The sequence below is a fragment of the Caballeronia sp. LZ043 genome, from assembly GCF_031451075.1.
Classification (GTDB): domain Bacteria; phylum Pseudomonadota; class Gammaproteobacteria; order Burkholderiales; family Burkholderiaceae; genus Caballeronia.
Window position 1 is genome coordinate 1,407,491 of the sequence record NZ_JARUXT010000004.1, and the last position, 55,654, is coordinate 1,463,144.

Annotated in this window: 53 protein-coding genes (1 of these 53 only partly in view); 18 read left to right on the forward strand and 35 right to left on the reverse strand. The window is 65.1% G+C overall.

All coding sequences use genetic code 11. The annotated features are described in order from the left end of the window. The 4 genes from QCE64_RS33920 to acnA form a co-directional block, all read left to right on the forward strand. The coding region (locus QCE64_RS33920; RefSeq protein ID WP_310008494.1) for a citrate/2-methylcitrate synthase at positions 1 to 372 on the forward strand (372 nt) is incomplete at its 5' end. 89 nt (positions 373 to 461) lie between these two features. Then, on the forward strand, positions 462 to 992 hold the full coding sequence (locus QCE64_RS33925) for a hypothetical protein (RefSeq protein ID WP_309927281.1): 531 nt from the start codon (positions 462 to 464) through the stop codon (positions 990 to 992). A 34-nt stretch (positions 993 to 1,026) separates the two neighbouring features. Further along, the gene (locus tag QCE64_RS33930; RefSeq protein ID WP_310008496.1) at positions 1,027 to 2,478 is read left to right on the forward strand and encodes a bifunctional 2-methylcitrate dehydratase/aconitate hydratase; all 1,452 of its coding nucleotides are present in this window, start codon (positions 1,027 to 1,029) and stop codon (positions 2,476 to 2,478) included. Between the two features lie 37 nt (positions 2,479 to 2,515). After that, positions 2,516 to 5,233 carry an aconitate hydratase AcnA gene (gene acnA / locus QCE64_RS33935; protein WP_310008499.1) on the forward strand — a complete coding sequence of 906 codons (2,718 nt, stop codon included), beginning with the start codon at positions 2,516 to 2,518 and terminating at the stop codon, positions 5,231 to 5,233. Positions 5,234 to 5,350: 117 nt separating this feature from the next. On the opposite strand, the gene QCE64_RS33940 is transcribed toward acnA, so the two are convergent. Next, positions 5,351 to 5,674 (reverse strand): DUF2917 domain-containing protein, encoded by a 324-nt coding sequence (locus QCE64_RS33940; RefSeq protein ID WP_310008501.1) that lies wholly within the window; start codon positions 5,672 to 5,674, stop codon positions 5,351 to 5,353. A 310-nt stretch (positions 5,675 to 5,984) separates the two neighbouring features. On the opposite strand from QCE64_RS33940, the gene QCE64_RS33945 reads away from it, so the two are divergent. Then, complete coding sequence (locus tag QCE64_RS33945) at positions 5,985 to 7,409, forward strand: PLP-dependent aminotransferase family protein (RefSeq protein ID WP_310008502.1); 1,425 nt, start codon at positions 5,985 to 5,987, stop codon at positions 7,407 to 7,409. Positions 7,410 to 7,413: 4 nt separating this feature from the next. On the opposite strand, the gene QCE64_RS33950 is transcribed toward QCE64_RS33945, so the two are convergent. The 3 genes from QCE64_RS33950 to QCE64_RS33960 all read right to left on the reverse strand — a co-directional run bounded on the left by QCE64_RS33950 (position 7,414) and on the right by QCE64_RS33960 (position 10,221). Further along, positions 7,414 to 8,253, reverse strand: coding sequence for a DUF1932 domain-containing protein (locus QCE64_RS33950; RefSeq protein WP_310008504.1), 840 nt, complete (start codon positions 8,251 to 8,253; stop codon positions 7,414 to 7,416). Between the two features lie 57 nt (positions 8,254 to 8,310). Next, positions 8,311 to 8,541, reverse strand: coding sequence for a hypothetical protein (locus tag QCE64_RS33955; RefSeq protein ID WP_309927295.1), 231 nt, complete (start codon positions 8,539 to 8,541; stop codon positions 8,311 to 8,313). Between the two features lie 228 nt (positions 8,542 to 8,769). Next, positions 8,770 to 10,221: an NAD-dependent succinate-semialdehyde dehydrogenase gene (locus QCE64_RS33960; protein WP_309927298.1), complete on the reverse strand. Its 1,452-nt coding sequence runs from the start codon at positions 10,219 to 10,221 to the stop codon at positions 8,770 to 8,772. Between the two features lie 152 nt (positions 10,222 to 10,373). Here QCE64_RS33960 and QCE64_RS33965 point away from each other — a divergent pair, with 152 nt between their 5' ends. Continuing rightward, a complete protein-coding gene (locus QCE64_RS33965; protein WP_309927300.1) occupies positions 10,374 to 10,790 on the forward strand; it encodes a MarR family transcriptional regulator in 417 nt (138 codons plus the stop codon). Positions 10,791 to 10,858: 68 nt separating this feature from the next. Here QCE64_RS33965 and QCE64_RS33970 read toward each other — a convergent pair whose 3' ends face one another. From QCE64_RS33970 to QCE64_RS33980, 3 genes are read right to left on the reverse strand one after another with little or no spacing between them, the layout of a single operon-like run. Then, the gene (locus QCE64_RS33970) at positions 10,859 to 11,470 is read right to left on the reverse strand and encodes a hypothetical protein (protein WP_309927302.1); all 612 of its coding nucleotides are present in this window, start codon (positions 11,468 to 11,470) and stop codon (positions 10,859 to 10,861) included. Between the two features lie 50 nt (positions 11,471 to 11,520). After that, complete coding sequence (locus QCE64_RS33975; protein WP_309818804.1) at positions 11,521 to 12,294, reverse strand: molybdopterin-dependent oxidoreductase; 774 nt, start codon at positions 12,292 to 12,294, stop codon at positions 11,521 to 11,523. A gap of 3 nt (positions 12,295 to 12,297) precedes the next feature. Beyond that, on the reverse strand, positions 12,298 to 12,882 hold the full coding sequence (locus QCE64_RS33980) for a cytochrome b/b6 domain-containing protein (RefSeq protein WP_309927304.1): 585 nt from the start codon (positions 12,880 to 12,882) through the stop codon (positions 12,298 to 12,300). Positions 12,883 to 13,047: 165 nt separating this feature from the next. Between QCE64_RS33980 and QCE64_RS33985 the strand changes: the two genes are divergently transcribed. Together QCE64_RS33985 and QCE64_RS33990 are read left to right on the forward strand one after the other, a co-directional pair. Continuing rightward, positions 13,048 to 13,719, forward strand: coding sequence for a heavy metal response regulator transcription factor (locus QCE64_RS33985; protein ID WP_309818807.1), 672 nt, complete (start codon positions 13,048 to 13,050; stop codon positions 13,717 to 13,719). Then, complete coding sequence (locus QCE64_RS33990) at positions 13,716 to 15,119, forward strand: heavy metal sensor histidine kinase (protein WP_310008506.1); 1,404 nt, start codon at positions 13,716 to 13,718, stop codon at positions 15,117 to 15,119. The genes QCE64_RS33985 and QCE64_RS33990 overlap by 4 nt, the downstream gene beginning before the upstream one ends. Before the next feature lie 9 nt (positions 15,120 to 15,128). Here QCE64_RS33990 and QCE64_RS33995 read toward each other — a convergent pair whose 3' ends face one another. From QCE64_RS33995 to QCE64_RS34050, 12 genes are all read right to left on the reverse strand, one after another. Continuing rightward, positions 15,129 to 16,922, reverse strand: coding sequence for an FAD-dependent oxidoreductase (locus tag QCE64_RS33995; protein ID WP_310008508.1), 1,794 nt, complete (start codon positions 16,920 to 16,922; stop codon positions 15,129 to 15,131). Further along, a complete protein-coding gene (locus tag QCE64_RS34000; protein WP_310008510.1) occupies positions 16,919 to 18,022 on the reverse strand; it encodes a DedA family protein/thiosulfate sulfurtransferase GlpE in 1,104 nt (367 codons plus the stop codon). The genes QCE64_RS33995 and QCE64_RS34000 overlap by 4 nt, the downstream gene beginning before the upstream one ends. 281 nt (positions 18,023 to 18,303) lie before the next feature. After that, on the reverse strand, positions 18,304 to 19,263 hold the full coding sequence (gene denD / locus QCE64_RS34005) for a D-erythronate dehydrogenase (protein ID WP_309927313.1): 960 nt from the start codon (positions 19,261 to 19,263) through the stop codon (positions 18,304 to 18,306). Between the two features lie 13 nt (positions 19,264 to 19,276). Beyond that, complete coding sequence (otnI, locus tag QCE64_RS34010; protein WP_310008512.1) at positions 19,277 to 20,065, reverse strand: 2-oxo-tetronate isomerase; 789 nt, start codon at positions 20,063 to 20,065, stop codon at positions 19,277 to 19,279. A 182-nt stretch (positions 20,066 to 20,247) separates the two neighbouring features. Then, positions 20,248 to 21,552 (reverse strand): 3-oxo-tetronate kinase, encoded by a 1,305-nt coding sequence (gene otnK, locus QCE64_RS34015; RefSeq protein WP_310008514.1) that lies wholly within the window; start codon positions 21,550 to 21,552, stop codon positions 20,248 to 20,250. Continuing rightward, the gene (gene ltnD / locus QCE64_RS34020) at positions 21,549 to 22,445 is read right to left on the reverse strand and encodes an L-threonate dehydrogenase (RefSeq protein WP_310008516.1); all 897 of its coding nucleotides are present in this window, start codon (positions 22,443 to 22,445) and stop codon (positions 21,549 to 21,551) included. The genes otnK and ltnD overlap by 4 nt, the downstream gene beginning before the upstream one ends. 26 nt (positions 22,446 to 22,471) lie before the next feature. Then, positions 22,472 to 23,176: a FadR/GntR family transcriptional regulator gene (locus QCE64_RS34025; protein ID WP_310008518.1), complete on the reverse strand. Its 705-nt coding sequence runs from the start codon at positions 23,174 to 23,176 to the stop codon at positions 22,472 to 22,474. A 341-nt stretch (positions 23,177 to 23,517) separates the two neighbouring features. Next, on the reverse strand, positions 23,518 to 23,856 hold the full coding sequence (locus QCE64_RS34030) for a thioredoxin family protein (RefSeq protein WP_310008520.1): 339 nt from the start codon (positions 23,854 to 23,856) through the stop codon (positions 23,518 to 23,520). A gap of 65 nt (positions 23,857 to 23,921) precedes the next feature. Then, on the reverse strand, positions 23,922 to 24,449 hold the full coding sequence (locus QCE64_RS34035) for a chromate transporter (RefSeq protein ID WP_310008522.1): 528 nt from the start codon (positions 24,447 to 24,449) through the stop codon (positions 23,922 to 23,924). Next, the gene (locus QCE64_RS34040) at positions 24,446 to 24,994 is read right to left on the reverse strand and encodes a chromate transporter (protein WP_309927330.1); all 549 of its coding nucleotides are present in this window, start codon (positions 24,992 to 24,994) and stop codon (positions 24,446 to 24,448) included. Before QCE64_RS34040 ends, QCE64_RS34035 begins: the two co-directional genes overlap by 4 nt. Further along, positions 24,991 to 25,926: a 2-dehydropantoate 2-reductase gene (panE, locus tag QCE64_RS34045; RefSeq protein WP_309927331.1), complete on the reverse strand. Its 936-nt coding sequence runs from the start codon at positions 25,924 to 25,926 to the stop codon at positions 24,991 to 24,993. Before panE ends, QCE64_RS34040 begins: the two co-directional genes overlap by 4 nt. A gap of 27 nt (positions 25,927 to 25,953) precedes the next feature. Further along, positions 25,954 to 26,295: a hypothetical protein gene (locus QCE64_RS34050; protein ID WP_309927332.1), complete on the reverse strand. Its 342-nt coding sequence runs from the start codon at positions 26,293 to 26,295 to the stop codon at positions 25,954 to 25,956. Between the two features lie 274 nt (positions 26,296 to 26,569). On the opposite strand from QCE64_RS34050, the gene gndA reads away from it, so the two are divergent. From gndA to QCE64_RS34065, 3 genes are all read left to right on the forward strand, one after another. After that, on the forward strand, positions 26,570 to 27,976 hold the full coding sequence (gndA, locus tag QCE64_RS34055; protein WP_309818836.1) for an NADP-dependent phosphogluconate dehydrogenase: 1,407 nt from the start codon (positions 26,570 to 26,572) through the stop codon (positions 27,974 to 27,976). Between the two features lie 153 nt (positions 27,977 to 28,129). Continuing rightward, positions 28,130 to 28,501: an STM2901 family protein gene (locus tag QCE64_RS34060; protein ID WP_404987814.1), complete on the forward strand. Its 372-nt coding sequence runs from the start codon at positions 28,130 to 28,132 to the stop codon at positions 28,499 to 28,501. Then, entirely contained in the window at positions 28,501 to 28,860 is a 360-nt protein-coding gene (locus QCE64_RS34065; RefSeq protein WP_310008651.1) for a DUF1493 family protein, read from the forward strand. The genes QCE64_RS34060 and QCE64_RS34065 overlap by 1 nt, the downstream gene beginning before the upstream one ends. Here QCE64_RS34065 and QCE64_RS34070 read toward each other — a convergent pair. Genes QCE64_RS34070 through QCE64_RS34095 form a run of 6 tightly spaced genes read right to left on the reverse strand, consistent with a single transcriptional unit; the run spans position 28,855 to position 35,591 of the window. Next, positions 28,855 to 29,976, reverse strand: a complete 1,122-nt coding sequence (locus QCE64_RS34070) for a Gfo/Idh/MocA family oxidoreductase (RefSeq protein WP_310008527.1) — start codon at positions 29,974 to 29,976, stop codon at positions 28,855 to 28,857. The two genes, QCE64_RS34065 and QCE64_RS34070, sit on opposite strands and share 6 nt — an antisense overlap. Then, positions 29,973 to 31,034 carry a sugar phosphate isomerase/epimerase family protein gene (locus tag QCE64_RS34075; protein WP_310008529.1) on the reverse strand — a complete coding sequence of 354 codons (1,062 nt, stop codon included), beginning with the start codon at positions 31,032 to 31,034 and terminating at the stop codon, positions 29,973 to 29,975. The genes QCE64_RS34070 and QCE64_RS34075 overlap by 4 nt, the downstream gene beginning before the upstream one ends. A gap of 51 nt (positions 31,035 to 31,085) precedes the next feature. Then, positions 31,086 to 32,048, reverse strand: coding sequence for a substrate-binding domain-containing protein (locus QCE64_RS34080; RefSeq protein WP_309935348.1), 963 nt, complete (start codon positions 32,046 to 32,048; stop codon positions 31,086 to 31,088). 36 nt (positions 32,049 to 32,084) lie between these two features. Further along, complete coding sequence (locus QCE64_RS34085; protein WP_310008532.1) at positions 32,085 to 33,101, reverse strand: ABC transporter permease; 1,017 nt, start codon at positions 33,099 to 33,101, stop codon at positions 32,085 to 32,087. Beyond that, positions 33,082 to 34,569: a sugar ABC transporter ATP-binding protein gene (locus QCE64_RS34090; RefSeq protein ID WP_310008534.1), complete on the reverse strand. Its 1,488-nt coding sequence runs from the start codon at positions 34,567 to 34,569 to the stop codon at positions 33,082 to 33,084. Before QCE64_RS34090 ends, QCE64_RS34085 begins: the two co-directional genes overlap by 20 nt. A 2-nt stretch (positions 34,570 to 34,571) precedes the next feature. Beyond that, positions 34,572 to 35,591, reverse strand: a complete 1,020-nt coding sequence (locus QCE64_RS34095; RefSeq protein ID WP_310008536.1) for a LacI family DNA-binding transcriptional regulator — start codon at positions 35,589 to 35,591, stop codon at positions 34,572 to 34,574. 201 nt (positions 35,592 to 35,792) lie between these two features. On the opposite strand from QCE64_RS34095, the gene QCE64_RS34100 reads away from it, so the two are divergent. After that, positions 35,793 to 36,209: a YciI family protein gene (locus QCE64_RS34100; protein ID WP_309927347.1), complete on the forward strand. Its 417-nt coding sequence runs from the start codon at positions 35,793 to 35,795 to the stop codon at positions 36,207 to 36,209. A 26-nt stretch (positions 36,210 to 36,235) separates the two neighbouring features. On the opposite strand, the gene QCE64_RS34105 is transcribed toward QCE64_RS34100, so the two are convergent. Both QCE64_RS34105 and QCE64_RS34110 read right to left on the reverse strand, forming a co-directional pair. Continuing rightward, positions 36,236 to 36,943: an SDR family oxidoreductase gene (locus tag QCE64_RS34105; RefSeq protein WP_309927348.1), complete on the reverse strand. Its 708-nt coding sequence runs from the start codon at positions 36,941 to 36,943 to the stop codon at positions 36,236 to 36,238. An 80-nt stretch (positions 36,944 to 37,023) separates the two neighbouring features. Next, positions 37,024 to 37,452 (reverse strand): MarR family winged helix-turn-helix transcriptional regulator, encoded by a 429-nt coding sequence (locus QCE64_RS34110; protein ID WP_309909145.1) that lies wholly within the window; start codon positions 37,450 to 37,452, stop codon positions 37,024 to 37,026. 368 nt (positions 37,453 to 37,820) lie between these two features. Between QCE64_RS34110 and QCE64_RS34115 the strand changes: the two genes are divergently transcribed. Next, on the forward strand, positions 37,821 to 38,975 hold the full coding sequence (locus QCE64_RS34115) for a branched-chain amino acid ABC transporter substrate-binding protein (RefSeq protein WP_309927354.1): 1,155 nt from the start codon (positions 37,821 to 37,823) through the stop codon (positions 38,973 to 38,975). 15 nt (positions 38,976 to 38,990) lie between these two features. Here the strand turns inward: QCE64_RS34115 and QCE64_RS34120 are convergent, their stop codons facing one another. Then, a complete protein-coding gene (locus QCE64_RS34120) occupies positions 38,991 to 39,917 on the reverse strand; it encodes a LysR substrate-binding domain-containing protein (protein ID WP_310008538.1) in 927 nt (308 codons plus the stop codon). Positions 39,918 to 40,045: 128 nt separating this feature from the next. On the opposite strand from QCE64_RS34120, the gene QCE64_RS34125 reads away from it, so the two are divergent. The 3 genes from QCE64_RS34125 (at position 40,046) to QCE64_RS34135 (ending at position 43,816) form a co-directional block, all read left to right on the forward strand. After that, complete coding sequence (locus tag QCE64_RS34125) at positions 40,046 to 41,200, forward strand: methionine aminotransferase (protein WP_310008540.1); 1,155 nt, start codon at positions 40,046 to 40,048, stop codon at positions 41,198 to 41,200. 23 nt (positions 41,201 to 41,223) lie between these two features. Continuing rightward, positions 41,224 to 42,006: an ABC transporter substrate-binding protein gene (locus QCE64_RS34130; RefSeq protein ID WP_310008542.1), complete on the forward strand. Its 783-nt coding sequence runs from the start codon at positions 41,224 to 41,226 to the stop codon at positions 42,004 to 42,006. Between the two features lie 238 nt (positions 42,007 to 42,244). Next, the gene (locus tag QCE64_RS34135) at positions 42,245 to 43,816 is read left to right on the forward strand and encodes a DHA2 family efflux MFS transporter permease subunit (RefSeq protein ID WP_310008544.1); all 1,572 of its coding nucleotides are present in this window, start codon (positions 42,245 to 42,247) and stop codon (positions 43,814 to 43,816) included. Positions 43,817 to 43,858: 42 nt separating this feature from the next. On the opposite strand, the gene QCE64_RS34140 is transcribed toward QCE64_RS34135, so the two are convergent. The 3 genes from QCE64_RS34140 to QCE64_RS34150 form a co-directional block, all read right to left on the reverse strand. After that, the gene (locus tag QCE64_RS34140) at positions 43,859 to 44,296 is read right to left on the reverse strand and encodes a DUF29 domain-containing protein (protein ID WP_309821148.1); all 438 of its coding nucleotides are present in this window, start codon (positions 44,294 to 44,296) and stop codon (positions 43,859 to 43,861) included. Between the two features lie 100 nt (positions 44,297 to 44,396). Further along, positions 44,397 to 48,095, reverse strand: a complete 3,699-nt coding sequence (locus QCE64_RS34145) for a DUF748 domain-containing protein (RefSeq protein WP_309935362.1) — start codon at positions 48,093 to 48,095, stop codon at positions 44,397 to 44,399. 177 nt (positions 48,096 to 48,272) lie between these two features. Further along, complete coding sequence (locus QCE64_RS34150; protein WP_310008546.1) at positions 48,273 to 49,730, reverse strand: DUF1214 domain-containing protein; 1,458 nt, start codon at positions 49,728 to 49,730, stop codon at positions 48,273 to 48,275. Between the two features lie 155 nt (positions 49,731 to 49,885). On the opposite strand from QCE64_RS34150, the gene QCE64_RS34155 reads away from it, so the two are divergent. Both QCE64_RS34155 and QCE64_RS34160 read left to right on the forward strand, forming a co-directional pair. Next, entirely contained in the window at positions 49,886 to 50,008 is a 123-nt protein-coding gene (locus tag QCE64_RS34155) for a hypothetical protein (protein ID WP_310008547.1), read from the forward strand. Positions 50,009 to 50,211: 203 nt separating this feature from the next. After that, positions 50,212 to 52,473, forward strand: a complete 2,262-nt coding sequence (locus tag QCE64_RS34160) for a heavy metal translocating P-type ATPase (protein WP_310008549.1) — start codon at positions 50,212 to 50,214, stop codon at positions 52,471 to 52,473. Here the strand turns inward: QCE64_RS34160 and QCE64_RS34165 are convergent. From QCE64_RS34165 to QCE64_RS34180, 4 genes are all read right to left on the reverse strand, one after another. Further along, positions 52,416 to 52,895, reverse strand: coding sequence for a thioesterase family protein (locus QCE64_RS34165; protein ID WP_310008551.1), 480 nt, complete (start codon positions 52,893 to 52,895; stop codon positions 52,416 to 52,418). The two genes, QCE64_RS34160 and QCE64_RS34165, sit on opposite strands and share 58 nt — an antisense overlap. 10 nt (positions 52,896 to 52,905) lie before the next feature. Then, positions 52,906 to 53,853 (reverse strand): L-carnitine dehydrogenase, encoded by a 948-nt coding sequence (locus QCE64_RS34170; protein WP_310008553.1) that lies wholly within the window; start codon positions 53,851 to 53,853, stop codon positions 52,906 to 52,908. A gap of 36 nt (positions 53,854 to 53,889) precedes the next feature. Beyond that, a complete protein-coding gene (locus QCE64_RS34175) occupies positions 53,890 to 54,819 on the reverse strand; it encodes a 3-keto-5-aminohexanoate cleavage protein (protein WP_310008556.1) in 930 nt (309 codons plus the stop codon). Between the two features lie 89 nt (positions 54,820 to 54,908). Further along, positions 54,909 to 55,654 carry the 3' portion of a choline ABC transporter substrate-binding protein gene (locus QCE64_RS34180; protein ID WP_309927376.1) on the reverse strand. Its footprint extends 214 nt past the window's final position, so 746 of the gene's 960 nt are visible here — the last part of the coding sequence; its start codon lies off the right edge, out of view — the gene reads right to left on this strand; the stop codon is at positions 54,909 to 54,911.

Below are 55,654 nucleotides of genomic sequence, written 5' to 3' on the forward strand. Positions count from 1 at the left end.
GAAGTGGTGATCGGCTTCGGGCATCCGGTGTACACGATCTCGGACCCGCGCAACAAGGTCATCAAGGAAGTCGCGAAGAAGCTCTCGAAGGAAGCGGGCGACACCAAGCTTTTCAGCATCGCCGAGCGCCTTGAAACGGTCATGTGGGACGCGAAGAAGATGTTCCCCAATCTCGACTGGTTCAGCGCCGTGTCGTATCACATGATGGGCGTGCCCACGGCCATGTTTACGCCGCTGTTCGTGATCTCGCGCACGTCGGGATGGAGCGCGCACATCATCGAGCAACGCATCGACAACAAGATCATCCGGCCGAGCGCGAATTACACGGGACCGGAGAATTTGAAGTTCGTGTCGCTAAATAAGCGAAAATAGCGGGCTGCGTGGGTCAGATCCTGCGAGGACAGGGTCACCCCGCGCGGCAGAACCGCCATTCAACCCAATGTTTTTGAAAGGTTTTATCGATGAATAAAATTTTGATCGCTGCAATCGCCGGCACGCTGGCTACGACGAGCCTCTTCGTCAGCGCCGGCGCTTTCGCCGCGACCGCGACCACCACCGAATCGGGCAAGGCCAAGGCCACGGCCAAGACGACCGCCAAGCGTCCCGCCCCCGCACGACGTCTCATCAAGCGCAGCCCGAAGGCCGAAGCCGCCGCGGCAGCGAAAGTCGATCCGATTCCGGACGGCGCAGTGAAATGGTCCTGCAAGGACGGCAATTCTTTCTATCTGAAAGGCGACATGAAGCGTGACACCATCGTCACGGTGAACTGGGCTAAGAAGGACTACCGCCTGCCGCGTCAGGACACGACGACCGGCGCCGACCGTTTCCACGATTCGGCATCGGGCATGGATCTTGTGGTGATCCCGACGAAGGCAATGCTCTTCTCCGACAAGGATTCGTCGCGTCTCGCCGATGAATGCATGACGGCCGAAATGGCCGCCGGCGGCGCCGCACCCACGCAGTCGAACGCGCTGATCAAGCCTGCGCAGTAAGGCGGCTGAGCGCGCATCAACAGGAAAATCTTCGATGTCCGCACCGATCTCCACGGTCCGGCCCGATCCGGACAAGGTACTGGTCGACATGGTCGACTATGTCCTCAACACTCGTATCGACAGCACGCTTGCGCTTGAGACCGCGCGCAACTGCCTGATCGACACGCTCGGTTGCGGACTCGAAGCCCTTTCCTACCCCGCCTGCACCAAGCTGCTGGGACCCATCGTGCCGGGCACGATCGTCCCGCACGGCGCAAAGGTGCCCGGCACGCAGTTCCAGCTCGACCCGGTTCAGGCCGCGTTCAACATCGGCGCGATGATCCGCTGGCTCGACTTCAACGACACCTGGCTGGCCGCCGAATGGGGCCATCCGTCGGACAATCTGGGCGGCATCCTCGCCACCGCCGACTGGCTCTCGCGCAGCGCGATCGCCGCCGGCAAGCCGCCGCTCAGAATGAAAGACGTCCTGATCGCGATGATCAAGGCGCATGAAACCCAGGGCTGCATCGCGCTGGAGAATTCGTTCAACAAGGTCGGTCTCGATCACGTGCTGCTCGTGAAGGTCGCTTCCACCGTCGTGGTCGGCCAGATGATCGGCCTCACGCGCGACGAGCTCATCAATGCCGTCTCGCTCGCTTTCGTCGATGGTCATTCGCTGCGCACCTATCGGCACGCGCCGAACACCGGTTCACGCAAGTCATGGGCGGCCGGCGACGCCACCTCGCGCGCCGTGCGTCTCGCGCTGATCGCGAAGACCGGCGAGATGGGCTATCCGTCGGTGCTGACGGCGAAGACCTGGGGCTTCTATGACGTGCTCTTCAAGGGCAACGCGTTCAGTTTCCAGCGTCCGTACGGCTCGTACGTGATGGAGAACGTCCTTTTCAAGATCTCGTTCCCGGCCGAATTCCACGCGCAGACCGCCGTGGAAGCGGCCATGACGCTGCACGGCATGCTGAAGGATGCCGGCAAGTCGGTGGACGACATCAGCCGCATCACCATTCGCACGCACGAAGCGGCGCTGCGCATCATCGACAAGCAGGGTCCGCTGAACAATCCGGCCGACCGCGATCACTGCATCCAGTACATGATCGCCGTGCCGCTGATCTTCGGCCGTCTCACCGCCGCCGATTACGAAGACACCATCGCGCAGGATCCGCGCATCGACGTCTTGCGCGGCAAGATGACCTGCGTGGAAGACCCGCAGTACACGAAGGACTATCACGACCCGGACAAGCGCTCGATTGCCAATGCGCTCACTGTCGAGTTCAATGACGGCTCGCGGCTGAACGAGATTGCAGTCGAGTATCCGATCGGTCACAAACGCCGCCGCGCGGAAGGCATTCCGCTGCTCGTCGAGAAGTTCAGGACGAACCTGGCGCGCCGCTTTCCGCAGAAGCAACAACAGGCGATCCTCGCGGCATCGCTCGACCAGGCACGGCTCGAAGCCATGCCGGTGCATGAATATGTCGATTTGTACGTGATTTAAGCAGCGCAATTTCCTCGTCCAGCCCAAGGAAAACAACATGGCCCACAATCTCCACAACACGCTCAAGGAATTCGACAGCGGTTCCGGCAAAGCCAAGTTTTACTCGCTGCCGCAACTCGGCGACGCGCTGAAGATCAAGATCCAGCGCCTGCCGGTTTCGATTCGTCTGGTGCTCGAATCGGTGCTGCGCAACTACGACGGCAAGAAGATCTCGGAAGAGCACATCGAGCAACTCGCGAACTGGAAGCCGAACGCTTCGCGCGTCGATGAAATTCCGTTCGTCGTCGCGCGCGTCGTGCTGCAGGATTTCACCGGCGTGCCGCTGCTCGCCGACATCGCCGCCATGCGTGGCGTCGCCCAGCGCGCGGGCAAGGATCCGAAGGCCATCGAGCCGCTCGTGCCGGTGGATCTCGTCGTCGATCACTCGGTGCAGATCGATCACTTCCGCGAACCCAACGCGCTCGACCTGAACATGAAGCTGGAATTCCAGCGCAACAACGAGCGCTACCAGTTCATGAAGTGGGGCATGCAGGCGTTCGATACCTTCAAGGTCGTGCCGCCGGGCATCGGCATCGTGCACCAGGTGAACCTCGAATACCTCGCGCGCGGCGTCCACAAGAAGGGCGAAGGCAAGGACACGGTCTACTACCCGGACACGCTCGTCGGCACCGACTCGCACACGACGATGATCAACGGCATCGGCGTGGTGGGCTGGGGCGTGGGCGGCATCGAGGCGGAAGCGGGCATGCTCGGCCAGCCGGTCTACTTCCTGACGCCGGACGTGGTCGGCGTCGAGCTGAAGGGCAAGCTGCGCGAAGGCTGCACGGCAACGGACCTCGTGCTGACCATCACCGAAATGCTGCGCAAGGAGAAGGTCGTCGGCAAGTTCGTCGAGTTCTTCGGCGAAGGCACGGCGTCGATCGGCGTGCCGGATCGCGCGACCATCGGCAACATGGCGCCCGAGTACGGCGCGACCATGGGCTTCTTCCCGGTCGATGAAAAAACCATCGACTACTTCAAGGGCACGGGCCGCACCGACGCCGAAATCGCCGCGTTCGAGAAGTACTTCAAGGCGCAGAAGCTGTGGGGTGTGCCGAAGGCCGGCGACATCGACTACACCAAGACGCTGACGCTCGATCTGAGCACGGTGGCGCCGTCACTCGCGGGTCCGAAGCGTCCGCAGGACCGCATCGAAATCGGCAACGTGAAGAGCAACTTCGTCGATCTGTTCTCGAAGCCGGTCGGTGAAAACGGCTTCAACAAGAAGGCCGCCGAACTCGACACGCAATACACGACCACCGACGGCGTCGACGTCAAGAACGGCGACGTGCTGATCGCCGCGATTACCTCGTGCACGAACACGTCGAACCCGAGCGTGCTGCTCGCCGCCGGCCTGCTCGCGAAGAAGGCCGTCGAAGCCGGCCTGACGGTGGCGCCGCACATCAAGACGTCGCTGGCGCCGGGATCGCGCATCGTCACCGAATACCTGACGAAGACCGGCCTGCTGACCTATCTCGACCAGCTCGGCTTCACGCTCGCCGCGTATGGCTGCACGACGTGTATCGGCAACGCGGGCGACCTGACGCCGGAACTGAATGACGCCATCGTGAAGAACGATATCGTCGCGGCGGCCGTGCTGTCGGGCAACCGCAACTTCGAGGCGCGCATTCACCCGAACATCCGCGCCAACTTCCTGGCGTCGCCTCCGCTGGTCGTGGCGTATGCCATCGCGGGCAACATCACGCGCGACCTGATGACGGAGCCGGTCGGCAAGGGCAAGGACGGCCGCGACATCTATCTCGGCGACATCTGGCCGACCAGCGACGAAGTCCACGCGCTGCTGAAGTTCGCGCTCGACGCGAAGGCGTTCCGCGAGAACTACTCGCAGCTCACGAAGGACGGCGACCTGTGGAGCAAGATCGCGGGCGAAAGCGGGCAGGTCTATGACTGGCCGAAGTCGACGTACATTGCCGAGCCGCCGTTCTTCGGCAGCGACTTCTCGATGAAGCCGGCCGACTCGATTCCCGCCGTGAAGGGCGCGCGTGCGCTCGGCATCTTCGGCGACTCGGTGACGACCGACCACATCAGCCCGGCGGGTTCGATCAAGGAAACGTCGCCGGCGGGCGTGTGGCTGAAGGCGAACGGCGTGCAGAAGGCCGACTTCAACAGCTACGGCTCGCGCCGCGGCAATCACGACGTGATGATGCGCGGCACCTTCGCGAACGTGCGCATCAAGAACCTGATGATCCCGGCCAAGCCGGACGGCACGCGCGTGGAAGGCGGCCTGACGCTGCATCAGCCGAGCGGCGAACAGTTGTCAATCTACGACGCGGCGATGAAGTACATCGAAGCCGATACGCCGACCATCGTCTTCGCGGGCGAGGAATACGGCACGGGCTCGTCGCGCGACTGGGCCGCGAAGGGCACGCAACTGCTCGGCGTGAAGGCCGTGGTGGCGCGCAGCTTCGAACGGATCCACCGCTCGAACCTGGTGGGCATGGGCGTGCTGCCGCTGCAGTTCAAGGGCTCGGACAGCATCCAGTCGCTGAACATCACGGGCGAGGAAACCTATGACGTCGAAGGGCTCGGCGACGACTTCAAGCCGCAGCAGGAAGTCACGCTGGTGATCCATCGCAAGGACGGCAAGGAAGATCGCGTGCAGGTTCTGCTGCGTATCGACACGCCGATCGAGGTGGACTACTACAAGCACGGCGGCATTCTGCCGTTTGTGCTGCGTTCGCTGCTCGCAGCGTAGACTACGCTTGTTTTGCAGGTGACCGCGCTCGAAAGAGCGCGGGAACATTGGACCCGGCCTCGGCCGGGTTTTTTTTCGCCTTCGTGGCTGCTGTCGCGTTCGCTGCCGTGCTCGCCGTCATGTCTTGATCGCGGCAAGCCTCGCCGGCTGCGCACGACGACCGAACCACGCCCGCATCATGTCGCCGGGACCGCGCGTGCGCACAGGCGCGGAAGTCGAAGCCAGCGAGAACCAGCTCGCCTCCCGGTTGCCGCTGACCCAGATCGTCGTATAAGGCGGCAACTCGACCAAGTCGCCCGCGCCCAGCCAGTGATCGTCCGTCTGGCCTTCGATGGTCAGCCAGATCTGGCCGCGCGTGACACGCAGCGTTTGAGGCCGGTCGATGACCCAGCGCGCAGCCGCTTCGCGCCCGTCCAGTTCGAATGTCCGAATTTCACGCATGATGCCGCTCCTTCTGTTCACGTTTCGGAAGGCCACCTCCGTTCATGCAGTTCGAGCAGGAAGCAACCGTTGATGCCATTATTCGACCGATTCCGAACAGCTTGAATGTACAGTTATGAACAGTTGCAGCGGAACTGTTAAGCTAATTTGGCCGAACAGTTTGAAAACGTTTTGACAATTGAAAAGTGCGTCATCATCCGTCTGGCCAGTCTTGACGGCGGTTTTAGGATGCGTTCGAATGGCGCAATGACACGGCTGAACAGCAAAATCACAACTGTTCACTCAGACTCACTGAACACTTTGGAACACCATGAACGCGCTTCCGCTTCATATCGACGGCGGCACCGGCGTGCCGCTCACCGAGCAGATCGTCAGCCAGATCGAGACGATGATCCGCTCGCGCCGCGTACTGGCCGGCGCCAAGCTGCCGTCCATCCGCCAGCTCGCGGCGGAGCAGCACATCAGCCGCTTTCCGGTGATCGAGGCATATGACCGGCTCGCCTCGCGAGGATTGATCCAGCCGAAGCACGGCTCGGGCTTCTACGTGGCGAATCACGTCGAGGAGCGCGACAGCAGCGCCGGCAACTGCAATCCGCGTCTGGCGGAAGAGGAATCCACCCAGATCCTTCAGCAGTTCAACTACCCCGGCGAGACGCTGAAGCTGTCGAGCGGCTTCATTCCGGAAGCATGGCGCGAGGTGGACGGTCTCACGCAGGCCATCCGGCAGGCCTCGCGCAGCGACGTATCGAGCGTGATCGACTATGCCCTGCCTCACGGCGACACGGGTCTGCGGCAACAGATCGTGATGCGCATCAACGCGCTCGGCATCGACGCGGACCTGCCCAACGTGATGCTCACGAGCGGCGCCAGCCAGGCGCTCGACCTGGTCGTGCGCTACATGCTGAAGCCCGGCGACACCGTGTTCGTCGAGGATCCGGGCTACTACAACCTCTTCGGTCTCTTGAAGCTGCAAGGCGTGCGGCTGGTCGGCGTGCCGCGGCTCGCGAACGGACCGGACATCGACGCCGCCGAGGCGCTCCTCAAGCAGCATCAGCCGAAGCTCTTCTTCGTCAACACGGTCTTCCAGAACCCGACCGCGACCAACATCGCACCGCAGGTGGCGTTCAAGCTGCTGCAACTGGCGACCCAGCATGGCTTCTCAATCGTCGAGGACGACATCTACGCCGACTTCCAGGCCGTGCCGACGCAACGGCTCGCCTCGCTCGACCAGCTCGATCGCGTGATCTATGTGGGCGGCCTGTCGAAGACGCTGTCGTCGTCGCTGCGTATCGGCTATCTCGCGGCGAATCGCGAACTGGTGAAGAATCTCGTCGACGTCAAGGTGCTGACGAGCCTCGGCGGCTCGCGCTTTGCGGAAAGCGTCGCGGCCAGCCTGCTCGAACGCGGCACCTATCGCAAGTATCTGGAGCGCCTGAGGAAGCGCGTGCGCGATTCGCTGTCGAGCGCGGTGCAGACGCTCGAAAGCCATGGCTGGGATGTGTTCGATGAACCAAGCGGCGGCAATTTCGTCTGGGCGAAAGTGCCGGGCATCGAGGATTCGACGGTTCTCGTGAAAGCCGCCCTCGAGTTCGGGGTGACGCTTGCGCCCGGCAGCTACTATCGGCCGAACGGCGAAGTGAGTCCGTGGGTACGCATCAATTCGGCCTATGCCGGCGATCGCCGCGCGGGACACTTCTTCGCGGCGATGACGGAGCAGGCCATCGCCGGGAACTAGGCTGTCATTTGTCCCGCTCGGCGAAGAAGCGTTCGAGCGCATCGGTGGCGTCGCGATCCTTCGCGAGCCGCGCGTAAAGTCCGGCGGCGCCTTCATACACGCGATGCTCGGCGAACTCCTCGCCGATGAACTGCGCAATCTCTTCCATCTCCGCCACCCAGCGATACGCCTTCGGCGGCATGCGCGGCACATTGCGCGAAAGCCATGCGGCGAGCGCGGGCTGGCTCTCGGTCAGTTCGGCGAAGAGCGCGTCGCCGGCGCCGTTGCGCATCGCGGCCAGCGACATCGCCGAACCGATTGCCGTCAGTCCCTTCGTGATGCCCGCGTACGACATCTTGAGCGCCGATGCCGCACCGATCGGACCATCGAGCACGTGTATGACGAGGCCCGCTTCGCCAAGCGGCTGCGCGTCCGGCGCATGCGGGCCGGACAGGTAGAACTTCGGCGCGGCAGGCAGACCGATGATCGCGCCATCGACGAACGGCGTGCCCGACGGATCGAGCACCTGAGCCACCGTCCGGACCGTGTCGGGATTGATCGCGTTGCAATCGACGTAGACGGATTTGCGCGAGGCGCGTTCGAGCGCCGGTGCGAGACGCCGCGCAGTCTCCACGGCCACCGCCGGCGGCACGACCGACAGGATGAAGTCGCACGTGGCGAGTTCGTCCAGGCTGGCGTCGCGCATGCCGGCTTCCTGTGCCCGCTTCGCACTCGCGGCGCTGCGGCCTTCGAGCGACGTGAAGACCTGCGCGCCGCCCTGCGTCAGCGCATGTCCCACCGCGGATCCCATATTGCCCGCGCCGAGCAGCGCGACAGTCGGTTTCTTCGCATCAGTCACTTGCATGCTCCATGTGTCGGGGTCGAACCACAGCATACCCTCGCCGCTTTGGGACCGCTCGCGCTACCTGGTCTCATCGTGATCGTGAGGCGCCTGACCGCGCAGTGCGCCGAGCCGCAGCAGCATGTCCCGGCCTTTCGGTGTCAGCGAGGGCAGCGCGTGACCGCTCGGCAGACGCGTCATCTCGATCAACGCCTCCTGACGCAGACGTACCGTATGAAAGCCGGCCGCCTCGACCAGATGAGGTGAGCGCTGGATCAGCAGCAGCGTGGATAGTTCGTGAGGGCTCAGCATGCGATTCTCCAGGAACAGGACGGGCAGATCACGCGTGTCCCGATGTCATCCTAGAGAGTGAAGCTGGCAATTCGGCTACGCATATTTTTCCGTGCGTTACGTGGTTACACTTCTGAAACCAACTCGTATTGCATGGACCTTGCGATGCCGCTTACAACGCACGAGCCATAAAAAAAGCGGCCTCGACGAGGCCGCTTTCATGCAGCACATTCGCTGCAATTTAACGATTCAACGATGTTCCGTGACGAACTTCGTGACGAGATACGCTTCCATCGCTTCGCTGCCGCCTTCCGAACCGTAGCCGGAATCCTTCACGCCGCCGAACGGCGTCTCGGGCATGCCGAGGCCATGATGGTTGATCGACACCATGCCGCTTTCGATATCGTCGGCGAACGCAGCGGACGTGGCCGCCGAGCTCGTATAGCCATAGGCAGCAAGACCGTAAGGCAGGCGGTTCGCCTCGGCGATCACTTCGTCATACGAGCTGAACGAAGCGATCGGCGCGATCGGGCCGAACGGCTCTTCGGTCATGATGCGGGCGCTCATCGGTACGTCGGTGAGCACGGTCGGCGCGAAGAAGTAACCTTCACGGCCGACGCGCTCGCCGCCCGTCAGCACCTTCGCGCCGTGTTCGCGCGCATCGGCGACCAGCCGCTCCATGGCCTCCAGACGACGGCCATTGGCAAGCGGGCCCATCTGCACGCCGTCTTCCAGACCGTTGCCGACCTTCACGGCGCTGGCCGTGGCGACGAAGTGATGCACGAACTCTTCATAGACGGCTTCTTCGACGAGAAATCGCGTCGGCGAGATGCACACCTGCCCCGCGTTGCGGAACTTTGCGCCGGCCAGCATCTTCGCGGCACGCGGAATGTCGGCGTCCTTGAACACGATGGCCGGCGCATGACCGCCGAGTTCCATCGTCACGCGCTTCATGTGCTCGCCCGCCATCGATGCGAGCAGCTTGCCCACCGGCGTGGAGCCGGTGAACGAGATCTTGCGGATGACCGGATGCGCGATCAGGTACTTCGAGACATCGGCGGGCACGCCGAACACGAGGTTGACGACGCCGGCGGGCACGCCTGCATCGGCATAGGCTTGAACGAGCGCTGCGCAGCTCGCGGGGGTTTCCTCCGGGCCTTTCAGCACGACCGAGCAGCCTGCCGCGAGCGCCGCCGATACCTTGCGCACTGCCTGATTGATCGGGAAGTTCCACGGCGTGAACGCGGCCACCGGACCGACCGGCTCGCGCGTGACGATCTGACGCACCGCATCCGCGCGCGACGGGATCACGCGGCCATAGGTGCGGCGCCCTTCCTCGGCGAACCATTCGATGATGTCGGCGGCCGAAAGCGTCTCGATGCGCGCTTCGCCCAGGGGTTTGCCCTGTTCCATCGTCATGATCGCGGCGATGTCGGCCGCGCGTTCACGAATGATCTGCGCGGCGCGGCGCATGATCTTGCTGCGCTCGTAAGGCGAAACCTTGCGCCATTCCTTGAAGCCGCGCGCGGCTGCGTCCGCCGCGAGCGCCAGTTCTGACTCTCCGGCCAGCGCCAGGCGGCCAATCTCGGCTTCGCTTGCCGGATTGATCACGGCCGTGTCGCGCGAGCCGTTGCGCCACGCGCCATCGATATACAGCTGGACGTTCGGATAAGCAGGAAGGTCGGAACGAGTGTTGCTCATGCATGTCTCCTTGAGAGTGGAGCGGCGCAACGCAAAGTTGCCCAGGATCAAAAACGCAGGCGGCCATCTTATCGCGAACGCGTAAAATCTGCCGATGAACCCCGCCCCACTGATAGTTGCAGAGCGAATCACATGACTTCACGGTGAACCGTATGTTCGACCAATGCCTTTATTTCAACACGACCGCGCTGGCCCGCTCGCTCGAACGCGAGTGGGCAAAAGCATTCAAGCCCTTCGGACTCACGCCGTCGCAGGCTTTCATGCTGCGCGCCGTCGTCGATCATCCCGGTCTGTTGCAAAGCAATCTCGCCGATGCCCTTGCTATCTCGCGCCCCACGGCCACACGCACGCTCGACGGACTACAGCAGCTCGGACTCGTCGAGCGCTGGTCCACTGAAAGCGACGGCCGCGAATCCGCGATCCATCCCACCGATGCCGCGCATGCCGTGATGAAGCGCATCGGCACGGCGAGCGCCGAAGTGACGCGCCGCATCAAGCGCAAGCTCGGCACATCGCAGTTCGACGACACGGTGACGAGCGTCCGTCATCTGCGTGCATCGCTGGAATGAGCCGTTGAAAAAAATGCCCGCCGGATGGCTCCAGCGGGCATTCATGGGGCATTCGAAGCACAAGCCGCTTACATCGGCGGCACGACACCATCCTTCTCGACCACGATACGCTGCGCCGCGAAGTCCGAGCCCGCCGGGCTCGCCACGACGAACACCTTCTTGCCCGGCTTGAGGTCGTCATGCGTTGCAGGCGAGAAGGTCACGACCGGCACGTTCTCCGGCACCGTCACCGAGTTCGAACCGCCCTTGTACGAGAGCTTCAGGTCGCGGCCGCTCGTGCCCTGCACCACCTGGTCGACGTTCGCGTTGGTCATCGAACTCTTCGGGCCGAGATCCCAGTCATAGTGACCTTCGCCGGTGCCGCGCGCCGCTTCCGGGAACACCAGCACTTCGGTGGCGGTGAGCTTGCCGTCCGTGCCGGTCATCGCCGCCGTGCCGACGAACGAACCCGGCTTGATGTCCTGCAGCTTGATGTTCTTCAGCGCGGTGACGGGCGTGTCCGACTTCACCGCGATCTTCACGGTGTCGCCGCTCTTGCGATGCACAGTCAGCGTATCGCCCGACAGCGACACGATATCGCCGCGAATGCGCGTGGGTTTGGCGGCGGGCGCCTGGGCAAAGGCGGCGGAAGCGAGTGCGAGCGTCACGATGCTGACGCCGAGTTTCATGCGGATCGACATGCAATCTCCTTGGGTTAATCGAAGCTGAAGCGTTGAGCGGAACACGGCGATCAGGACCCGCCGAACCAGTTGTAGCCCTGGTTCTCCCAATAGCCGCCGGGGTAATCGTTGGTCACGGTGATCGCGACAATATGCTTCGGATTCTTGTAGCCGAGCTTGGTCGGCATGCGCAGCTTCATCGGAAAACCATACTTGGGCGGCAGGATCTGCCCGTCATAGGTCAGCGTCAGCAGCGTCTGCGCATGCAGCGCAGTGGGCATGTCGATGCTCGTCGAATAGTTGTCGGCGCAATGGAAGGCCACGTACTTCGCGCTGGTATCCGCACCGGCGCGAGCGAGGACGTTCGCGAAGCGCACGCCGCCCCACTTGCCGATCGCGCTCCAGCCCTCGATGCAGATATGCCGCGTCACCTGGCTTTCCTGCGGCAGCGCGTGCAGTTCGTCGAGCGTCCAGACGCGCTTGCCCTTCACCCTGCCGCCGATCTCGAGCTTGTACGCGGCCGGATCGACTTCGGGCACTTCGTCGATGTCATAGAACGCGTTGAACGGAAACGGCCGCGTGATCATCGACTCGGGATACGTGGGCGCGAGCGCGTTCGGATCGAACAGCAGCGCCTGCACGTCGTCGTTGAAGGACGAGATGCGCCGCAGCATGGCGTTGACGGACTTGTCGTCGGTGATGTTGCAACCGGAGAGCATCGCCAGGCCGCCGAGCGAAAGAATGCGCTTGCCGAACAGACGGCGCGCGGGCGCCTTCAGTTCCTTCGCCGCGTCCTTGATGATGAGGTCGGCGTCGGGTCTCGATTTGAACAGTTTCAGCGACATGGATCAGCGGCCTCGAATCATCAGCACGAGCGAGCGCGGCACGAGCGCGACCATCGCGACGTGCACCACGAAGAACGCCACCAGGAAGCTCATGCCAAAGAAATGCACGATGCGGGCGTTGTCATAGCCGCCCATCAACGCACGCAACAACGGGAACTGCACGGACTTCCACACCGCCAGCCCCGACAGAATCACGATCACGATGTCCACGATGACCGCGAGATAAGCGAACTTCTGCACGGCGTTGTAATGCGTGAGGTCGTCATGGCCGAGCTTGCCGCGTACGGCGGCCAGCGCGTCCGTGAAGATGCTCCTGATCGACAGCGGGAACATGCGGCGGCGCAGGCGGCCCGTGAAGAGGTTCATCGCGAGATAGACGATGAAGTTCGCGACCAGCAGCCACATCGCCGCGAAATGCCATTGCAGCGCACCGCCGAGCCAGCCGCCCAGCGTGATGGCCGGAGCAAAGGTGAGCGACTTGAAGATCGGCGAGGCGTTGTAGATCTGCCAGCCGCTCGTCACCATGATCAAGACGGCGAAGGCGTTGAGCCAGTGCGTGATGCGCAGCCAGAGCGGTTGTACTTGCACGGGTTTCCTCGCGAATGGCGAAACAATGTGCAGGCATGTTAGCCACGCCGCGCTGAATGATCGATGACCCTTCAATGACTTTTTTGTCATTCTTGGCGGTCAGCGGACGGGCTCTGGCTAGAATGTCGTCAATTCATCCGAACCCGAACCCCGCGCAGCGCGAGCATGACCATCCTCGTTATCGAAGACGACCGCAAGACCGGCGACTACCTGAAAAAAGGGCTCATCGAGTCCGGTTATCAGGTCGAGCTCGTGCGCAACGGCACGGACGGGCTGCATCAGGCGCTCGCGAACCCGTACGAGCTGATCGTGCTCGACGTGATGCTGCCCGGCATCGACGGCTGGCAGGTCATGGCCGCGTTGCGTGCGAAACGTGACCTGCCTGTCATTTTTCTGACTGCGCGCGATCACGTGACGGACCGCATCCACGGACTCGAACTCGGCGCGGACGACTACCTCGTCAAGCCGTTCTCCTTCACGGAACTGGTGCTGCGCATCCGCACGCTGCTGCGGCGAGGCGTGATGCGCGAGTCGGATACCTTCCAGATCGCGGACCTGCACGTGGATGTCCTGCGCCGCAAGGTGACGCGCCAGGGCGCCGACATCGCGCTGACCAACAAGGAATTCGCGCTGCTGCATCTGTTCTGCAAGCATCAGGGCGAAGCGCTCTCGCGCACGCTGATCGCCTCCGAAGTGTGGGACATGAACTTCGACAGCGACACCAACGTGGTCGATGTCGCCATCAAGCGCCTGCGCGCGAAGCTCGATAACCCGTTCGAGCTCAAGCTGATCCACACGGTGCGCAGCATCGGTTATTCGTTCGGGGAGAATCCTTGAAGCGGCAGTCGCGCTCACTCGCGGTACGCATCGCGCTGTCGTTCGTCGTGATCGTGTGCATCGTGCTGGCCATGGTCTCGGCGGCGCTCTATCACGCGACGAACCAGGCGCTCTCCACGCGCGCGGATTATCAGTTGATCGGGCGGGTCGAGCATTTCCGCTCGCTGCTGCACGATCTCTATACGATCAAGGAAATCGAGGCTCGGCCACGGCTCTTCGAAACCATGCTGGGCGACCGGCAGGACGTGATCCTGTTCAGGCGCGCGGGATCGGCGCCGTTCATCAACGTCAATCCGGAACAGATGTCCTTGCCGCCTCTGCACGTCGTGCCGGTGACAAGGCCTATCGGCCTGGACGATCTTTACGAAGGAACCCGCGCCGACGGCGTGCGCATGCGCTGGGTCGGCGCGCAGGCGCGCATCGGCGATAACGGCGAAGTCGTGGAGATCATCGCGGCGCACGTGATGACGCAGGAAGCGCGCGTGCTGTCGGTCTATCTGGAGCGTGTTTGGCTCAACGTGATCGGCGCGGCGCTCGTCACGATGCTGCTCGCCTGGTGGGTCACGAGTCGCGGTCTCCAACCGCTCAAGCTGATGGCGGACAAGGCCGCGGAAATCGCGCCGGACCGGCTGTCCGCGCGGCTCGACGTGGCGCATGCGCCCGCCGAGTTGCAGAGTCTCGCCGCGTCGTTCAACGCCATGCTGGATAGACTCGAACATGGTTATGAGCGCCTGCTGCAGTTCTCCGCCGATCTCGCGCACGAACTGCGCACGCCTATCGGCGTGCTGATCGGCGAGACGCAGGTCACGCTCGCGCACGAGCGCAACGTTGCCGAATATCGCAACGTGCTCGAATCGAATCTCGAAGAACTCGAACGGCTCGCGCGTATCGCGCAGAACATCCTGTTCCTTGCGCAGGCGGATCATGGAGAACAACGCATCGAGCGCGAGCGGCTAGACATTCACGACGAGCTCGACACGATCTGCACCTACTTCGAAGGCATTGCGGACGAGCGGCGTATTCGCTTCGATATCGACGCGAGCGGCGAAATGGTTGCGAACGCAATCATGTGCCGCCGGGCGGTGGGCAATGTGGTCGTGAATGCGGTGCGCTACGCGACGGCGGGTTCCGTCGTGCGTCTGCATGGACACGCGGACGCGGCCGGCGCGGTGCTGAAAGTGCGCAATCAGGTGGATGGCGATATCGGCCCGGAAGAACTCGGCAAGCTGTTCGACCGGTTCTATCGCGGGGATGCGGCGCGCAGCGAGTTCACGGAATCGAGCGGGCTGGGGCTCTCGATCGTGCAGGCGATCATGCGGCTGCACGGCGGCAGCGCGTCCGTCGAATCCCCCGGCGACGGGTGGATCGAGTTCACGCTGCGCTTTCCGTCGGCCAACTAGAAGCGCCTGTCACACCGGCACGGCCAGCGCCTGGCGCTTCGCCAGCAAGCCGTGGATCTGCGAAACGACCGCCGCGCCTTCTCCCACCGCCGCCGCGACGCGCTTGGTGGAACTGGACCGCACGTCGCCGATGGCAAACACGCCCGGCACGCTCGTCTCCAGCGCCATCACGCCCTCGGTGCGGCCTTCATGCGCTTCCGGCCCGGTCAGCACGAAACCCTTGCCATCGACGTTCACATTGCAGTTGCGCAGCCAGTCCGTGTTGGGATCCGCGCCGGTGAACAGGAAGAGATGCCGCGAGTCGAGCGTGAGCGGGCCGTCCGGCGTCTTGCAATGGATCGCGTTCAACGCGCGGCCATCGCCCTCGAGCGACGTGATCTGCGTATGCGTACGCACCGTCACGTTCGGCAGCGAGCGGATGCGCTCCACCAGATAGTGCGACATGCTCGCCGCCAGCCCCGCGCCGCGAATCAGCACGTGCACGTGCTTCGCGTGCGTTGCCAGGTACACCACGGCCTGTCCCGCCGAATTGCCGCCGCCGACCAGCACCACCTCCGAGTTCTTGCACAGCTTCGCCTCGACCGGCGACGCCCAGTAATACGTGCCATGCCCTTCGTAGCGTTCGAGCCCGTCGATATCGGGCCGCCGATACGCCGCGCCCGACGCAATCACCACCGTCTGCGACGTGACGCGCGTGCCGTTCTCCAGTTCGATCTGGATCGGCGCGCAATCGCAGTGCAGCGACTTGATCTTCGTCGGGATCGCAATGTGGGCGCCGAACTTCTGCGCCTGCACGAAGGCACGCCCGGCCAGCGCCTGGCCGGAGATGCCGGTGGGAAAGCCGAGATAGTTCTCGATGCGCGAACTCGCGCCCGCCTGGCCGCCCGGCGCGCGGCAATCGAATACCGCCACCGACAAGCCCTCGGACGCCGCATACACCGCCGTCGCCAGGCCCGCCGGTCCCGCGCCGACGATCGCCACATCGTAGACATGCGCCGAATCGAATTCCGGCAGCCAGCCGAGTTGCGTCGCCACCTGGTTCTCGCTGGGCGCGCGCAGCACGGTGCCGTCCGGACAGATCACGAGCGGGAAATCCGCCGTGGAGGCCGAGATGCGTTCCAGCAAGGCGATCGCGTCCGGATCGGCGCAGGCGTCGATCACCGTATGCGGATAACCGTTGCGGCGCAGGAAGCCCTGCAGGGACACGAGGCGCCCGTCGTCGGACTGGCCCAGCAGCACCGGACCGCTGCCCTTCTCGATCAAGCCCACGCGGCGCAGGATCAGCGCCCGCATGATGCGCTCGCCGAGTTCCGCCTCCGCCACCAGCAGCGCCCGCAGCCGCTCCGGCGCAATCACGATGCCCTCGACATCCTCGGCCGCCATGCCGTCGACGAGACAGGGCTTGCCCGACAGTTGCGCCACTTCGGCCAGGAAGTGCCCCGGCCCGTGCTCGACCACCAGATGCTCCTTGCCGAGCGCATTGCGCCGCGTCACCCGCACGAGCCCCTTCAGCACGATCACCATGCCGCGCCCGGTCTCGCCCATGCGGAACATCCAGTCGCCCTGACGCCACCGCGACGTCTCGCCGAAGCGGCTCATGCGCTCGATCTCGCCGTCGGTCAGACGCGGGAACATCTGATGCGCGCGGCTTTCGAGCGGCGAGAACGGCGCGTTGTCGTCGCTGACGGACGGCGCGGCGGCGGGCGTCGGCACGACATTCGGGTTCTCGGGCGATTCGCGCGCGCTCCAGGCGACGACGTTCGGCATGCTCTGACGGGAATGGTCGAACGGGGTGGTGCTCATGCGCGATCTCCGTGTGGCAAACCAGCTTCATGAAGGGATGAGGCGCTAGATGGTGTCGCCGCCGATGCCGCCGACGTCACCGACCATGGGCACATCGCGGCCATCTCCGCGACTTCTTCCGGCGTCGTCGCGACGAGCTCGCCGAATTCGGTCAGCGTCGCGACTTCGAAACCGGCGAGGCGCCATGCATCGAGACCGCCGGTGAGCGGCACGACGTCGCGGAAACCGGCGTTGCGCATCGTCTTCGCCATCCATGCCGCCGAGACTTCGTTGGGACACGAGCAGTAGATGACGACCTTGCGCGACTTGTCGTAGTTCTCGATGATCGTCGCGAGATCGCGCTCGTCGGCGAACAGCGAACCGGGAATCGCGGCGGGATCGAGCATGCGTTTCTCGGGCGAGCGGATGTCGAAGATCACCGGCAGCGGCTGGTCGTTCATCAGCGCATAGAGTTCGTCGACGCTGATGCGCGCCTTCTCGAGCGTCGCCATGAGCGCGCGGCGCCGCCACCAGCGATAGGCGACGTAGACGGCCAGCAACACCGCGACCACCATCACCGCCTGGCGCCCGAGCTGCGAGATCAGCGCGAAGACCATTTCGAGCTGCGCGGCAAAGACGACGCCGACCGTCAGTCCGACCATGCCCCACAAGGCCACGCCCGCGCCGTCATGCACGATGAAACTGCGCAGCTTGACGCCCATGGCGCCGGCGAGCGGCACCGACACCAGCGAGAGGCCCGGAATGAATTTCGCGACCAGCAGGACGCGGACGCCCCAGCGGCCGAAGAAGCGTTCGGTCTTCTTCACGCAGGTATCGCGCGAGAGGGACAGCTTGCAGATGGTCTTGAGGGTCTTGTCGCCGTACTTGCGCCCGCCCTGGAACCAGACGAGATCGCCGATCACGCCGCCGGCCACGGCCACGCACAGTACGCCCGCGAGCGGCGGCCAGAACGCGCCGCCGTTTACCGCCATGAGCGCAATGGACGCGCCGACGATGATCATGGTCGGCATCGCGGGGACGGGCAGCCCAAGCGCCGAGCCCATTACGTTGAGAAACACGATCGCCGGGCCGAATCGATCGACGAGATGATGCAACGACATGGAAGACTCCCGCGCGGGAAGGATGCGTAATCACCGGGCGACGAGACGGCGCGGCTCGGGCGCAATCCAGCCGCAGAGGAGCCGCAAAACAAGCGCAGGAAGCATGAAAACGACGGAGAAACGAGCGTGCGGACGCTCGTGATTCAACGCGGTGCATGCAGCGCCGGGCCGACGTTCGTCACATATAAGCGAACAGTGTAGCCCGGAAATGCGAGCGAAAGCATGACGGCTGTCGCGCTGCCCCCGAACGCCGGGGCAGCGCAAGAAGACGCGGCGCGGGATCAGGAATCCGCGATATGGGCGCGGATCACGTCGGCGAAGGCGGCGTCCCCTTCGAGCCCCAGCGCTTCGGCGCGCGCGGTGTCCCATGCACCCGGCCAGCTGTACACGATCTTCTCGATGCGCTCGTCGCGCTGGAAGTCGATGCGCGCCGCCGCGTCCTCGCCGGCCACTTCGCGCAGCGCCGCAATCATCTCGTCCACGCTGACCGAAAGCCCCGGCAGATTGATCACCGGCCGGTCGCCGAGCCTGTCGCGCCCGATCTCGCAGCCCGCAATCAGCGCTTCCACCGCGCGCTGCGGCGACAGCAGCCAGACACGCGTATCGCCGCTGACGGGACACGCCGAGCGTTCGCCGTTAAGCGGCTCGCGAATGATGCCGCTCGCGAAGGACGAAGCCGCCGCATTCGGCTTGCCCGGGCGCACGCTGATGGTCGGCAGCCGCAGCACCCGGCCATCCACGAAGCCACGCCGGGTGTAGTCGCACAGCAGCAATTCGGCAATCGCCTTTTGCGTTCCATATGACGATTGAGGATTGAGCGCGGTGTCGTCCTGAACGATGTCGGGCAATGTGCCGCCGTAGACCGCCACCGAACTCGTGAACACGACGCGCGGCCGGTGCCCCGCCGCGCGGCACACTTCGAGCAGGGCGCGCGAGGCGTCGAGGTTGATCTTCATGCCGAGGTCGAAGTCCGCCTCGGCCTGGCCGCTGACGATGGCCGCGAGATGGAATACGGCTTCCGTCTGCGGGTCGAGATGGCGCCGCAGCACCGCCGGATCCGAGATGTCGCCGGTTTCGGCGCGCACGCGCGGGTCGTTCAGCAGGCGCTCGTCGTGCGGCCGCGCGATATCGAGCAACACCAGTTCGGTGACCGGCTGGCCGTCGAGCGTGCCGCGTTCGAGCAGACGCCTGGCGAGCCGCTGGCCCAGAAAGCCCGCGCCGCCTGTGATCAGGATCTTCATGAGCGTCGTCTCCTCACAGATAGGGCTTGAGCCAGCCGAGGCCGGCGGACGTGCCGCCCTTCGGCTTGTACTCGCAGCCGATGAAGCCCGCGTAGCCGAGCGTGTCGATCAGCTCGAACAGATACGGATAGTTGAGTTCGCCCAGGTCCGGCTCGTGACGCTCCGGGACGCCCGCGATCTGGATATGCCCGATGCCCGCGTTTGCGCGCTGCATGTCGCGCTTGAGCTTGATCGCGATGTCGCCTTCGACAATCTGGCAGTGATAGATGTCGAACTGCACCTGCACATTCGGCGCGCCGATTTCCTCGCAGATGGCCTGCGCGTCGTCCTGACGATTCAGGAAGAAGCCGGGAATGTCGCGCGTGTTGATGGGTTCGATCACGATACCGATGCCCGCCTTGCGCGCTTCCTCGGCCGCATGGGCCAGATTGGCCAGATAGACCGCGCGATGCCGTTCGCGCGATTCCTCAGGCTTGATGAGGCCGGCCATCACGTGCAGTTTCTCGTTGCCGAGCACCGCCGCGTATTCCAGTCCCTTCGCGACGCTTTGCCGGAACTCCGCCTCGCGTCCCGGCAGCGAGGCGATGCCGCGCTCGCCCGCGGCCCAGTCGCCGGGCGGCGCGTTGAACAGCGCCTGCGTGAGACCGTGGTCGGTCAGGCGTTGCCGGATGTCCTCGGCCGGATAGTCGTACGGAAACAGGAACTCGACCGCCTTGAAGCCATCCTTCGCGGCGGCGGCAAAGCGGTCGAGGAACGCGTGTTCCGTGTACATCATCGTGAGATTCGCGGCAAAACGTGGCATGGGTTCGTGTCTCCGTTGCGAAGGTGCGAAGGTGCGAAGTTGCGAAGTTGCGAAGTTGCGAAAGGGTCGTGAGGTCGTGAGGTCGCGCGGTTCGTCGATGGGCGCTTCAGCTAGCGGCCTGCGACGCGGCGACGTCGATAGCTACAGTTCCGAAGTGCTCTCCCCTTCTTCAGAAAATCTCATCACAGCGCCCGCAGCGCTTTCTCGAAGAAATCGGCGGTGCCGAAATTGCCGGATTTGAGCGCGAGGCCGAGCGCATCGTCGCCTTGCGTGCCGATGGACTGCGTCGCCGGCACGCCCGGATCGATCTGCGGGCCGATCCGCAGGCTGCGCACGTCCAGCGCCTGCACGACCGCGCCGGAAGTCTCGCCGCCCGCGACGACGAACTTGCGCACGCCTTCATCCCGCAAGCGCCGCGCGATCCCGGCGAGCGCCGCTTCCACCAGTTGCCCCGCCTGCTCGACGCCCAGCTGGCTCTGCACCGCCTTGACTTCGTCGGGCGACGAGGTTGCGTAGATCAGCACGGTTTCGTTCTTGCCGAAGTGCTCGCGCGCGAACGCGACCGCCTGATCGACCACCGGCTCGCCGCGCGCGAGCGCCAGCGGATCCACGCGAAAGCTCGGCCTCGACGCGCGCCACGCCGCCACCTGCGCGTTCGTCGCTTTTGATGCGCTGCCCGCCAGCACGACCGCCTTGCCTTCAATCGACGGCAGCGCCGCCGCCTGTTCCGCATGCGCGAGCCGGTTTGCCGCGCCGAAGTTGCGCGGCAAGCCCAGCGCGACGCCGGAGCCGCCGGTGATCAGCGCGAGATCGCGGCATGCTTCGCCGAGCGTGTAGAGATCGGCGTCGGAGACGGCATCGGCGATCGCCAGGCGCACGCCTTCCTGGCGCAGTCCGGCGATGCGCGCGCGCACCGCGTCCGCGCCTTGCGCGATCGTGTCGTAGCGCAGCAGCCCGACTTTCGATTGCGTCTGCCGCTGCAGGACGCGCACGAGATTCGGATCGGTCATCGGCGTGAGCGGATGATGCTCCATGCCCGATTCGCTCAGCAGCACGTCGCCGACGAACAGATGGCCGCGAAACAGCGTCCGGCCGTTCTCCGGGAACGCCGGGCAGGCAATCGTGAAATCGTCGCCGAGCGCATCGAGCAGCGCATCCGCGACGGGGCCGATGTTGCCGCGGTCGGTGGAATCGAAGGTCGAGCAATATTTGAAGAAGAACTGCGTGCAGCCTTGCGCGCGCAGCCAGGCGAGCGCGTCGAGCGACTGGCGCACGGCCTCCTTTGCGTCGATGGTGCGCGACTTGAGCGCAACCACCAGCGCATCCGCCTGGATGCGCGCGCCCGCCTCCGGAACGCCGATGGTCTGCACCGTACGCATGCCGCCGCGCACCAGCATGTTGGCGAGATCGGTGGCGCCGGTGAAATCGTCGGCGATGCAGCCGAGCAGCGCTTGCGGCGCTTGCGCTTCTTGCATGGTGCCCGTCATGCCTTTGCTCCCTTCGGCACCTCGATGCCCGGAAAGATCTTGATGACCGCGGAATCGTCCTCGCCGCCATGGCCGGCGGTGGACGCCATCATGAACATCTGGTGCGCCGCCGCCGACAGCGGCAGCGGAAACTTCGAGCTGCGCGCGGTATCCAGTACGAGGCCGAGATCCTTGACGAAGATATCGACGGCGGACAGCGGCGTGTAGTCGCCAGTGAGAATGTGCGGCACGCGGTTCTCGAACATCCACGAGTTGCCCGCGCTGTGCGTGATGACTTCATAGAGCGCATCGGGATCGACGCCTTCCCGCAAGCCCAGCGCCATCGCCTCGGCCGCCGCCGCGATATGCACGCCCGCCAGCAGCTGATTGATGATCTTGACCTTCGATCCCGCGCCGTGCGCTTCGCCCAGCCGATACACCTGCCCGGCGATCGCCCCGAGCACGTCCTCGCAGGCGGCATAGGCCGCAGCGGGGCCGGACGTCATCATCGTCATCGCGCCAGAGTTGGCCTTCGCCGCGCCGCCAGACAGCGGCGCATCCAGCATCTGCACGCCCCGCGCCTCGCAGCGCGCGCCGAGATCAGCGGCGAATTGCGGCGACACCGTCGCGCACGCGAGCACCACGCCGCCCGCCTTCATCGCGGGCACGGCGCCGGTTTCGCCGAACAGCACGGCGTCGGTCTGCGCCGCGTTGACGACGACCGTCAGCACCACGTCGCATTGCGCGCCGAGTTCGGCCGGCGATGCACAGGCCACGCCGCCTTCCGCCGCGAACGCGTCCAGCACGGGCTGGCGCACATCGCACGCGTGCACGGCGAAGCCCGCGCGCAACAGCGAACGGGCGACGCCCATGCCCATCGCGCCCAGCCCGATAACGCCCACGTTTCTCGTCATGTCTTCCTCTTCGGTCGGATAGGGATTCAGTAGATGCCCGCTTCCGCCAGACGGCGCGCGGCGTTGATGAGATGCGTCTGCGCGGCGCGGCGTGCGGCATCGGCATCGCGCGCGCGGATGGCCTCGACGATCGCCGCATGTTCCTCGCGCACCTGCCGCATGAAGTCCTCGCGCAGCGCTTCGTTGCCGCGCGTGACGAGCGTGCCCGCTTCCAGATACTGATTCAGGAAGGTGAGCGTTTTCAGGAAATACGGATTACCGCTGGCGGTCGCGATCTCGCGATGGAACGCGACGTCTTCCGCGACGCCGTCGCGCGCCTCGCGCACGGCCACGTCGATCTGCGCGAGCGCCCGGTCGATCGCTGCCATGTGTGCGGCGCTGCGGCGGAACGCGGCTTCGCTGGCCACTTCGGCCTCGATGGCGCGGCGCAGCGCGAGGATCTGCACGACGGCGCCCGGCTCGACCGCCTGCGCGTAATCGATGCGCAGCGGCCGGATGCCCGCCCGCTCGACGATGAACACGCCGCTACCCTGGCGCGGCTCCACCATGCCTTCGTTCTTGAGCCGGGAGATGGCCTCGCGGATGACCGTGCGGCTAACGCCGAATTGCTGCGCGAGCATGGCCTCGCTCGGCAGCTTGCCGGTGCCGGCGAAGCTGCCTTTCTCGATCTGCTTCTGCAGTTGCTGCGCGACAGTGTCGGACAGCGCACGCGGCGGGATCTTCTCGAACATGCGATGACGACGCCCTCGGTCCTGTCAGGTTGTCGGGTTATCATACAACTTTGTTCGACATAGCAGGACTGAGCGAAAACCCTTGGTTTGCTGGATGAGGTCTTCGTTTATCGGGGAAAAAACTCTGGTACGCCTGACCCGCCACGCGCGATAACTCGCGCTGCGGGGTGGCCCTAAGCCACAAAACAAAAAGACATGCCGGCGTCTCAAGTCAAGCCTGACGGAGGTTTCGACCTGCGGTCCGCGATTGAGATAGTGCAAAGCGATTAGCGCGATCGGCTCGCCGGCTTCGGAATCCAATGACAAAGCGCAATGCCGTCGCGGCATTGCGCATCGCGGCGTTATTGCGCGGACGGTGCCTCGATCTGCGCGATCGCGTCGCTGATCTGGGCGACATCGCCCGGCCTCACGAGCCGCGCGACTTCCTTGCCATCGCGCAAAAAGACGAGCGTCGGCCAGAGCTTCACGCGAAACGAGCGTCCGAGCGGCCGGCCGCTGCCGTCCTCGATCTTCATGTGCCGCACTGCGCCATGCCCCTGGAACGCCTGCGCGATCAGCGGCTGCGCCGCGCGGCAATGGCCGCACCAGTCCGTGCCGAACTCCACGACCAGCGGGCCGCGCGTGGTGTCGAGTTCCGCGCGTTCCGGCGCGGTCTTCACGTATTCGAGGGTCGTCGTCATGGCGCTCGTCCTTGTGTCCTGGTTGTGAGTTTTTCAGCAGGAAGCCTGCCCGCCGCAAATACGCGTCATTGCCCGAATCCCGTCAGGCCGATCAGCGCGCCGGCCGCCAGCAGCCACAGCGGATGCAGCTTCGTTCGATACGACAGCAGCGCGACGGCGCCGGTGATCGCCGTCAGCATCGCGGTTTCGTCGGAGGCTTCGGCGATCAGCAGCGCACTCGCCGCCACGAGTCCTGCCGTGATCGGCACGAGCCCGAGCTGCACGGTGCGCCGCCACGGACGCGTCTTGAAGCGTTCCCACGCGTGGAGCGCGGCCATCGTCACCAGCGACGACGGCCCGAATTTCGCAATCGACGTGACCAGCACGCCCGGCCAGCCGGCCACATGCCAGCCGATCAGCGTGACGACCATCATGTTCGGGCCCGGCGCCGCCTGCGCAAGCGCGAACAACGCCGAGAAATCGGCCTTCGACATCCATTCGTGCACCTGCACGACCTGACGCTGCATCTCCGGCAGGATGGAATTGCCGCCGCCGAACGCCAGCAGCGAGAGCTGGCTGAAGATGGCCGCGAGCGAAACCAGGTCGTGATTCATCGGCCCACCTTCCACGCGACCAGGACCGAGATCGGCGTGAAGACGAGCATGGTCGGCAGGAGCGGCGTGCGCAGGAACGCGATCGCCGCGAACATGAGCAGCGCGACGGCCGCCGCCTCGGGCTTGCGCCGCAGCGGCCAGAGGAGCTTCACCGCCATCGCGATCAGCAAGCCCGCCGCGGCTGCCGCGAGTCCGGCGAACAAATGCGCGATGCGCGGGTCCTGATGCGTGCGCTGATAGATCACGCCGAGTCCGATCACGATCAGCGAAGGCCCGACCAGCAGCCCGAGCAGGCCCGCGAGCGCGCCGGGCACGCCGCGAAAGCGCATGCCGATCGCCACCGACAGATTGATCACGTTGCCGCCCGGCAGGAACTGGCAGAGGCCGAGGAGATCGGTGAACTCATCGGCATCGAGCCATTTGCGGCGCTCGACGATTTCACGCCGCGCCAGCGGCAGCGCCCCGCCGAACGCGGTCAGTCCGAGCGTGAGAAAGCCCGTGAAGAGTTCCGCGATGCCGGGACGCGGCGCGTGTTGCTCAGTCATGCGCTTGCGGTGCGCGTCCGGCGCGCTTCGTAGGCTTTCAGATGCGCGTACGCCACTTCCAGCATCGATGCGCCCTCCACCTTCGAGCGCCGCCGCGCGATCAGATCGCCGACGATGTGATCCGCCTCGATCGGCGCGCCGTTCTCGAGGTCGCGCAGCATCGACGCGGTCAGCAGCGAGCCGCGTTGCCCGAAGCTCGCGCGCGCCCGCTCGATGACCGCTTCCGGCGGCGGATGATCGTTGTCCGCCGCGACGCCCTGGCACTCCATGAAGAGCCGCCTGAGCACGTCTTCGCCGCCGGGCGCATCGAGAATGTCGCCGATCGGCGCACGCATCAGGCACGTGCCGGTCGCGAGCGTGGCGAGGAACACCCATTTGTCCCACATCGATTGCAGGATGTCCTCGCTCACGTTCAGTTCGAATCCGGCGCCATCGAGCTGGGCGGCGACCGCCTCGATGCGCGCGGAACGCCCGCCCGCGCGCTCGCCGACCGTCATCGAATGCATGTTGTTCAAATGGACGATCTCGCCTTCGGCATCGAGCGTCGCGGCAATCACGCACTGGCCGCCGAGCACGTTGGCCGCGCCGAAGCGCGCGTCGAGCGCGTCGAGATGCGCCATGCCGTTGAGCAGCGGCAGGATCACCGTGTCCGGACCGACAGCCGGCGCGAACGAATCGATCGCGTTTTGCAGGTCGTAAGCCTTGCAGCTCAGCAGGACCAGGTCGAACGGATGGTCAAGGTCTTTTGCGAGGGTCATCGGCGGACAGGCGAACGTGAGATCGCCCTCCGGACTCTTCACCTTCAGGCCGCATTGCCGCAGGCGTTCGGCGCGGCGCTCGCGCACGAGAAACGTCACGTCGCGGCCCGCTTCCAGCAGCCGCGCCCCGAAATAACCGCCGATCGCCCCCGCACCCACCACCAGAATCCGCATGTCCCGCTCCTTGTCATTGAGTCCGTTTCAAGCCTGCCAGACGCCATAACCCGCTTCCCGCAAACCGATGCCCAGTTCCACTTCCATGTCGCGCGCGCCGTCGTAGGGCATTGGGTTGTACATCTCGTACAGTTGCGGCAGGAGCCGCAGACCATAGTCGCGCACGAAGCGGTTCGACTGGATGCCCGCCTTGTGCTTGTCGAAACGCACGTCCGGATCGATGCCCGTCATGCCCACATAGACGAACGGCTTGCCGACGACATACTCCGGATTGGCGCGGCGAAAGCGCGCTTCGTTCCAGACCTGGTCGGACAATTCGACGACGTAGACCGAGTAATGATGGCGTCGCGCGCGCCGTGCGGGCGGCATGTTCCGGGCGCCTTCGCGGCGTGTTCGTTGCGGGCTGACATTCTAAGACGGGGCGGCATCCGGCGCTCGTCCGGACAGCGCGCTCCCTGCCGGAAGCGCGTCAAAGTGGTAAATTCGGGTCGGTCTGCGTTCGCGCGTCTGACCGGTCCGGCCCATCGCCGGCCGCACCGTGAGGCGATCTCTCCACGCGCGGGCGCCGCTCCCATCGACACGTTTTCACCCCGAAGCCGCGCGCCACGAGCCGCGCGGAGCTTCGGTCTTTCGGAGATCAAGCATGAGCAAGCAAGCTATCGGCGTGGTAGGCCTCGCCGTCATGGGCCGCAACCTGGCCCTGAACATCGAGAGCCGCGGACACGCCGTTTCGGTCTACAACCGCAGCCGCGAGAAAACCGACGAACTGATTGCCGAACACCCCGATAAGAAGTTGGTCCCCACGTACACGCTCGAAGAGTTCGTGCAGTCGCTCGAAAAGCCGCGCCGCATCCTGATGATGGTCAAGGCCGGCGCCGGCACCGACGACACCATCGCCCAGCTTCGTCCGCTGCTCGAGAAAGGCGACATTCTCATCGACGGCGGCAACACCCATTTCACCGACACCATCCGCCGCAACCAGGATCTCGCGAAGTCGGGCCTGCATTTCATCGGCACGGGCGTGTCGGGCGGCGAGGAAGGCGCGCTGAAGGGTCCGTCGATCATGCCGGGCGGGCAGAAGGAAGCCTACGAACTGGTTGCGCCCATCCTCACCGAGATCGCGGCGAAGGCGCCGGACGGCGAGCCGTGCGTGGCCTACATGGGTCCGGACGGCGCGGGCCATTTCGTGAAGATGGTGCACAACGGCATCGAATACGGCGACATGCAGTTGATCGCCGAAAGCTATGACGTGCTGAAGCGCGTGGCGGGTCTGTCGAACGAGGAACTCGGCAAGGTGTATGTCGAGTGGAATCAGGGCGAGCTGGACAGTTACCTGATTGAAATCACGTCGAAGATCTTTTCGAAGAAGGACGAGGAAACCGGCAAGGATCTCGTCGATGTCATTCTCGACCGCGCCGCGCAGAAAGGCACCGGCAAGTGGACGAGCCAGAACGCGCTCGATCTCGGCGCGCCGCTGCCGCTGATCACGGAAGCCGTGTTCGCGCGCGTGCTGTCGTCGCTGAAAACGCAGCGGGTCGCGGCGAGCAAGGTGCTGTCGGGACCGAAGCCGGGCTTCGAAGGCGATCGCGCCGCGTTCGTCGAAGCGGTGCGGCGTGCACTGTATCTGTCGAAGATCGTCTCGTATGCGCAGGGTTTCGCGCAGTTGCGCGCGGCATCGGACGAATACAACTGGGATCTGCATTACGGCGAGATCGCGAAGATCTTCCGTGCGGGCTGCATCATCCGCGCGCGCTTCCTGCAGAAGATCACCGATGCGTACAAGACCAACCCTGAACTCGCGAATTTGTTGCTGGATCCGTACTTCAGCGACATCGCGGCGAAGTATCAGGACGCGCTGCGTGAAGTGATCGTCGCGGCGGTGAAGGCGGGCATTCCGGTGCCGGCGTTCTCGTCGGCGATTGCGTACTTCGACGGCTATCGCTCGGAAACGCTGCCGGCGAACCTGGTGCAGGCGCAACGCGATTTCTTCGGCGCGCATACGTTCGAACGGACGGACAAGCCGGGAAGCTTCCACGCGAACTGGGCGTGACGATTCGCGTAACTGAATGCTGAAGGTGAATGCGGCTCTTTCGGGAGCCGCATTTTTTTGGGTGGGACGTTGGTTTGACTGTCTGGTGGCGAGCGTTGCTGGCGTCGGCACACGCGGCTATGCTCGTGCGATTGCGTAACGATCACAATCATGATGAGCAATCTTTATCAATATGGCATCCACGACAAATTGTCACCTTCCGAGCTATTCTTTCTGATCGTGCTCGACGAAACCTGCAAGCAAACGGGCGTCGATGTGTCGCTAGTGTCGCGAAGAACCTCGGTTGCCTCTATGGTGTCCAGATCATTACTTCCTGTCGAGATCAAATACCGAATACTGCCCACCATTACGTCTTTCTCGAGTGTCTTTGCGCTGCGGATTAAATTCACGCGTAACCTGGGCGCATTCGTGGGAAGGGCAATTCCTGGAGTCGGCTGGGTTCTGCTCGCTAATGACGTATCGAGCATCATGTGGCGCGCGAGTCTCGTCTACAACTCGACCGTCAAGCCGGAGGACCGCTGGTGATGGTCACAGACGAACAAGCCTGGGACGCGCTCCTGACCTTCGTTGAACGAGCCGTTGGCAAACCGCTGTTCGGAGAAGACCACTTCACCCGTGACACCGATCTCAATCACGACCTCGATCTGAACCCCGACCGCATCTCGGCTTTTCTCACCGAGTGGAGCGCGGCGTTCGACATCGACATGCGTGCATTCGACATCACCCACTACTATCCCGCCAGCACGCTGAGCCTGTCACGCTTCCTGCTCACCGTGTTCAAGGCACCCTTCAGCCGCGCGTCGCGCGACACGCTCGGCGGTTGCCAGTTGATCCTGGGCATGCTCGAAGCAGCGATGCTGTACGGCAAGTGGCCCGCGTCATGACACACCCACCCACGCCCCGTCCCTCCCATTGCTCCGCAACACCGCATCGATGAAGCGCAAGCCCGCGACGCCATCCTCGACCGTCGTGAGCCAGCCATCGCCCTGCGTCGTGCCGCTCGTGATGCACGTCGCCGCATCCGCATAAAGCTGCGCGAACGCCTCCAGATAGCCTTCCGGATGCCCCGCCGGCACGCGCGTCGCGTGCGATGCCTCGGCGCTCCGCACGCGCCCGCGCGTGATCCGTTCCGACGCCCCGCCTATCGGCGTGAACCACAATTCGTTCGGCGTTTGCTGATCGAAGGACAAACCGGCCTTCGTGCCGTACACGCGCAGCCGCAACGCGTTTTCCTCGCCCGCGGCCACCTGACTCGCCCACAACATGCCGCGCGCGCCGCCGTCGTAGCGGAACATCGCCTGCACATGATCGTCGACGCGCCGGTTCGGCACGAAGGTCGTCACGTCCGCGGCCAGTTCCGCCGGACGCATGCCGGTCACGTATTCGGCCAGCTGATACGCATGTGTGCCGATATCGCCAAGACAGCCCGCCGGACCCGCGAGCGCCGGGTCCGTGCGCCATACGGCCTGGCGGTTCGCCTGCGTTTCCACCGGCAGCGACAGCCAGTCCTGCGCATACTCGACCTGCACCACGCGAATGTCTCCGAGCAGCCCGTCCCGCACCATGCCGCGCGCGTGCCGCACGAGCGGATAACCCGTGTAGGTATAAGTCACCGCGAACAGCAGGCCCTTCTCGCGCGCAAGCTTCGAGAGCGCCTCGCCTTCGTCGAGCGACACCGCCAGCGGCTTGTCGCAGATCACATGGATGCCGGCTTCGAGAAAAGCCGTCGCGACCGGCGCATGCAGATGATTCGGCGTGACGATCGCCACCGCTTCGACGCCATCGGTTCGCGCCGCCTCGGCCCGCGCCATCTCGCGATAGTCGTCGTAACTGCGCGAAAGGCCGATCGCCGCCGCGCTCGACGCCGCCCGTCCCGCATCCGCCGACAACGCGCCCGCCACCAGCTCCCAGCGGTCGTCGAGCCGCGCCGCCATCCGATGCACCGCGCCGATGAACGCGCCCTTGCCGCCGCCGACCATGCCCAGCCGCACGCGCCTCATCGCGCCTCTCCGATGCCCAGCAGCCCGCGCATCTGCGCGCGGCTCGCGCCGCTGCCGGCGAAGTCGTCGAAGGCGCGCTCCGCCACGCGGATGATGTGCTCGCGAATGAAGGGCGCGCCCTCGCGCGCGCCGTCTTCCGGATGCTTCAGCGCGCATTCCCATTCGAGCACGGCCCAGCCCGGGAAGTCGTACTGCGCCATCTTCGAGAAGATCGCCTTGAAGTCGATCTGGCCGTCGCCGAGCGAACGAAACCGTCCCGCGCGGTCGGCCCATCCCGAATAACCGCCGTACACGCCCTGCCGTCCGTTCGGCCGGAACTCGGCGTCCTTCACATGGAACGCCTTGATGCGTGCGTGATAAATGTCGATGAACGCGAGGTAATCCAGCTGTTGCAGCATGAAATGGCTCGGATCGAACAGGATGTTCGCGCGCGGATGATCGTCCACCGCCGCGAGAAAGCGCTCGAAAGTCACGCCGTCGTGCAGGTCTTCGCCCGGATGCAGTTCATAGCAGACATCGACGCCCGCACGCTCGAACTCGTCGAGAATCGGGCGCCAGCGCGCCGCGAGTTCGTCGAAAGCGGTTTCGACCAAACCCGCCGGACGCTGCGGCCACGGATATACATACGGCCACGCCAGCGCCCCTGAAAACGTCACGTGCGCGGCGAGTTCCAGCCGTTTCGACGCCGCCGCCGCCAGCTTGAGCTGCGCGATCGCCCATTCGGTGCGCGCCTCGGGATGACCGCGCACATGCGGCGCGGCGAAGCCGTCGAACAGCGTGTCGTACGCCGGATGCACGGCCACCAGTTGCCCTTGCAGATGCGTCGACAATTCGGTGATAGCGACGCCTGCGTCTTCCACCGTGCGGCGGATCTGGTCGCAATAGGCATCGCTGGACGCGGCTTTCTCCAGGTCGATCAGACGCGGGTCGGCGGGCACCTGGATGCCCTCGTAACCGAGCGAGGCCGCCCAGGCCGCGAGGTTGCCCAGCGTATCGAACGGCGCCTGGGCGCCCATGAACTGCGCCAGAAAGATCGCAGGGCCCTTGATGGTCTTCATCTTCCGCCTCTCAGTGGAAACCGCAGGGCCGCATGACGCGGCCCGCGCGCGTCAGAACGGCGAGTTCGGGAAATAGAACTGCTTGGCGTTGTCCTTCGTGATCAGCACCGAAGGAATGATGGTCGTGGCCGGCAGCTTGTCGCCCTTCAGGCGCGCTTCCGCCGTCAGCTTGATCGCGTCGTAGATGAATTTCGGCGAGTACGACACGTCCGCCGGCACGCGCTTGTCGCCGTCCATCACGCGCTTCACCGCTTCCTTCGATCCCGCACCCCCGAACACGATCCTGACGTCCGTGCGCTTAGCCTGGTCGATCGCCTTCAGCACGCCGATCATCATGTCGTCGTCGGCGGCCCAGACGGCGTCGATATGCTTGAAGCGCGTCAGATAGTCCTGCATCACCTTGAAGGCATCGTCGCGATTCCAGTTGGCGTACTTTGCATCGAGGATCTTCATGTCCGGATGCTGCTTGATGACGCCCTCGAACGCCGTCCAGCGCTCGTTGTCGAGCGTCGTCGGAATGCCGCGCAGCGCGACGATGTCACCCTTGCCGTCCAGCGCCTTCGCCAGATACTCGGCGGGGATCTTGCCGAATGCGGTGTTGTCGCCGGCCACGTAGGCATCCTGCGCGCTGGTGTCGGTCAGGCCGCGATCCACCACCGTCACATACACGCCCTTCTTCTTCACCTGCGCGACCGGCTGCGTCAGCGAGGCCGATTCCTGCGGGAAAATCACGAGCGCATTGATCTTGTTGACCGTCACCAGATCCTGCACCTGGTTGGCCTGCTCGGGCGCGCTGCCCGCCGTCTTCACGATGACCTTGAGATCGGGATGCGCCTTCTCCAGGTCCTTCTTCGCTTCATTGGCCCACCAGACGATGCCGCCCGTGAAGCCGTGGTCCGCCGTGGGAATCGCGACGCCGAGCACAACCTTGTCGGCGGCCGACGCGGGAGCGATGGCGGCACAGGCGCTGGCCACGACGGTCAGCGCACCGAGCGCGCGAAGCATTTTTTTCATGACGATGTCTCCGGTTTTATGAATGTGCAGGCGCGGCTAGCGGCGGCCGCGCTGCAGATACGCTACAAGGATGATCACGGCGCCCTGCACCGCCGCATTCAGATACACGCTGATGATGCTCGTCAGGTTCAGGATGTTGTTGATGACAGAAAGCAGGATCGCGCCGATCACCGTGCCGATCACGCGCCCGTCGCCGCCCTTCAGCGCGGTGCCGCCGACCACGACGGACGCGATCGCTTCGAGTTCCCACAGCAGGCCCGTCGTCGGCGTGGCCGAACCGAGGCGCGGCACGTACAGGATGGTGGCCACGGCGACGCACAGGCCGAGCAGCACATAGGTCACGATCTTTACGCGATCGACCTGGATGGCCGCATAGCGCGCCACCTGTTCGTTCGAGCCGATGGCCTGCACGTGCCGGCCATACACGGTGCGGTTGAGCACGAGCGCGCCGCCCGCCGCGACGATCAGGAACACCCAGATGGGCACCGGCACGCCGAACAGGCTCGCGTAGTAGACCGGACCGTAGAGATCGGCGAGCGAGTTGTCGAGCGTGAGCGCGCCGCCGTCCGCGAGCCACGTGAGCAGCGCGCGAAAGATGCCGAGCGTGCCCAGCGTGACGATGAACGGTTCGATGCGCCCCTTCGTCACGAGCACGCCGTGCGCAAAGCCGAACAGTGCGCCCAGCACGAGCGCCAGCACGATGCCGATTGCGATGATCGCGAGCGGTGGCACCGCGTGTCCGTGAAAGCCCTGCAGCAGCCCGTTCATCACGTAGATCATGCTGCCCGCGATGAGCGCGGCCATCGAGCCCACCGAAAGATCGATGCCGCCGGAGATGATCACGAAGGTCATGCCCACCGCGATGATGCCGATGAACGAGGTGCGCGTGAGCACGTTCATCGCGTTGTCGACGGTGGCGAAATCGCCGTTGAGCAGCGTGCCGCCGACGCACAGCGCAATCAGCCCGATCAGCGGCCCGACGCCGAACAGGAATCGCGCGACGCTGGAGAGCCGGCTCTCGCTGGCGATGTCTTCAGTGTGTGCCGGTCGCATGCGCGATCAACCTCTCTTCAGTCAGAAGATCCATGCCGAGCGTCGCGACAAGTTCGCCCGCGCGCATCACGGCGACGCGATGACACAGGCCAATCAGCTCGATCAGTTCGGACGAGATCACGATCACCGCGCGCCCTTCCGCGGCGAGCCGGTGAATCAGGAAATAGATGTCGCGTTTCGCGCCGACATCGACGCCGCGCGTCGGTTCGTCGAGCACGATCACGCGCGGGTCGGGATGCAGGAACTTGGCGAGCGCGAGCTTCTGCTGGTTGCCGCCCGACAGCATCCGCGCACGCGCCGACAGGTTGCCCGTGCGAATGCCGAAGTCACCGACCGCCTGTTTCAGCGCATCGCGTTCGGCGCGCATGTCGACGAGCGGATGCGCGTAGCGTTCCAGCGTCATCATCGTCAGGTTGTCCTTCAGCGCCATGTCGACGTGCAGGCCGCGTCCCTTGCGATCCTCGCTCAGGTAAGTGAGGCCATGGCGCATCGCGTCGCGCGGATTGCCGAGCTTCACGCTCGCGCCATTCACGGCGACTTGCGCCGCGCTTAACGGCCGCAGGCCGACCAGCGCCTCGAACAGTTCCGTGCGGCCCGCGCCCACCAGGCCCGCGAAACCGAACACCTCGCCCTTGCGCACGGCGAAACTCACATCGTGCGCCCAGCCCGGCACAGAAGCCCGCTCGACTTCGAACGCGACCGGCGCCGTCGCGGCGAGCGCGGGTTTGGCGGGGAACATGTCGAAGACTTCGCGGCCCACCATCAGATTCGCCATCTGCTGCCGCGTGAGTTCGGCAGTCGGCGCGCGCGCGACGAAACGCCCGTCGCGCATCACGATGACTTCGTCGGTGACGCGCTCGACTTCATCGAGCTTGTGCGAGATGTACACGATGGTCGTGCCCGCTTCCTTCAGGCGCGCCATCAGCCCGAACAGCCGCTGCGTCTCCGAAGGCGTGAGGGTCGCGGTCGGCTCGTCCATGATGAGCAGACGCGCTTCGCGCAGCATCGCCTTCGCGATCTCCACCAACTGCTTCTCCGCGACGATCAGATCGCGCACGCGCGTATCCGGGTTCTTGTGCAGACCCACTTCGGCGAGCCGTGCGCGGGCGGCCTCGCGCATCGCGGTTTCGTCGAGGAAGAAGCCCTTCTTCAACTCGTGCCCGAGAAACATGTTCTGCGTGATGCTCAGGTGATCCGCCAGATTCAGTTCCTGGTGGATCAGCACGATGCCCGCCTGTTCGGCATCGCGTGAACTGGTGAAGTCGCGCGCACGTCCGTCGATCAGGATCGCACCCGCGCTCGCCCGCTCGTAGCCCGCGAGAATCTTCATCAGCGTCGATTTGCCCGCGCCGTTCTCACCGAGCAGGCCATGGATGCGCCCCGGCGTCAGCTCGAAGTCCACGCCGTGCAGCACGCGCACCGGCCCGAACTGTTTCTCCACTCCGTCGAAGCGCACTGCGAGGCTCATGATCAGGCGCTCCCACGCTGGATCAGCCGATGCGGCAGCAACACGCCCGGCACGTCGGCGCGCGGATCGCGCAGGCGTTTGAGCAGCAGCTCAGCCGCCGATTCGCCGAGTTGCTGCATCGGCTGCGAGACCGTAGTGAGCGGCGGATCGACATGGGCTGCCACGGCGATGTCATCGAAGCCGACCACCGCGACGTCGTCCGGCACGGCGAGGCCCGCGCCGCGCAAGCCGTTCATCACGCCGATGGCCAGCGTATCCGAGACAGCGAACACCGCAGTCGGCCGCGTTGCGCCGAGCGCCGCAAGACGCGCGGCCGCGTCTTCGCCTGCGTCATAGTCCAGGCTGTCGAGCTCGATCAGCCACGCGGGATCCGGTTCGATGCCGGCGTCATGCAACGCATCGCGATAGCCCGCGAGCCGCTGACGGCCGTAGAGATAGCCTTGCCCCGAGTTGATCAGCGCAATGCGCCGGTGGCCCTTGCCGAGCAGATAGCGCACGACTTCGCCCGCGGCCAGATGATTGTCGATGCCGACATACGGCACGCCCGCAGCAGGATCGAACTCGCAGCACGCGACCCACGGCAACGTCGAGGCCTCTTCGGCCAGCGCCTTCTGCACGGCGGCCGGATCGAGGCAGATCGCGCCGTCCGCGCGCCGGCCACGCAACAGATCGAAATAGCTGCGCTCGCGCAGCGGATCCGCGCCGGTATCGCACAACAGCATGAAGTAGCCGTTCTGGCGCGCGACGCTGTCGATGCCGCGCACGATTGCCGCATAGAACGGATTGCCGAAGTCGGGAACCATGGTGAGCAGCAGGCGGCTTTCGGCCGTGCGCAGATTGCGCGCGAGCTCGTTGATGCGATAACCGCTCGACGCCACCGCGGCACGCACTTTCTCGCGCGTGACCTCGCGAACGTTCGTATGGCCGTTGAGCACGCGCGACACCGTCGCCACCGAAACGCCCGCGCGCTGCGCGACATCGGCAATGGACACTTCCTCGCGTGGACGAACCGTCTCCGGCATACGCTGCGCCGCCGACCGGCCAACGGGATGTAATGGATTACATTATTTGGTCGTACGGTCGCGAAGGCAACACCAATCGACTAGGGACAAACGCCAATCCGCTGCTTTCCGACAGCTGTCGATTTGGCGTGGCGTCAGTCGTCGTAGAGTTCGAACGGGCACATTCATGCTCGCGTTCTCAACCTTCCGGAGACCCCTCTCATGCGATTCATGATGCTGATGATCCCGCGCGGCTACGAAAGCGCCGCACCCGGCACGATGCCGAGCGCCGAAGCCGTCACCGCGATGATGAAGTACAACGAGGAATTGCAGAAGGCCGGCGTGCTGCTCGCGCTCGATGGCCTCCATCCGCCTTCGATGGGCGCGCGCGTCAGCTTCGCAGGCGGCAAGCCGCGCGTGACGGACGGCCCGTTTGCCGAGGCCAAGGAAGTACTCGGCGGCTACTGGATGCTGCAGGTGAAGTCGCGCGATGAAGCCATCGAGTGGGCGAAGCGCTGTCCGGCGGGCGACAACGAAACGATCGAAATCCGCCAGGTCATGGAAATGGAAGACTGCCCGCCCGACGTGCAGCAGGCAGCCGCCGGCTTCGAAGACCTTCACAAGGCCGCGAAGGACTAGTCGCTTAGCCTGGCGTTCGGCTTCGCTCAGCGCGGAATGCCCGTCAGGTAGATCGGCTTGTCGGTGGAGAGCGACTGCTTGACGGCGCGCCCGGTTTCATCGACGAGCACTTCCTCCTGATCACGCGCCACCGCCGCGAGCACTTCGTTCACGACGTGCTCCGGCGTCGACTTCGCACCGGTGACGCCCGCGGTCATGTCGGTGTCGATGTAGGCCGGATGCGCCGCGACCACCAGCGTGCCCTGCTCGCGCAGTTCTTCGCGCAACGCGTTGGTCGCCGCCCACATCGCCGCCTTCGAGATGTGATACGCGCCGCCCGCCGGCAACGAGACCCAGCTCAGCACCGACAAGATGTTGATGACCGCCCCGCCGCCGTTCTTCTTCAACGCCGGCGCGAAAGCCTGCGTCAGCGCGATCGGACCGAAGGTGTTGATTTCGAGCACGTCGCGGATGCCCTGGGTCGACGCCGGATCGACGAGCTTGCCGCGCGTCGTCACGCCCGCGTTGTTGACGAGCACCTGCACGTCGGTGTACGTGGCTGCGGCTTCGGCGATGTCGGCGGCGTTTGTCACGTCGAGGCGAATCGCTTCGACGCCCGGAATATCGACGCTCTTCGGATCGCGCGCGGCCGCGTAGACCTTGGCGGCGCCCGCCTTCAGCAACGAAAGCGCGAATTGCTTGCCGAGACCGCGATTGGCGCCCGTGACCAGTACGACTTTTCCCTTGATTTCCATGATGAACTCCGCTTCAAAGTGCATATGCACACAATGACGTAAAAGAAAGGCTCACGTGAAGCGAGCCGAGGTTGTTCCAATCACTCCATCGTCGTCAATTCGAAGAGCGACTTGCGCAAGGCCTTCGCGCGCTGCTCGCCGAACTTCGCTTCGAATTCTTCCTGCGCCGCGCGCCACTGCGCCGATGCCTTGGCGAGCGTGTCCTTGCCGAGCGCCGTGAGCCGCAGACCGACGGCGCGCGAACTGCGCGACTCCTGCGCCGCCTCGACGATGCCGTCACGCTGCAACGGCTTCAGCGCGCGCACGAGCGTGGTGCGGTCCATGACCATTTGCTCGGCGAGTTCGGCCATCTGCACGCCGGGCTTGCGCCCGATGGCCGCGAGCAGCGTGAACTGCGCGGCCGTGATGCCCGCCACGTTCAGATGCCGCTCGTACATCTGCGACACGTAACGCGCCGCCTGACGAATGGCGAAGCAGTTGCAATCCAGAGGAGATGAATTGGAAGTCATGCAGGGAGAATAGTTTGTGCATATGCACTCTGTCAAGTCGGCAAATCAATGACGCCGATAGGCAGGGCATCGGCGGCTTTTGGCCGGTGGAAGCAAATCGTCGCGCGCGAATGGGCGGCGAAACGCCCGAAGCCGCGCCCGGCTTGCGCGCAGGCGCCGTCGGGCCTGTGCCGAAATCCGCACGTCTGGCGCGACGAAACTTCAAGACGCGCCGAAATTGGCTTCCTACATTGCGCATGTCCGCTGTCCGAGCGTCGCCAGGCATGTCGGCGGCGGCGGTTGCCCGCACGCTCAAGGGCAAGTCCGTCTTGCCGGCACGGAAGGGCTCGTGTTCCATTCGATTGCCACACTAAAAAGGAGAGGAAACCATGCGCTTTCTTACTCAACCTCTGGCCTGGGCCGTTGCCTGCGCCACGGTCGCGTTTGCTGCCGCGCCGCTGACGGCGTCGGCGGAAGACATGACGGTGAAGGTCGGTTTCGCCGCGCCGCTGACCGGCGCGAACGCGGGATACGGAAAGGACCTTCAGAACGGCGTGCAGCTCGCGCTCGACGAAGCCAACGCGAAGAAGATCACCATCGGCGGCAAGACAGCCAAGTTCGAGATTCACGCGGAAGACGATCAGGCCGATCCGCGCATCGGCGTGCAGGCGGCGCAGAAGCTGGTGGATGACGGCGTGGCGGTGGTCGTCGGCCACTTCAACTCAGGCACGACGCTGCCCGCCTCGCCGGTCTACAACAACGCCGGCATTCCGGTGATCGACCCGGCCGCGACCAATCCGACCATCACCACACGCGGCCTCGAAAACGTCTTCACGGTGATTTCGAGCGACGCGCAGAACGCGGGCAACGCCGGTGTCTATGCGGTGACGACGTCGAAGGCGAAGCGCATTGCCATCATCGACGACCGTACCGCGTTTGGCCAGGGCGAAGCCGACGAGTTCGAGAAGGCGGTCAAGGCGAAGGGCGGCAACATCGTCACGCGTGAATACAGCGACAACCAGACCGTCGACTTCAGCGCGCAACTCACGCGCATCAAGGCGGCCAACGCGGACCTGATCTTCTTCGGCGGGCTGGACCGGCAAGCGGCGGCGGTCGTCAAGCGGATGAAGCAGCTCGGCATGAACGCGCAGTTCGTGGGCGGCGGCGGCGTGATGGACGCTGATTTCCTGAAGCTCGCCGGCGATGCAGCCGAGGGCGCGCAGGCCTGGGAATACGGCAGCCCGCTCGACAAGCTGCCCGAAGGCAAGGCGTTCAGCGACAAGTTCCAGAAGCGCTTCGGCGTCGCGATTCTTTCGTATGCGCCGTTCGGCTATGACGCGGCGTGGGCGGCGATCAACGCGATGCAGAAGGCCAATTCCATCGATCCGAAGGTGTACCGGCCGGTGCTCAAGTCGAACTCGTTCGAAGGCATCACCGGGCCCATCGCGTTCGACAGCAATGGCGCGCTCAAGAATGCCTCGTCGACGCTGTATCAGGTGAAGAACGGCCAGTGGGAATCGGTCGTCACCAAGCACGGCATGTGATCTGACTCGCGCGGCTCAGGCCTGGGCCGCCTGCGTCCGGGCCTCCAGCCGCGCACGCGTGTGCGCGGCCTCGTCGCTCAGCCAGCGCGCAAACTGCCGCAACGCCGCCGACGGCGCGGGCCGCTCCGGATACGTCAGCCAGTAGGCCGCGCCGCTCGGCACGCACAGCGTGAACGGCGCGATCACGCGCTGCGCCCGCAAGTCCTCTTCGATCAGCGCAACGTCGCCGATGGTCACGCCGAGTCCCTGCATCGCGGACGAGATCGCGAGATCGAGCGTGTCGAAATCCTGCGCCTTCGTAGACGGCAAACCCGGATGACCGTATGCCTCGAGCCAGCGCAGCCAGTCGCGCCGATCTCGCGTGGGGTGCAGGAGCGTTTCGCCGGCGAGATCGTCGGGGGTCGGCGGAGGCTGCCGCTTCGGCTTCCAGAGCGCCGGCGCGCACACGGGCGTCAGCACTTCGTCGAACAGATGATGGCTCGTCACGCCCTTCTGTGCGGGCGCCGCGCCGAACACGATGGCGGCATCGAACGGCTCGGCGCTGAACTCGACGCCATGCGACACCGAAGCCGTCACCTCCACCACCAGTTCCGGCCGCTCGTTCTGCAGCCGGATGACGCGCGGCAAGACCCAGCGCATCGCGCAGGTCGGGCACTTCACGCGCAGAATGCCGGATTGCGCGCCGCCTCGCGCCAGTGCATCGTCGATCTGGCCGAACGCCTGCTGCAAGGGCGCGATCAGCAGCGCGCCGTGATGCGTCAGCGCCAGTCCGCGCGCCTGGCGAGTGAAGAGCGCATAGCCGAGATGCGCCTCCAGTCCGGCGATCTGCCGGCTCACCGCGCCCTGCGTGATGTTCAGCACCTCGGCCGCGCGCGTGAAATTGAGCTTCCGGGCGACGACCAGGAAGGTCTTGAGGACATCGAGCGAGGGCAGCGGTTTCATCGGGTTTGCGGCATGTAGCCATGATCTGCAAGCATGGCTAGTATGACAAAGTTTCGATTGTCCCCGCTTTATTGCCGCGGTTGAATCGACGGCAATTCTCGTCGAACCGCCCTTCCGGAGACACCGCCGTGCACAGCGCCTGCATTCCCGAATCGAAGCTGCCCAGCGTCGGCACGACCATTTTCACAGTGATCGGCCAGCTGGCCGAGGAGCACGACGCGCTCAATCTCTCGCAAGGCGCGCCGAACTTCGCCTGCTCGCCGAAGCTGATCGAAAGCGTCGAGCGAGCCATGCGGGCGGGACATAACCAGTATGCGCCGATGTCCGGCGTGCTCGCGCTGCGCGAGGCGATCGCGCTGAAGACCCAGCGGTTGTACGGCGCGCAGTACGATCCGGGCACGGAGATCACCGTGGTCGCAAGCGCGAGCGAAGGGCTGTACGCGACGATCAGCGCGCTCGTGCATCCCGGCGACGAAGTCATTTATTTCGAACCGTCCTTCGACAGCTACGGGCCGATCGTGCAACTGCAAGGCGCGACGCCGGTCGCGATCAAGCTGTCGCCGGTGGACTTTCGCATCGACTGGGACGAAGTCGCGGCCGCCATCACGCCGAAGACGCGCATGATCCTGGTCAACTCGCCGCACAATCCCACCGGCAGCGCGTTCACGGACGCGGACATCGAGCGGCTCACGGCCCTGACGCGCGATACGAAGATCATCGTGCTGTCCGACGAAGTCTACGAGCACGTCGTGTTCGACGGCGCGCCACATCACGGCATGGCGCGCTATCCGGCGCTGGCCGAGCGCAGCGTGATCGTCTGCTCGTTCGGCAAGTCGTATCACGTGACCGGCTGGCGCGTCGGCTACTGTCTCGCGCCCGCGGCGCTGACGGCCGAGATTCGCAAGATCCACCAGTTCATGACCTTCGCCGCCGATACGCCGATGCAGATCGCCTTCGCCGAAGCGCTCGCGGACCAATCGAGCTATCTCGATCTCGCGCCGTTCTACCAGCACAAGCGCGATCTGCTCGCCAACGCGCTGGCCGGCTCGCGCTTCGAACTGCTGCCGAGCGCCGGCAGCTTTTTCATGCTGGCGCGCTACGACGCGATCTCCGACGCAGGCGACAGCGACTTCGTGCTGCGCCTGATCCGCGAAGCCCGCGTCGCGACGATCCCGCTTTCGGCGTTCTACACCGACGGCACCGACAACCACGTGATCCGCCTGTCGTTCGCGAAGGACGACGGCACGCTCATCGAAGGCGCGCGCCGCCTTTGCACGATCTGACGCTTTCCCTGGAGACCCATACGATGAAACTGAATTCGTTCGCCGCCGCCCTGCTCGTTGCGTGCGGCTTCGCGAGCGGCGCCGCTCTCGCCGCCGACACCTTGCGCTTCGGTTTGGAAGCGCAGTATCCGCCGTTCGAATCGAAATCCTCGACGGGCGAGCTGCAAGGGCTCGACATCGATGTCGGCAATGCGGTGTGCGCTGCCGCGAAGATGCAGTGCAAGTGGGTCGAGACGTCGTTCGACGGTTTGATTCCCGCGTTGCAGGGCCGCAAGTTCGACGCGATCAATTCGGCGATGAACGCCACGGAACAGCGTCGTCAGGCGATCGATTTCACGACGGTGGTGTATCGCGTGCCGACGCAGCTGATCGCGAAGAAGGGCAGCGGTCTGGAGCCGACGCCGGCATCTTTGAAGGGCAAGAGCGTGGGCGTGCTGCAGGGCTCGATTCAGGAGACCTTCGCCAAGGCCCACTGGGAGAACGAAGGCGTGAAGGTCGTGCCGTACCAGGACCAGAATCAGGTCTATGCGGATCTGAAGTCCGGACGTCTCGACGCGACGCTCGTGCTCGCGCCCGCCGGACAGAGCGGCTTCCTCTCGAAGCCCGACGGCGAGGGCTTCGCGTTCGTGGGCGCACCGGTGCGCGACGACAGGATTCTCGGCAGCGGCATTGCCTACGGCGTGCGCAAGGGCGACGACGCGCTGAAGACGAAGCTCAATGCGGCGATCGAGAAGGTCCGCGCGGACGGCACCATCGACAAATACGCGAAGAAGTATCTGGGAAACATCGATATTTCGGCGAAGTGAGCTGGCGAGGACGCGGCGGCGTTGTGCCGCGTCTTACAGCAGCAGGAACGCGCGGATCGCGAACTTTTCCGCGTCGAGTTCCAATAAGTCGAGGCTAGGCGCACGAATTGAGATGTGTCAACGCGTATCTACATGAAATCGCGTAGCCACACACCCCCTCTGCCGTTTGCCTCAGCAACTTTTATTAAGCACAGGCACACTGTCGGCTCGATCCATCGTCCCCCCGAATCCGAGCCGCATGAGCACACCGACGACGCCCCGTCCCGCGCCCGCCCCACCCCCGCCGCTCGAAGGTGGCAAACTCGTGCTCGCCACCTTCGCCGTGGCGCTCGCCACGTTCATGAACGTGCTGGACTCGTCCATCGCCAACGTCGCGATTCCCACCATTTCCGGCAACCTCGGCGTGTCCGTCAACGAAGGCACGTGGGTCATTACCGTGTTTGCCGCATCGAACGCGGTGTCGATTCCGCTGACCGGCTGGCTCACGCAGCGGCTCGGGCAGATCCATCTGTTCGTCGGCGCGATCCTGATGTTCGTGTTGTCGTCGTGGCTCTGCGGCCTCGCGCCGAATCTTCCCGTACTGCTGTTCGCGCGCGTTTTGCAAGGTGCGGTCGCCGGGCCGCTGATTCCGCTCTCCCAGGCCATCCTGCTCGGCTCGTATCCGAAGGAGAAAGCGTCGATGGCGCTTTCGCTCTGGGCCATGACGGCGACCGTCGGGCCGATCGCCGGACCCGCGCTCGGCGGCTGGATCACGGACAGCTATTCCTGGTCGTGGATTTTCTACATCAACATTCCGGTGGGCATCTTCGCGGCGGGCGTGACGTGGATGATCTACCGCGACCGCGAGTCGCCGACGCGCAAGGCGCCCATCGACGTGGTCGGCCTGCTGCTGCTCGTGACGTGGGTCGCGTCGCTGCAGATCATGCTGGACAAGGGACGCGACCTCGACTGGTTCTCGTCGCCGCTGATCGTCGTGCTGGCGATTGTCGCGGCGATCGCGTTCGCGTTCTTCGTGGTGTGGGAGCTGACCGATTCGAATCCAGTGGTGGATCTGCGGCTGTTCGCCGGACGCAATTTCTTCGGCGGCACAGTGGCGATCTCGGTGGCCTACGGCGTGTTCTTCGGCAACCTGGTGCTGCTGCCGCAGTGGATGCAGCAATACCTGAACTACCGCTCCGTCGATGCCGGCCTGGTCACCGCGCCGCTCGGCATCTTCGCGGTGATCCTCGCGCCCGTCATGGGCAAGGTGCTGCCGCGTAGCGACGCGCGCATCATTGCGACGATGGCGTTCATCGGCTTCGCGTTCGTCTTCTGGCTGCGCTCGAAGTACGTGATCGAGATCGACACCTGGCATCTCGTCCTGCCGACGCTGCTGCAAGGCATTCCGATGGCCATGTTCTTCGTGCCGCTCACGGCAATTGTGCTGTCAGGGCTGCCGCCCTCGAAGATTCCCGCCGCGGCGGGACTTTCAAACTTCGCGCGCGTGTTCTGCGGCGCGGTGGGCACCTCGCTCGCGGGCAATGCGTGGGACGACCGCATCGCGCTGCATCACGAACGGCTGACGGAGCAGGCGAACATCTATAACCCGACCTTCCTGCACTCGCTCGGCGCGTCCCAGGCGACGCTCGATATCGGCGAAGCGCAGGCGCGCGGCATGTTCAACTTCACGGTGAATTCGCAGGCCGCGATGATGGGCCTCAACGATATCTTCCTGATCTCGGCGGTGATCTTCATTCTGATCATCCCGCTGATCTGGATCACGAAGGTGGCGAAGGGTGGCGGCGGCGGGGCGGCTTCGGGGGCGCATTGAGGTTCGCGATGGCACGAGCGCGAGCCCGATACGCTCGCGCGATCAATCGAGCTGGAAACCCTCGTCAAGCACCGTGCGCATGGCCCAGGGGCAGAGTTCCGGAAACCGCTCAAACTCGATTCCCGTCTCTGCTTCCGCCAGGTTTCTGGCTTTCGACCAAACCAGATCGATCCATTCCGGATTGTCAAAGTTGGACTTGAGACTCGGCGCATCACGCAACACGAACTTCACCTCTTTCCGTTGCGTGCGTATGGTGCTTGTCCAACTCCGGCTTCGTCGGTCTGCCTGATATTGCCACTTCAACATGTGCGCGAGCAGAACCGACATTCTGCTCACCAGCTCTCTCTGCTCGCTCCTTCCCACGGCCTCGATTTCCTCTGCGATATGCTCGATATCGATGGCCGCAAGCTTTCCTGCACGCAGTAACGCAGCCTGTTCCCTGGCCCACGCCACCACGTCCTTCTCATACGGTGTTCCCATCGGCTGACTCCCGTTCTCTTCCTGATTCCCGGTATCGCCGATACTAGTTTCGTTAACCTTGTTCATCCAAGTCGTCCAAACGGCCAACGGCCAGCGCACATCACTTCAGGCCCAGATCCACCCTGCTGCCCGTCCCCTTGTCCTTGATGTCGTCCGCGTTCAGCTTCGGCGCCACGACGAAAACCCGCTTGCTGTCGATCTTCCCGTCAAAGTACTCCTGCACCGCCTGCGCGCGCTCCTGGGCAAGTTCGCGCAACGCGCCTTCGTCGACCGGCGCGTTTTGGGTCAGCGCGGCTTTCATGTCGGCATCCGGCAGCGACTTCGTCATGCCGATGAAGTTGGTCGGCTTCTTGAAGTCCGCCGACTTGTAGACCTTGGTCAGATACTTGTCGTAGTCCGCATCCGACACCTTGATCGCGTTCCAGTCCACATTCTCGCCATTGCCCGCCATGTCGCGCACCTTCGCGCGCTTGACCTGGGCGTCCACCCACGCCGAACGCAACGCCGGCTCGTCCACTTTCGGATCCACGCGGCCCGTCACGTCCACGCGCACTGACGGCTTGTCCACCAGCGCCTTCGCGATGGTTTCGAGCTTTTTCTGCGCGGCGTCCGTCAGGTCCGCCGAACCCGCATTGAACTCGATGTAATTGAGATCTGCGCCACTGCCTCCGCCGAACGCATGCGCGAGCAGCGTGAACGGCGCCGTCACCGCCTTCTGGACCAGGTTGAGAAGAGCCTGCCACACCAGCCCGCCGATTGAAAACTCCGGATTGTCGAGCGAGCCGGAAATCGGAATGTTCACGTCAATCTCGCCACGCGAATTCTTCAGCAGCGACACCGCGAGCCGGACGGGCAGCTTGGTTGCCGTCGAGTTGTCGACGTGATCGCCGAAAGTCAGCTGATCGATGAACAAGTGATTGTTCGCCGTCAGTTTGTTGTCGGCGAGCATGTAATGCAGGTCGACGTTCAGCTTGCCCTTCGTGATCGGATACCCCGCGTACTTCGATGAATACGGCGTCAGGTTCGTCAGCTCGACGTCATGGGCACTCGCCGTCAGGTCGAGCGCGGGCTTGTCGATCAGCGGATTCACCTGCCCCTTGATCGACACCGGCCCGTTCGCCGCGAGTTTGGCCGTGACATCGACGGGAGCGGGCGTCGTCGAATGCGTGCCGAACGCGCCGATCGTCCCGTTGATCGCGACGAGATTCGCCGTGTAATTCGGCCTGATGAAGTTGTCGGTGTAGGTGACTCGGCCGTTTTGCAGCACGAGCTGCCCGAAGCGCAGGTTCACCGGCGGGCCCGCTTTCTCGGCGGCCTTCGGCGCCGCGGTGCTCGCGGCGGCCGGCGGCGCGGCCTTGACCTTCTCGCGCGTGACCGGCTGCGTCGCGCCGTTCTCGTTCGCCACCACGCCCTTCAGGTTCAGCTTGCCTTGCGCGTCGAGCAGCACGCGGCCGTAGAAGTTCGCGAAGGTCACGCGCGCCGCCTCGACGTCCGTGCCGCGCTCGTCGTAGCTCACCTTCATGTTGGTCAGCCCGAGCAGCTTCCAGCCGGCGAAGCGGTCGTTGGTCAGCTTGTCGATCATGCGCACGTCCGTCAGCGACGCATCGCCCTTGTACGTCGCCGCGAGCGTCTTGCCGCTGCCGGACAGCGTCAGGTCGCCGTTCGCGTTGGCATTCGCGCTGGCCACGTCGACGTTGAGCTTGTCGCCGAAGTACGGCTCGAACGCGGATACGTCCACCTGATCGCCCTTCACGTGCAGCGCCAGCTTGAGCGGACTCACGGTCACATTGCCGCCGAGCGCGAGCGTGCCCCGGCCGTTGAGCGTCAGCTTGCCGTCGAGCGCGAGCGGCCGGGTCAGGTCGTCGCTGAACTGCTTCACGTTGAGCGCGAGCGGCGCAATCTGTAGCTTCACCGGGCGCGCGAGCGTCTCGTCGGTAAAGCCGGCCGAGGCGTTCTCGACCGCGATCTGTCCTATCTGGTAATGCCACGCCGGACCCGCTTCCTGCGCCTTCTGGATCTTGCGCGTCGCGGTGGGCTCCGGCGCGGCCTCGTGCGGACCGGCGAGCGACGCCAGATCGATGCTGCCGTCCTTGCGGCGCGTCGCGTCGAGGGCGAGGCCGCTCACTTGCACGCTGTCGAGCGATGCCTGGCGCGCCGCCACATCCACCTTGGCGATCTTCGCCTGCGCGGACGCCAGCTTCACCGGCGCGACACCCTGCGCCGTGGGCGCGAGCGTGACGGCGTCGAGCCTGACCTCGCCCGCGCCGACCTGCACGCCGCCATCCGGCTTGCTCCAGTCGACCGAAACCGGCAGCGTTGCGCCCAGCGTGCCGCTCGTCACGCGCGCCGCCATCAGGTTCGACAGATACGGCTGCAACGGCGGCAATGCGAAGGCGTTCAGACCGATTTTCGCGTCAGCCTGTCTGGCTGCGAGCGTCACGCGGCCGGAGACGTCGAGCGCGCCGCCGTGGTCGAACGCGGTCTTCAGCGTGTAGGTGGCGGGCGTCTTCGCGAGTGTGGAAAAACCGTCGAGCGTCACGCCGAAGCCGGTCAGCGTGGCTTGCACGCGCTGCTTCAGCAACTGGTCGTCGAGGGCGATCCTGCCGTCTTCGATCGCCAGATGGCGGATGGACACATCGAGCGGCGGCGCGTCCTTCTCCGGCTCCGCGGCGGGTGCGTGCTCTTTCGCGGGCGGCGTTTTCTGCGCCGTCCCGCCCGCCAGCTTCTGCACGTTCAACTGGCCGGACGAATCGCGCACGAGATGCACGTCGGGATTCGCGAGCGTCACTTCGTCCAGCCGATAGATATCCCGCAACGGCTCGGCATCGCCGATCTTCACATGCAGCGCACGCGCGGCGACCAGCGGTGCGTTCGCTTTGTCGGTGACGGCGAGATCGGCGAGATCGGCGGTGCCGGCGATGCGGATCGTCGGCGCATCGCCGGCAATCGAGAAGCTGACGTTGAGGTCGGTGGACAGCTTGCCGCTCTTCACCGCGACCGGCACCGATGCCGGCGCATAGGACGCCAGTTGCGGCACGTCGAGGCCGTCCAGTGTCAGCGCGATCTCCGATTCGCGCGACTCCGCGAACGGCTTCGTGCGTCCCTTGACGACCAGCGGCGAGCCGTCGATGCGCGCCTGCAACAGCGGCGTCACGAAGATGTCGGTGGCGGACGGCAGGGTCGCGATGAACGGAATGCCGAGCGCGAAGCGGTCGATGACGTGCTTCGCGTCGAGCAGCCGGTCGTCGAACGTGATCTGGCCGTTTTCCAGGCGGATGTTGGACACCGAAAAGCGCGCTGGCTCTTTAGACGGCTCAGCCGATGGCTTCGAAAACTTCTCGATGAGGTCGGAGAAATTGAAATGCTCGCCGTCGTAGCGCACGACGTGGATGCGCGGCGAATCGATCTTCAACTCATTGACGACCGGCGCGAGCTTGATGACGGACGCCCAGGAAGTACGCACGACGAGCCGCGATACGTCGATGAAATCAGCCGGGCTGCCCGGCGCCTTCGCGAGATTGGCGGGCGACTCGCCGATATGCACGCCGTTGGCTTCGAAGTCGAGCGTATAGGGATTGAGCGAGATGCGCCGGATGCTGACGGGCCGGTCGAGCTGCTTCGCAAGCTGCTGCTCGGCGACATGCCGGATGACCGGCGGCGCGACGAAGAAGCCGAGCGCGCCGATGACCAGCAGCGCGATCACCAGTCCGATGAAAATGCGCCGCGTGCGCCGCGCCTGCACGACGCCGCGCAGGGTCTGGCCAGCGGACGCGAGAGAAGACTTGCTGATGCTTGACATTCGATGCGCGGCGGGCGAGCGCGCCGCATGTGCGCCGCTCGAGCTCGCCGTCCGGGATAAGTGAAGCCCGAGTATACGACGGCACGGCCCGCAAACGTTCGCTCTTGCGCGCTTCAGAAGCAACGGCCGCGACGGATCGCGGCCTTTGCATGACGCTTCATGATCGCGCCCGGCGTTTCACTCGCGATCGACCGAAGGCGGCGCCCATGAACCGTCGCTTGCCTGGGGCTTCGGCGCATAGAGGCGCAGCGCGAGCTGGAAGTCGCCTTCCGGCACCGGCAGCCAGTTCGCCGCGTGCACGCGTCCCGGCGATTTCGCCGACAGGATCACATCGAAAGAGCCGTCACGGTTCTTTCTCAGCCGGTCGCGCTCCGAGATCGACAGGCGCGGCAGCTTGCCATTCGCGAGCGCGCCGTCCTTGGTATAGGCGGTGAGCGTCCAGAAGCCGCGCACCGGCGGCAGCGCATCCGGCGTGAAGTGCAGCGTGTACTGGTTCGCGCCGTTCAGCGCATGACCTTCGCTGTCGGTCCGGGCGACCGGCTTGACCTCGCCTTCCTTCGTGCTCGTCGCGACCTGACGGCGCGCAAGGTAGGCGCGCAGTGTGTAGTCGGTGCCGTAGATGCCGACGCCGTCGCCGAACCAGGTCCAGCCGTTCTTGGTCAGCGCATTCGACGGCACAGTGGCAAGCCGCTCGCGCGCATCGCTCAGGCCCGAATCGAGCAGCGGCGCATCCGTCTTCTTGAACTGCACCGGCTCGCCCGGCTTCACGCCCAGGTCGGCCAGCCCGCTCATCGCGTGGCTGTCGTCGGTGGCGGCGGGGTTGTCGTCGAGCGAACGGGCCAGGCGCGCGAAGAACGCGTTGGCGTCGAGCGCCTCGGCCTGCGCGCCGGGCGTCGCCGCGGCAAGACCGCTCGGCAGCGGCGGCACCGCCGGCTGGCGCGCGGTGCTCGAACCCCACGCGCCCGCGACCACCGGCGTCGGATCCGACACGGAGCCCTTGGCGGGCGTCAAGGTGTCGATGTGCATCGCGGTCTGCAGCTTGCGCGCCTCGCGCAGGTCGCGTGGACCGTTCACGCGCACGCGCACCGACAGCCACACATAGCGCGTGCGGGTCTCGACGCGGGTCGCGCCCGTGGGCAGCGTGCCGGTCCAGCCGGCGGGCACGAAGGCGATGCGCTGCGTTTTCGGATAGGGCGTGGTGTCGGCGCTGGAATAGAGGGCATTGGTCCAGGCGTCGAACGCGCGGGCATCGAGATAGCGTCCGCGCGGCGCGGCGGGCAGTGTCACGATCACCGGATCGGCGGAGACATCGAGCCAGGCGCTCGATTCCAGCGTATCGACGCTCGGCCAGCCCGTCGCGCCGGCCGGCGGCAACGCCGTCGCATGGCGGAAGGTATTGAGCGCCCCCTGGCCCGGAGCGGCGCCGGCGCGTTCGCGCGCGATGTCGCTGGCGACCAGCGGGAAGCCGAACGTATAGGCATCCGCCACCTGATTCTTGACCCAGCCGGGGCTGCTTGCTTTGACTTCATCGGGCGCCCTGGTGGCGCAACCGGCCAGGACGGCCATTCCCGCAAGGCTCACGCTCATCCACAGGGCAGCGTCAAGCGGAAACGTCCAGCGTCGGTGGTTCTTCATTCGAATTGGAATCCGGGTTTTCTTTCGATTGGGTTGGCTCGCAAATCCGGGATGGTCCAGACCGGAACGCGGCTTCGGGTTGCGAGCGCAACACCGTGAGCGCCATCTCGGAATTCGGGTTTTAACTTATCCGCTGACGATAGGCAAGAAGCAGCATGCAAAAGGCCAGCGGCGTTTCAAAAATCGGGCTGAAGGCACCGAAAATGCACGCCGGCAAGGTATTTACGCGGTTCCTGCGCGCCTTCGTCAGCCCGCACTACGATAGCGGAATACGGTGACCTTCATCGGTCCAAAAACGACCGCACACGGGGTCCATCGCCCGCATTGTTTCAGCGATGCACGACGCCGCTCCTGCTTTTCCTGCGCTTCCGCCTTGACCTTCCCACGATTGGAAGCTCGATACTCGTGGTGTGAGGGAGTACCGCGACCTGTCTGCCATCCGTCGATGTCGCGCATCCCAGCCAGACCGGAGTGTTCCAGCATGTCCACCGAATCATCCACGCAAGCCGCCCGCACCGCCGAATTCGCGGTCAGCGGCATGACCTGCGCCTCGTGCGTGATGCGGGTCGAAAAGGTCCTGAAACGCGTGCCCGGCGTCGAGAGCGTCGCGGTCAATCTCGCCACCGAGAAGGCCACCGTCCACGCCAGCGCCGCCGTCAGCGACGATCAGCTCGTCGCCGCGGTCGCGAAGGCCGGCTATGAGGCCGCACTCGTCGTGCCCGAGGCGCCGGCGGCCGTGGCCGTGGACGCCGGTGTCGATCGCGAACTCATCGCCGTGCTGGCTGCCGCGCTCATCACCCTGCCGCTGCTCGCGCCCATGTTTGGCCTCGAACTCGATCCCTGGCTTCAGCTGGCGCTCGCGAGCGTCGTGCAGTTCGGCTTCGGCGCGCGTTTCTATGTGGGCGGCTATCGCGCGGTGCGGGCGTTTGCAGGCAACATGGATCTGCTCGTCGCGCTCGGCACATCGGCGGCATGGGGGCTGTCCGTCTATCAGATGCTCGCGCACGGCGGCATGGGCGCGCATCTGTTCTTCGAGGCATCGGCGGTCGTCATTACGCTGGTGCGCTTCGGCAAGTGGCTGGAAACGCGCGCACGGCGCCAGACCAGCGCCGCGATCCGCGCGCTCAACGCCCTGCGCCCCGCCACTGCGCGCGTGCGCGACCGCGACGACCCGGCGCGCGAACGCGACGTGCCGCTGGCGGACGTGCGCATCGGCGACATCGTGGTCGTGCGGCCGGGCGAGCGCGTGCCGGTGGACGGCATCGTGCGCGCAGGCCGCACGCACATCGACGAATCGCTGATCACGGGCGAAAGCCTGCCCGTCGCAAAGGAAAGCGGCGCGCGCACGACCGGCGGCTCGGTCAACGGCGAAGGCGCGATCGAAATCGAAACCACGGCGATCGGCACGGAAACGACGCTCGCGCGCATCATCCGGCTGGTCGAATCCGCCCAGGCCGACAAGGCGCCGATCCAGCGGCTGGTCGATCGCGTGGCCGCGGTCTTCGTCCCGGCGATCCTGGCGATCGCCCTCGTCACGCTGGCCGGCTGGCTGTGGCACGGCGCCGGCGTGGAAACGGCGCTGCTGGACGCGGTCGCGGTCCTCGTGATCGCCTGCCCGTGCGCGCTCGGCCTCGCGACGCCCACCGCGATCATGGCCGGCACCGGCGTCGCCGCGCGCCAGGGCATCCTGATCAAGGACGCACAGGCGCTCGAACAGGCGCATGCCATCGCCATCGTCGCGTTCGACAAGACCGGCACGCTGACCGTCGGCCGTCCGACGCTCGTCGAATTCGAGGCGGCTCCCGGACACACGCGGGAAGAAGCGCTCGCGCTGGCGGCCGCCGTGCAGCTTTCGAGCGAGCATCCGCTGGCCAAGGCCGTCGTGGCCGCCGCACTGGACGATCCGGACGCGCCGCGCTTCGAGGCGAGCGCGGCGCGCGCGGTCGCCGGGCGCGGCGTCGAGGCGAGTGTGAACGACAGACGCATCGCCATCGGCAGCGGGCGCTGGGTCACGGAACTGGGGGCGAACGTGCCGCCTTCGCTCAGGGAACGCGCGCAGGCGCTCGAAGCGCGCGGCAACACGGTGTCATGGCTGATCGAGGAGACCCAGGCGCGGCACGAGGTGCTCGCACTGCTCGCCTTCGGTGACACCGTCAAGCCGACGGCCCGCGCGGCCATCGAACGGCTGGCGGCGATGGGCGTGCAAAGCGCGCTCATCACCGGCGACAACGCAGGCAGCGCGCACGCCGTGGCGCGTGCGCTCGGCATTCCGGCGGAGCGCGTGTTCGCTCAGACCCTGCCCGACGACAAGGCGCGCGTCGTCGGGCAATTGCGGGCATCGGCGCAAGGCATCGTGGCGATGGCCGGCGACGGCATCAACGACGCCCCCGCGCTCGCCGCCGCCGATGTCGGCATCGCCATGGCGAGCGGCACCGACGTCGCGATGGAAGCCGCCGGCATCACGCTGATGCGCGGCGACCCGGCGCTGGTCGCCGATGCCATCGACATCTCGCGGCGCACCTATCGGAAGATCCAGCAGAACCTGTTCTGGGCGTTCGTCTACAACCTGATCGGCATTCCGCTGGCGGCGTTCGGTCTGCTCGATCCGATGTTCGCGGGCGCGGCCATGGCGTTCTCGAGCGTGAGCGTCGTGACCAACGCGCTGTTGCTGCGCAACTGGCGCGCTCAGGCCGGCGCGGTGGACGAAGCGCGCGCCGGCAAGCCGATCACGCGTCCGGCATGACGCGCGTGCTCCGGCGCGACGGTCGGCTCGGCGGCAATGCGCGCGGCGACGTCCGCATCGAACGAAGCCGACTTCGGCGCGCCGCCGGTGTCGATGTGCATCAGCATCTGCTCGCACGCCGATACCGGTTCGGTTGAATCGCCCTCGAACATCTCCAGGTAGAGATGGACGCGCTTGCGGTCATGCGCGAGCACCCGCACCTCGACCCGCACCGCCGCGCCTTCCTTGATTTCCCGCAGATAGCTGACGTGCGCTTCCAGCGTGTACAAGGTGCGCTGGCGCGCGCGGCGGCCGGCGTCGTCGAGACCGATGCGGTCCATGAAGGCATCGGTCGCGAGGCTATAGATCAGCATGTAGAAGGCGTCGCGCAGATGGCCGTTGTAATCGACCCATTCGGCCTTCACGGTGTCGCGGTAGATCATCGTCGCTCCTTCAGTCCTCGATGCCATGCCGCGCCTTCGCCGCCGCAATCGCTTCCATCACGCTCGAAATGCAATCGTCGCGATACCGCTCCAGCGCCTTGATGTCGCGCCCGCCGGTTTGCCGCGACGTGCCGTCGACCACGCGGTCGATCAGTTCGTCGGTCAGTTGCGGCGCCACCAGCCTGGTCCACGGCAGTTCCAGCGCGGGGCCGAACTGCTGCATGAAGTGTCGCATGCCCGCCTCGCCGCCCGCCAGCGTGTAGGTCAGGAACGTGCCCATGAACGACCAGCGGATGCCCGCGCCGTAACGGATGGCGTCGTCGATTTCCCCGGTGGTCGCGACGCCGTCGTTCACGAGATGCAGCGCCTCGCGCCACAGCGCCTCCAGCAGCCGGTCCGCGATGAAGCCCGGCACTTCCTTGCGCACCCGCAAGGGCCGCATGCCAATGGACGCGTAGAAGCTCATCGCTGCATCGATTGCCTCGCCCGAGGTCTTGTCGCCGCCGAGCACTTCGACGAGCGGCAGCAGATACACCGGATTGAACGGATGCCCGACCACGCAGCGTTCGGGATGCAGGGCCCGCGCATAGAAGTCGCTCGGCAGCAGGCCCGAAGTGGAAGAAGCGATGAGCGCGTCCGGCCTGGCCGCGCGGCTCACGCGCTCATGCAACGCGAGCTTCAGTTCCTCGCGTTCCGGTGCGCTTTCCTGGATGAAGTCCGCCTGGGCCACGCATTCCTCGACCGTCGCGACCACGCGCAGGCGTTCCGGCGATGCCCCCGCCGCCAGTCCGGCGCGCTCCAGCGCGGGCCACGCGTTGGCGACGTTCGCGCGCAGTTGCGCTTCGGCGCCGGGCGCCGGATCCCATGCGGTGACGTCGAGCCCTGCTCCGAGCGCACGCGCCACCCAGCCGCTGCCGATCACACCCGCGCCGAGCGCGGCGAATTGCTTGACTTGCATGTTGATGAGGTCCGTTTGAGTTCGAGCGAGTGAAGTTCAGGCCAATTGTTCGAGCGCGCGCTTGTCGAGCGGACGTTCGCCGCGCGCGGGCAGTCCCAGCTTCCTGCGGCCTTCGGCGGGCGTGAGCGTGCGCGCTCCCAGCCGCTCGATGATCTCGATCGCGCGCTGCACCAGTGTGCCGTTGGTCGCGTGGACGCCGCGATCGAGCCACAGGTTGTCTTCGAGCCCGACACGCACGTGGCCGCCGAGCAGCATCGCCTGGGCGACCATCGGCATCTGCATGCGGCCGATGCCGAAGCCTGCCCAGTGCGCGCCGGGCGGCAGGTTGTCGACCATCGCCTTCATCGTGCCGGTGTCGGGCGGCGCGCCCCACGGAATGCCCATGCACAGCTGGAAGAGCGGCGGGTCATCGAGCAGACCTTCCTTCAGCAGCTGGTTGGCGAACCACAGATGCCCCGTATCGAAGATCTCCAGTTCCGGCTTCACACCGAGTTCCTGGATGCGTTTCGCGCCGGCGCGCAACTGGGCGGGCGTCGAGACGTAGATGTAGTCGCCGTCGCCGAAGTTGAGCGTGCCGCAGTCCAGCGTGCAGATTTCGGGCAGCAGCTCTTCGACGTGCGCGAGACGCGTCAGCCCGCCGACGAGATCCGTGCCACGCCCGAAGCGCATCGGCTCTTCGCCGGGGCCGATCTCGAGATCGCCGCCCATGCCCGCCGTCAGATTGATGATGACGTCCACATCCGACGAACGAATGCGGTCGACGACTTCCCGGTACAGCGCCGGATCGCGGCTGCCTCTGCCCGTCTTCGGATCGCGCACGTGACAATGCGCGACGGTTGCGCCCGCGCGCGCGGCTTCGATTGCCGCTTCGGCGATCTGCTTCGGCGTGACGGGAATGGCGGGATGCCTGGCCGTGGTGTCGCCGGCGCCGGTGACCGCGCAGGTCACGATGACTTCGTAGTTCATGGATATTCCGTTCCAGAAGACTGTTAGGGTTCCTGCTTTCCCTGCTCGCCCGAAGGTCCGGAAGAACTTCAGGCGCACTGCTCAGCTTGTCAAAGCCCCAGGTACTGTTTCACCGCGGGCAAGCCGTCCTTGCCGTCGACCGTCTTCACGCCGGCCAGCCACGCATCCAGCACCTGCGGATTGCTCTTCAGATACGCCTTCGCCGCCTCCTGCGGGCGCTCCTTGTTCATCACGGGCTGCATCAGGCGGTTTTCCAGATCGGTCGTGAAGCGCAGGTTCGACACCAGCTTTCCGGCATTCGGACAGCGCGACAGGAAGTCGGTGTTGGTCAGCGTGTAGACGCGCGCCTCGCCATAGTTCGGGCCGAATACGTCATCGCCGCCCGAGAGGTAGTCGAGCTTCATCTGGATGTTCATGGGGTGAGGTTCCCAGCCTAGAAATACAACCGGCTTCTTGTCGCGGATGGCGCGCTCGACCGTCACCAGCATGCCCGCTTCACTCGACTCCACCAGCTTGAAGCCACCGAGCCCGAACTGGTTCGAATCGATCATCTTCTGGATTTTCGCGTTGGCGCTGCTGCCCGGCTCGATGCCATAGATCTTGCCGCCGAGTTCGTCGCGATGCTTCGCGATATCGGCGAAGGTCTTGATGCCCGCGTCGTAGGCATAGGCCGGCACGGCGAGCGTCGCCTTCGCGCCGGAGAGATTCGGCGGATCGAGCTTCTGAATGCTCTTCGATTCGAGATACGGTTCGACGGCCTTCTGTTGCACCGGCCACCAGTAGCCGAGCGAGACATCGATCTGCTTGCTCTTGAGGCCGGCCAGCGAGATCGGGA

What these genes read in the sequence shown, in the direction of transcription:
- QCE64_RS33925 (WP_309927281.1), top strand. Translation starts at nt 462, where the DNA reads ATGAATAAAATTTTGATCGCTGCAATCGCCGGCACGCTGGCTACGACG.
- QCE64_RS33930 (WP_310008496.1), top strand. Translation starts at nt 1,027, where the DNA reads ATGTCCGCACCGATCTCCACGGTCCGGCCCGATCCGGACAAGGTACTG.
- acnA (WP_310008499.1), top strand. Translation starts at nt 2,516, where the DNA reads ATGGCCCACAATCTCCACAACACGCTCAAGGAATTCGACAGCGGTTCC.
- QCE64_RS33940 (WP_310008501.1), bottom strand. Translation starts at nt 5,674, where the DNA reads ATGCGTGAAATTCGGACATTCGAACTGGACGGGCGCGAAGCGGCTGCG.
- QCE64_RS33945 (WP_310008502.1), top strand. Translation starts at nt 5,985, where the DNA reads ATGAACGCGCTTCCGCTTCATATCGACGGCGGCACCGGCGTGCCGCTC.
- QCE64_RS33950 (WP_310008504.1), bottom strand. Translation starts at nt 8,253, where the DNA reads ATGCAAGTGACTGATGCGAAGAAACCGACTGTCGCGCTGCTCGGCGCG.
- QCE64_RS33955 (WP_309927295.1), bottom strand. Translation starts at nt 8,541, where the DNA reads ATGCTGAGCCCTCACGAACTATCCACGCTGCTGCTGATCCAGCGCTCA.
- QCE64_RS33960 (WP_309927298.1), bottom strand. Translation starts at nt 10,221, where the DNA reads ATGAGCAACACTCGTTCCGACCTTCCTGCTTATCCGAACGTCCAGCTG.
- QCE64_RS33965 (WP_309927300.1), top strand. Translation starts at nt 10,374, where the DNA reads ATGTTCGACCAATGCCTTTATTTCAACACGACCGCGCTGGCCCGCTCG.
- QCE64_RS33970 (WP_309927302.1), bottom strand. Translation starts at nt 11,470, where the DNA reads ATGTCGATCCGCATGAAACTCGGCGTCAGCATCGTGACGCTCGCACTC.
- QCE64_RS33975 (WP_309818804.1), bottom strand. Translation starts at nt 12,294, where the DNA reads ATGTCGCTGAAACTGTTCAAATCGAGACCCGACGCCGACCTCATCATC.
- QCE64_RS33985 (WP_309818807.1), top strand. Translation starts at nt 13,048, where the DNA reads ATGACCATCCTCGTTATCGAAGACGACCGCAAGACCGGCGACTACCTG.
- QCE64_RS33995 (WP_310008508.1), bottom strand. Translation starts at nt 16,922, where the DNA reads ATGAGCACCACCCCGTTCGACCATTCCCGTCAGAGCATGCCGAACGTC.
- QCE64_RS34000 (WP_310008510.1), bottom strand. Translation starts at nt 18,022, where the DNA reads ATGTCGTTGCATCATCTCGTCGATCGATTCGGCCCGGCGATCGTGTTT.
- denD (WP_309927313.1), bottom strand. Translation starts at nt 19,263, where the DNA reads ATGAAGATCCTGATCACAGGCGGCGCGGGCTTTCTGGGCCAGCGGCTC.
- otnI (WP_310008512.1), bottom strand. Translation starts at nt 20,065, where the DNA reads ATGCCACGTTTTGCCGCGAATCTCACGATGATGTACACGGAACACGCG.
- otnK (WP_310008514.1), bottom strand. Translation starts at nt 21,552, where the DNA reads ATGACGGGCACCATGCAAGAAGCGCAAGCGCCGCAAGCGCTGCTCGGC.
- ltnD (WP_310008516.1), bottom strand. Translation starts at nt 22,445, where the DNA reads ATGACGAGAAACGTGGGCGTTATCGGGCTGGGCGCGATGGGCATGGGC.
- QCE64_RS34025 (WP_310008518.1), bottom strand. Translation starts at nt 23,176, where the DNA reads ATGTTCGAGAAGATCCCGCCGCGTGCGCTGTCCGACACTGTCGCGCAG.
- QCE64_RS34030 (WP_310008520.1), bottom strand. Translation starts at nt 23,856, where the DNA reads ATGACGACGACCCTCGAATACGTGAAGACCGCGCCGGAACGCGCGGAA.
- QCE64_RS34035 (WP_310008522.1), bottom strand. Translation starts at nt 24,449, where the DNA reads ATGAATCACGACCTGGTTTCGCTCGCGGCCATCTTCAGCCAGCTCTCG.
- QCE64_RS34040 (WP_309927330.1), bottom strand. Translation starts at nt 24,994, where the DNA reads ATGACTGAGCAACACGCGCCGCGTCCCGGCATCGCGGAACTCTTCACG.
- panE (WP_309927331.1), bottom strand. Translation starts at nt 25,926, where the DNA reads ATGCGGATTCTGGTGGTGGGTGCGGGGGCGATCGGCGGTTATTTCGGG.
- QCE64_RS34050 (WP_309927332.1), bottom strand. Translation starts at nt 26,295, where the DNA reads ATGCCGCCCGCACGGCGCGCGCGACGCCATCATTACTCGGTCTACGTC.
- gndA (WP_309818836.1), top strand. Translation starts at nt 26,570, where the DNA reads ATGAGCAAGCAAGCTATCGGCGTGGTAGGCCTCGCCGTCATGGGCCGC.
- QCE64_RS34060 (WP_404987814.1), top strand. Translation starts at nt 28,130, where the DNA reads ATGAGCAATCTTTATCAATATGGCATCCACGACAAATTGTCACCTTCC.
- QCE64_RS34065 (WP_310008651.1), top strand. Translation starts at nt 28,501, where the DNA reads ATGGTCACAGACGAACAAGCCTGGGACGCGCTCCTGACCTTCGTTGAA.
- QCE64_RS34070 (WP_310008527.1), bottom strand. Translation starts at nt 29,976, where the DNA reads ATGAGGCGCGTGCGGCTGGGCATGGTCGGCGGCGGCAAGGGCGCGTTC.
- QCE64_RS34075 (WP_310008529.1), bottom strand. Translation starts at nt 31,034, where the DNA reads ATGAAGACCATCAAGGGCCCTGCGATCTTTCTGGCGCAGTTCATGGGC.
- QCE64_RS34080 (WP_309935348.1), bottom strand. Translation starts at nt 32,048, where the DNA reads ATGAAAAAAATGCTTCGCGCGCTCGGTGCGCTGACCGTCGTGGCCAGC.
- QCE64_RS34085 (WP_310008532.1), bottom strand. Translation starts at nt 33,101, where the DNA reads ATGCGACCGGCACACACTGAAGACATCGCCAGCGAGAGCCGGCTCTCC.
- QCE64_RS34090 (WP_310008534.1), bottom strand. Translation starts at nt 34,569, where the DNA reads ATGAGCCTCGCAGTGCGCTTCGACGGAGTGGAGAAACAGTTCGGGCCG.
- QCE64_RS34095 (WP_310008536.1), bottom strand. Translation starts at nt 35,591, where the DNA reads ATGCCGGAGACGGTTCGTCCACGCGAGGAAGTGTCCATTGCCGATGTC.
- QCE64_RS34100 (WP_309927347.1), top strand. Translation starts at nt 35,793, where the DNA reads ATGCGATTCATGATGCTGATGATCCCGCGCGGCTACGAAAGCGCCGCA.
- QCE64_RS34105 (WP_309927348.1), bottom strand. Translation starts at nt 36,943, where the DNA reads ATGGAAATCAAGGGAAAAGTCGTACTGGTCACGGGCGCCAATCGCGGT.
- QCE64_RS34110 (WP_309909145.1), bottom strand. Translation starts at nt 37,452, where the DNA reads ATGACTTCCAATTCATCTCCTCTGGATTGCAACTGCTTCGCCATTCGT.
- QCE64_RS34115 (WP_309927354.1), top strand. Translation starts at nt 37,821, where the DNA reads ATGCGCTTTCTTACTCAACCTCTGGCCTGGGCCGTTGCCTGCGCCACG.
- QCE64_RS34120 (WP_310008538.1), bottom strand. Translation starts at nt 39,917, where the DNA reads ATGAAACCGCTGCCCTCGCTCGATGTCCTCAAGACCTTCCTGGTCGTC.
- QCE64_RS34130 (WP_310008542.1), top strand. Translation starts at nt 41,224, where the DNA reads ATGAAACTGAATTCGTTCGCCGCCGCCCTGCTCGTTGCGTGCGGCTTC.
- QCE64_RS34135 (WP_310008544.1), top strand. Translation starts at nt 42,245, where the DNA reads ATGAGCACACCGACGACGCCCCGTCCCGCGCCCGCCCCACCCCCGCCG.
- QCE64_RS34140 (WP_309821148.1), bottom strand. Translation starts at nt 44,296, where the DNA reads ATGGGAACACCGTATGAGAAGGACGTGGTGGCGTGGGCCAGGGAACAG.
- QCE64_RS34145 (WP_309935362.1), bottom strand. Translation starts at nt 48,095, where the DNA reads ATGTCAAGCATCAGCAAGTCTTCTCTCGCGTCCGCTGGCCAGACCCTG.
- QCE64_RS34150 (WP_310008546.1), bottom strand. Translation starts at nt 49,730, where the DNA reads ATGAAGAACCACCGACGCTGGACGTTTCCGCTTGACGCTGCCCTGTGG.
- QCE64_RS34155 (WP_310008547.1), top strand. Translation starts at nt 49,886, where the DNA reads ATGCAAAAGGCCAGCGGCGTTTCAAAAATCGGGCTGAAGGCACCGAAA.
- QCE64_RS34160 (WP_310008549.1), top strand. Translation starts at nt 50,212, where the DNA reads ATGTCCACCGAATCATCCACGCAAGCCGCCCGCACCGCCGAATTCGCG.
- QCE64_RS34165 (WP_310008551.1), bottom strand. Translation starts at nt 52,895, where the DNA reads ATGATCTACCGCGACACCGTGAAGGCCGAATGGGTCGATTACAACGGC.
- QCE64_RS34170 (WP_310008553.1), bottom strand. Translation starts at nt 53,853, where the DNA reads ATGCAAGTCAAGCAATTCGCCGCGCTCGGCGCGGGTGTGATCGGCAGC.
- QCE64_RS34175 (WP_310008556.1), bottom strand. Translation starts at nt 54,819, where the DNA reads ATGAACTACGAAGTCATCGTGACCTGCGCGGTCACCGGCGCCGGCGAC.